Source organism: Flavobacterium anhuiense, assembly GCF_900101855.1.
GTDB classification, from domain to species: domain Bacteria; phylum Bacteroidota; class Bacteroidia; order Flavobacteriales; family Flavobacteriaceae; genus Flavobacterium; species Flavobacterium anhuiense.
The window spans coordinates 922,911-980,581 of the sequence record NZ_FMVC01000001.1 but is presented as its reverse complement, the minus strand read 5'-3'; the positions used below and the strand labels follow the sequence as shown (position 1 = coordinate 980,581).

45 protein-coding genes (1 of these 45 only partly in view) are annotated in these 57,671 nt (G+C 34.9%); 14 read left to right on the top strand and 31 right to left on the bottom strand.

Going from position 1 to position 57,671, the window contains the following annotated elements:
* The 9 genes from BLP44_RS04165 to BLP44_RS04125 form a co-directional block, all read right to left on the bottom strand.
* On the bottom strand, positions 1-303 hold the 5' portion of the coding sequence (locus BLP44_RS04165) for an ADP-ribosylglycohydrolase family protein (protein WP_240628163.1). 351 nt of this gene lie to the left of the window's left edge; only the first 303 of its 654 coding nucleotides appear in the window; its start codon is at positions 301-303; its stop codon lies beyond the left edge, outside the window.
* A 19-nt stretch (positions 304-322) separates the two neighbouring features.
* Entirely contained in the window at positions 323-871 is a 549-nt protein-coding gene (locus BLP44_RS04160) for an RNA 2'-phosphotransferase (RefSeq protein WP_091129623.1), read from the bottom strand.
* Positions 864-1,511 carry a DUF4291 domain-containing protein gene (locus BLP44_RS04155; protein ID WP_066033335.1) on the bottom strand — a complete coding sequence of 216 codons (648 nt, stop codon included), beginning with the start codon at positions 1,509-1,511 and terminating at the stop codon, positions 864-866. The genes BLP44_RS04160 and BLP44_RS04155 overlap by 8 nt, the downstream gene beginning before the upstream one ends.
* A gap of 127 nt (positions 1,512-1,638) precedes the next feature.
* On the bottom strand, positions 1,639-2,145 hold the full coding sequence (locus tag BLP44_RS04150; protein WP_066033334.1) for an O-acetyl-ADP-ribose deacetylase: 507 nt from the start codon (positions 2,143-2,145) through the stop codon (positions 1,639-1,641).
* A gap of 10 nt (positions 2,146-2,155) precedes the next feature.
* Entirely contained in the window at positions 2,156-2,683 is a 528-nt protein-coding gene (locus tag BLP44_RS04145) for an NADAR family protein (protein WP_066033333.1), read from the bottom strand.
* 119 nt (positions 2,684-2,802) lie between these two features.
* Entirely contained in the window at positions 2,803-3,636 is an 834-nt protein-coding gene (gene prs / locus BLP44_RS04140) for a ribose-phosphate diphosphokinase (RefSeq protein ID WP_091129619.1), read from the bottom strand.
* 74 nt (positions 3,637-3,710) lie between these two features.
* Entirely contained in the window at positions 3,711-4,403 is a 693-nt protein-coding gene (locus BLP44_RS04135; protein ID WP_091129615.1) for an NUDIX hydrolase, read from the bottom strand.
* Between the two features lie 104 nt (positions 4,404-4,507).
* Positions 4,508-4,864, bottom strand: coding sequence for a PKD domain-containing protein (locus BLP44_RS04130; protein ID WP_091129611.1), 357 nt, complete (start codon positions 4,862-4,864; stop codon positions 4,508-4,510).
* Between the two features lie 101 nt (positions 4,865-4,965).
* On the bottom strand, positions 4,966-5,871 hold the full coding sequence (locus tag BLP44_RS04125) for a LysR family transcriptional regulator (protein ID WP_008465387.1): 906 nt from the start codon (positions 5,869-5,871) through the stop codon (positions 4,966-4,968).
* 86 nt (positions 5,872-5,957) lie between these two features.
* Here BLP44_RS04125 and BLP44_RS04120 point away from each other — a divergent pair, with 86 nt between their 5' ends.
* The 3 genes from BLP44_RS04120 (at position 5,958) to BLP44_RS04110 (ending at position 9,388) form a co-directional block, all read left to right on the top strand.
* Positions 5,958-6,719 carry a type 1 glutamine amidotransferase domain-containing protein gene (locus BLP44_RS04120; RefSeq protein ID WP_066033329.1) on the top strand — a complete coding sequence of 254 codons (762 nt, stop codon included), beginning with the start codon at positions 5,958-5,960 and terminating at the stop codon, positions 6,717-6,719.
* A gap of 169 nt (positions 6,720-6,888) precedes the next feature.
* Positions 6,889-8,046 carry an iron-containing alcohol dehydrogenase gene (locus tag BLP44_RS04115; RefSeq protein ID WP_091129609.1) on the top strand — a complete coding sequence of 386 codons (1,158 nt, stop codon included), beginning with the start codon at positions 6,889-6,891 and terminating at the stop codon, positions 8,044-8,046.
* A 346-nt stretch (positions 8,047-8,392) separates the two neighbouring features.
* Positions 8,393-9,388: an NAD(P)H-dependent glycerol-3-phosphate dehydrogenase gene (locus tag BLP44_RS04110; protein WP_066033327.1), complete on the top strand. Its 996-nt coding sequence runs from the start codon at positions 8,393-8,395 to the stop codon at positions 9,386-9,388.
* Between the two features lie 154 nt (positions 9,389-9,542).
* Here BLP44_RS04110 and BLP44_RS04105 read toward each other — a convergent pair whose 3' ends face one another.
* The 4 genes from BLP44_RS04105 to BLP44_RS04090 all read right to left on the bottom strand — a co-directional run bounded on the left by BLP44_RS04105 (position 9,543) and on the right by BLP44_RS04090 (position 12,182).
* On the bottom strand, positions 9,543-9,950 hold the full coding sequence (locus BLP44_RS04105) for a hypothetical protein (RefSeq protein ID WP_091129605.1): 408 nt from the start codon (positions 9,948-9,950) through the stop codon (positions 9,543-9,545).
* Between the two features lie 162 nt (positions 9,951-10,112).
* Positions 10,113-11,132: a phenylalanine--tRNA ligase subunit alpha gene (gene pheS / locus BLP44_RS04100; protein ID WP_091129601.1), complete on the bottom strand. Its 1,020-nt coding sequence runs from the start codon at positions 11,130-11,132 to the stop codon at positions 10,113-10,115.
* Positions 11,133-11,216: 84 nt separating this feature from the next.
* Positions 11,217-11,666 (bottom strand): hypothetical protein, encoded by a 450-nt coding sequence (locus BLP44_RS04095; protein ID WP_244511662.1) that lies wholly within the window; start codon positions 11,664-11,666, stop codon positions 11,217-11,219.
* Between the two features lie 159 nt (positions 11,667-11,825).
* Positions 11,826-12,182, bottom strand: a complete 357-nt coding sequence (locus BLP44_RS04090; protein ID WP_008465406.1) for a hypothetical protein — start codon at positions 12,180-12,182, stop codon at positions 11,826-11,828.
* A gap of 246 nt (positions 12,183-12,428) precedes the next feature.
* Here BLP44_RS04090 and BLP44_RS04085 point away from each other — a divergent pair, with 246 nt between their 5' ends.
* Positions 12,429-12,971, top strand: a complete 543-nt coding sequence (locus BLP44_RS04085; protein ID WP_008465408.1) for a CvpA family protein — start codon at positions 12,429-12,431, stop codon at positions 12,969-12,971.
* Between the two features lie 154 nt (positions 12,972-13,125).
* Here the strand turns inward: BLP44_RS04085 and BLP44_RS04080 are convergent, their stop codons facing one another.
* The 9 genes from BLP44_RS04080 to BLP44_RS04040 form a co-directional block, all read right to left on the bottom strand.
* On the bottom strand, positions 13,126-15,072 hold the full coding sequence (locus BLP44_RS04080; protein WP_091129593.1) for a sialate O-acetylesterase: 1,947 nt from the start codon (positions 15,070-15,072) through the stop codon (positions 13,126-13,128).
* A 116-nt stretch (positions 15,073-15,188) separates the two neighbouring features.
* Complete coding sequence (locus tag BLP44_RS04075; RefSeq protein ID WP_091129589.1) at positions 15,189-17,426, bottom strand: glycoside hydrolase family 3 C-terminal domain-containing protein; 2,238 nt, start codon at positions 17,424-17,426, stop codon at positions 15,189-15,191.
* Positions 17,427-17,644: 218 nt separating this feature from the next.
* Complete coding sequence (locus BLP44_RS04070; protein ID WP_091129585.1) at positions 17,645-19,210, bottom strand: GH39 family glycosyl hydrolase; 1,566 nt, start codon at positions 19,208-19,210, stop codon at positions 17,645-17,647.
* Between the two features lie 153 nt (positions 19,211-19,363).
* Positions 19,364-21,370 (bottom strand): glycoside hydrolase family 97 protein, encoded by a 2,007-nt coding sequence (locus BLP44_RS04065; protein ID WP_091129813.1) that lies wholly within the window; start codon positions 21,368-21,370, stop codon positions 19,364-19,366.
* A gap of 314 nt (positions 21,371-21,684) precedes the next feature.
* The gene (locus BLP44_RS04060; protein WP_091129582.1) at positions 21,685-24,084 is read right to left on the bottom strand and encodes a glycoside hydrolase family 31 protein; all 2,400 of its coding nucleotides are present in this window, start codon (positions 24,082-24,084) and stop codon (positions 21,685-21,687) included.
* Positions 24,085-24,278: 194 nt separating this feature from the next.
* Positions 24,279-26,765, bottom strand: a complete 2,487-nt coding sequence (locus BLP44_RS04055; protein ID WP_091129578.1) for a glycoside hydrolase family 2 TIM barrel-domain containing protein — start codon at positions 26,763-26,765, stop codon at positions 24,279-24,281.
* 138 nt (positions 26,766-26,903) lie between these two features.
* Positions 26,904-27,764 carry a hypothetical protein gene (locus BLP44_RS04050; RefSeq protein WP_091129575.1) on the bottom strand — a complete coding sequence of 287 codons (861 nt, stop codon included), beginning with the start codon at positions 27,762-27,764 and terminating at the stop codon, positions 26,904-26,906.
* 15 nt (positions 27,765-27,779) lie between these two features.
* Positions 27,780-29,360 (bottom strand): RagB/SusD family nutrient uptake outer membrane protein, encoded by a 1,581-nt coding sequence (locus BLP44_RS04045; protein ID WP_091129572.1) that lies wholly within the window; start codon positions 29,358-29,360, stop codon positions 27,780-27,782.
* Between the two features lie 12 nt (positions 29,361-29,372).
* Entirely contained in the window at positions 29,373-32,462 is a 3,090-nt protein-coding gene (locus BLP44_RS04040; protein ID WP_091129569.1) for a SusC/RagA family TonB-linked outer membrane protein, read from the bottom strand.
* 611 nt (positions 32,463-33,073) lie between these two features.
* On the opposite strand from BLP44_RS04040, the gene BLP44_RS04035 reads away from it, so the two are divergent.
* The 5 genes from BLP44_RS04035 to BLP44_RS04015 all read left to right on the top strand — a co-directional run bounded on the left by BLP44_RS04035 (position 33,074) and on the right by BLP44_RS04015 (position 38,443).
* Complete coding sequence (locus BLP44_RS04035; protein ID WP_008465426.1) at positions 33,074-33,790, top strand: NUDIX hydrolase; 717 nt, start codon at positions 33,074-33,076, stop codon at positions 33,788-33,790.
* Positions 33,791-33,823: 33 nt separating this feature from the next.
* Entirely contained in the window at positions 33,824-34,525 is a 702-nt protein-coding gene (locus BLP44_RS04030; protein ID WP_008465429.1) for an NUDIX hydrolase, read from the top strand.
* Between the two features lie 163 nt (positions 34,526-34,688).
* On the top strand, positions 34,689-36,485 hold the full coding sequence (gene lepA, locus BLP44_RS04025; RefSeq protein WP_008465431.1) for a translation elongation factor 4: 1,797 nt from the start codon (positions 34,689-34,691) through the stop codon (positions 36,483-36,485).
* Between the two features lie 229 nt (positions 36,486-36,714).
* A complete protein-coding gene (locus tag BLP44_RS04020) occupies positions 36,715-37,332 on the top strand; it encodes an outer membrane beta-barrel protein (protein WP_008465432.1) in 618 nt (205 codons plus the stop codon).
* 151 nt (positions 37,333-37,483) lie between these two features.
* Positions 37,484-38,443: a helix-turn-helix transcriptional regulator gene (locus tag BLP44_RS04015; RefSeq protein ID WP_008465434.1), complete on the top strand. Its 960-nt coding sequence runs from the start codon at positions 37,484-37,486 to the stop codon at positions 38,441-38,443.
* Positions 38,444-38,482: 39 nt separating this feature from the next.
* Here BLP44_RS04015 and BLP44_RS04010 read toward each other — a convergent pair whose 3' ends face one another.
* Both BLP44_RS04010 and BLP44_RS04005 read right to left on the bottom strand, forming a co-directional pair.
* On the bottom strand, positions 38,483-38,980 hold the full coding sequence (locus BLP44_RS04010) for a DinB family protein (RefSeq protein ID WP_091129565.1): 498 nt from the start codon (positions 38,978-38,980) through the stop codon (positions 38,483-38,485).
* A 47-nt stretch (positions 38,981-39,027) separates the two neighbouring features.
* Positions 39,028-39,507, bottom strand: coding sequence for a DinB family protein (locus tag BLP44_RS04005; RefSeq protein ID WP_008465436.1), 480 nt, complete (start codon positions 39,505-39,507; stop codon positions 39,028-39,030).
* Positions 39,508-39,806: 299 nt separating this feature from the next.
* On the opposite strand from BLP44_RS04005, the gene thiL reads away from it, so the two are divergent.
* The gene (gene thiL, locus BLP44_RS04000; RefSeq protein WP_066033313.1) at positions 39,807-40,853 is read left to right on the top strand and encodes a thiamine-phosphate kinase; all 1,047 of its coding nucleotides are present in this window, start codon (positions 39,807-39,809) and stop codon (positions 40,851-40,853) included.
* A 130-nt stretch (positions 40,854-40,983) separates the two neighbouring features.
* On the opposite strand, the gene BLP44_RS03995 is transcribed toward thiL, so the two are convergent.
* The 5 genes from BLP44_RS03995 to BLP44_RS03975 all read right to left on the bottom strand — a co-directional run bounded on the left by BLP44_RS03995 (position 40,984) and on the right by BLP44_RS03975 (position 46,888).
* Positions 40,984-41,682 (bottom strand): response regulator, encoded by a 699-nt coding sequence (locus tag BLP44_RS03995; protein WP_091129561.1) that lies wholly within the window; start codon positions 41,680-41,682, stop codon positions 40,984-40,986.
* Positions 41,672-43,606 carry an ATP-binding protein gene (locus BLP44_RS03990; RefSeq protein ID WP_317040763.1) on the bottom strand — a complete coding sequence of 645 codons (1,935 nt, stop codon included), beginning with the start codon at positions 43,604-43,606 and terminating at the stop codon, positions 41,672-41,674. Before BLP44_RS03990 ends, BLP44_RS03995 begins: the two co-directional genes overlap by 11 nt.
* 208 nt (positions 43,607-43,814) lie before the next feature.
* Complete coding sequence (locus tag BLP44_RS03985) at positions 43,815-44,072, bottom strand: hypothetical protein (protein ID WP_091129558.1); 258 nt, start codon at positions 44,070-44,072, stop codon at positions 43,815-43,817.
* Positions 44,073-44,247: 175 nt separating this feature from the next.
* Entirely contained in the window at positions 44,248-45,066 is an 819-nt protein-coding gene (locus tag BLP44_RS03980; RefSeq protein WP_091129554.1) for a LytR/AlgR family response regulator transcription factor, read from the bottom strand.
* Between the two features lie 280 nt (positions 45,067-45,346).
* Positions 45,347-46,888, bottom strand: a complete 1,542-nt coding sequence (locus BLP44_RS03975; protein ID WP_091129550.1) for a glycine--tRNA ligase — start codon at positions 46,886-46,888, stop codon at positions 45,347-45,349.
* A 98-nt stretch (positions 46,889-46,986) separates the two neighbouring features.
* On the opposite strand from BLP44_RS03975, the gene BLP44_RS03970 reads away from it, so the two are divergent.
* Positions 46,987-47,667, top strand: a complete 681-nt coding sequence (locus BLP44_RS03970; protein ID WP_244511659.1) for a ComF family protein — start codon at positions 46,987-46,989, stop codon at positions 47,665-47,667.
* A 17-nt stretch (positions 47,668-47,684) separates the two neighbouring features.
* On the opposite strand, the gene BLP44_RS03965 is transcribed toward BLP44_RS03970, so the two are convergent.
* Entirely contained in the window at positions 47,685-50,345 is a 2,661-nt protein-coding gene (locus BLP44_RS03965) for a zinc-dependent metalloprotease (RefSeq protein WP_091129544.1), read from the bottom strand.
* A 194-nt stretch (positions 50,346-50,539) separates the two neighbouring features.
* Between BLP44_RS03965 and BLP44_RS03960 the strand changes: the two genes are divergently transcribed.
* The 3 genes from BLP44_RS03960 to BLP44_RS03950 all read left to right on the top strand — a co-directional run bounded on the left by BLP44_RS03960 (position 50,540) and on the right by BLP44_RS03950 (position 53,052).
* Positions 50,540-51,487 (top strand): bifunctional riboflavin kinase/FAD synthetase, encoded by a 948-nt coding sequence (locus BLP44_RS03960; RefSeq protein ID WP_091129540.1) that lies wholly within the window; start codon positions 50,540-50,542, stop codon positions 51,485-51,487.
* Positions 51,488-51,585: 98 nt separating this feature from the next.
* A complete protein-coding gene (locus BLP44_RS03955; protein WP_008465451.1) occupies positions 51,586-52,023 on the top strand; it encodes a hypothetical protein in 438 nt (145 codons plus the stop codon).
* A gap of 162 nt (positions 52,024-52,185) precedes the next feature.
* Positions 52,186-53,052, top strand: coding sequence for a cupin-like domain-containing protein (locus tag BLP44_RS03950; protein ID WP_008465452.1), 867 nt, complete (start codon positions 52,186-52,188; stop codon positions 53,050-53,052).
* 44 nt (positions 53,053-53,096) lie between these two features.
* On the opposite strand, the gene BLP44_RS03945 is transcribed toward BLP44_RS03950, so the two are convergent.
* The coding region (locus BLP44_RS03945; protein WP_091129536.1) for a T9SS sorting signal type C domain-containing protein at positions 53,097-57,671 on the bottom strand (4,575 nt) is incomplete at its 5' end.

Sequence of the window (57,671 nt, the reverse complement as noted above, 5' to 3'; positions counted from 1 at the left end):
TGAACCATTTTTACTGGCATCCAAAGCATTGTAAACTCGATCTGAATAACCGCGTCTTTTATCTCTGTGAAATACTTCAACAAACTTATCTGCTACTTTAATCTCGTTCCAATTATCATCTTCAAGCAGCAATTCCGAAATCGCAATTGCCATTTGAGTATCATCAGTATATCTTTTATAAATCTCTGTATACATTCCGTGTTTATCATACTGAGTCAGATTGTTGTTTTTAGAAATAAAATCTAAATCTCTAAATTCAAATCCTGCACCGTATGCATCGCCTATTGCTGCTTCTAAAATCATGATTGTTGTGTTTGATTATTTAAGATTTAAATTCGATATACTTTGCTGGAACTTCATCTGTCAACCAAACATTGTTTTCAGACAAATAAAATTTGAACCCATCTCTGTGCATAGCACCGCTTCTAATGGTTAAAATCTGCGGAACTCCTCTTCTGCTCCCTACTTTGATTGCAGTTTCTTTGTCTTTAGAAAGATGCACATGCTGACGTCTCATTTTCTTCAAACCTTCTTTCTGAATGCTTTCCATGAATTTTCCAACGGTTCCGTGATACAAATATTCCGAAGGTTCTGTTTCGGCTAAATTCAATTCAACTGAAATCGAATGTCCCTGACTTGCACGAATTTTGGTTTTATCTTCATTGTAAGCAAAACGCTTTTTATCGTTATTTTCTACTACATAATCTAAAAGTTCGGCGTCGAGACGATTCCCTTTTTTAGTACATTTTTCTATTAATTCATTGACGTCTGCCCAACCGTTTTCGTCTAATTTTAATCCGATTTTTTCTGGCGAATGTCTGAGCACCAAGCTTAAAAACTTACTGACGCTCTTTGCTATATTTTCATACATGATTTCCAGAAATTTTTAATTTTTTATTCAATTCTGCATCTCGAAAAACAAGAGGCTTTTCAGTAGGAATCAATAATTTTTCCAATTCTCTTTTTTGAACAAATTCATATTGTTCTTTTACAAAATCAGAAATATCTTCGATTAATAAAATATCCTCTTTGGAGTAAGATCTTGTAAATTCATCTCTTAAACCAATCTGAATAGCTCTTCTTTCTAATTTCCCTCCATACGGATCGTGATCTGGATCCCACTGTAAACGCACTGAAGATGTTTTTACTTCTGTTTGCCATTCCTCATAAGTCATCTTTAAATCCGCATTATAAGAAGAATAAACTGCATTTTGAAGGTATTCCTCAAATGCTTCTCTTTTGAGGTGAATTGCCAAAACGACTTCTTGACCTTCTTTTGTTCCCCAACCGTTTCGATACATCATCCAGAGAAAATTGGGTTTAATCCACGTCATTCGATCAAGGCTAAAAGCGCCACCGAAAAACTGATTTGTAACAGCAAACTCGCCTATTTCATTTCTGTACGACTGATATACTATTATTTTTTCATCGTCGTATTGAGCCATTATATGATGACCTGATTTTGGCCATTCTTTTATTTGCTCGCTATATTTTTTTAATTCTATTTTCATTTTATTAGAACACAATACCTTGATTGTGTTTATTTTTAATTATTCTTCTGTTGATCAAACGTTCCTACGGAACGTAAACTCAATCAAATCTGCATTTTTCTACCTATGAAATGTTCCGACGGAACATCTACAAAAGGCTTTTGTAAATCTTGTAATTTTCATCATCAAAACAGACAAATGTTACTTTTTCTATTACTGCTGATTTTTCAAAATCTTTTACTGTTTTTACTGCTATTTCTGCTGCCTTATCTTTTGGAAAATGATAAATTCCAGTACTTATATTTGGAAAAGCAATAGATTTAATTCCATGTTGAATGGCGAGATTCAAACTATTCGTGTAGCAATCAGCTAATAATTTAGATTTTTCTTCTTTATCTCCATTCCAAACCGGACCAACTGTATGAATCACATATTTTGAAGGCAGATTTCCAGCCGTTGTGATAACTGCTTCACCAGTTTTACAACTACCTTGCTTATTACGAATCTGAATACATGCTTCTAAAATTGCCTTTCCTCCTTTTCTGTGAATCGCTCCATCAACTCCACCTCCACCTAATAAAGAAGTATTGGCCGCATTGACAATTGCATCAACCTCAATTTCTGTTATATCTGCTTTTAGAAGTTCTATTTTCATTTCTCAAAATTTATCTCAATTCATCCCTAACCTCCATCAAAGCAAAACCTAAAAGATTCAAACCTTTCCACTTTTCCGGATTTAAAGCATCTGTATGATCGCTTGCCATTCCGATTCCCCAAATTGGATCTACAGGACTTGCTTCTACAATAATCCTGTCGTTTGTATTTAACAGAAAAGTTTTCAAATCTGGATTTTGACTGAACTTGTGAAAGTTTCCTTCTTTTACAATTTCAAATCGGTTTTCCAACCAGATTCTGTCATCGTAATTTCTCACTTTACGGCCTAATTTTTTGGCTTCAGCAGGTGAATTACATTTTATGATCTTTTCTAAAATCTCCTGATCTTTAAATAATTCTGCCTTTTTTGCCATCATCCAATGTTCGGATGTTTTGTAAGTCACACCTTCCACTTCAAAAGAACTTAACCACCATTGACTGAAGCAAGTTTTGGTGATCGTTCCGTCTTTACTTGGCTGATGACCCCAAAAAAGTAAAAATTTACTTTCTGGAGCTATGTTATCTATATTGTATTTCATTTTTGTTAGTGTTTTTTGTTTCAAGTTTAAAGTTTTTCGCTCAACTTGAAACAGTTAGCTTTTTTTGCGTTTCAGATTTATGCTACACAGAGAACTTGAAACCTGAAAACTTGAAACATTTAAACTAAAGTTTCCAGCTTGATCACCTTAACGCTTTCACCTTCAAAATCTTTAAAAGAGTTTGTGGTAAAAATTCCGTCGAAGCAGTTTAAAACTTCAAAACCTTTATTAAAGATTCCGTGGCTTACGGCCAAGTATAATTTTCCGGCATTTTTCTTTTTCAATTCTTCTGCTAAACCTACGAAAGTTCCTCCTCCATCGCAGATATCATCAACAATTAAACAATCCATTCCTTGTAAATCATCTTCGTAAACTTTAAAACCAGATAGTTTTCCTGTTTTTACATCACGGCTTTTACTGCATTCTACAACCTCAACACCTCCTAAAAACTCAGATACTTTGTAGATTTTCTTTAAAGCGCCACCATCTGGAGAAATTAGTTTTACATTATTTCCTATGCTTTCTAAAACTGCTTTTATAAAAGTGTAATTCGGAATTACAGTACTGTTATTCAATAAAGCGGGGGTCACTTCAGAGTGTGCATCAAAAACAAAAACTTTGTTCAATTGCATCGCATTGATAATATCAGCATATACTTTTACAGACAAAGGTTCGCCTGGAATCATAACACGATCTTGTCTCGCAGCTGGAAAATACGGAATAAAAAGATCGATAATCTTAACATCCATTCTGCGTAACGCATCAACAGTAACGCATAATAAACCTAAATCGTTGAATGAATTTAATCTATGTGTAATGGTTACTTTTCTATTGGCATCAAAATCTGGTGCGATTTTAATGTGAGGTTCACCTCCAGAAAATGTAAAACTTTGAAATTTGATTTCTTCCTGATTTTGAATCGGAGCGAATTTTGGGTCGAGATTTAGTATCATAGCTTTTTAGTTTGCGTTAATTATACGCAAATGTAGAATTTAATTTTGAACAAACAATTTATTTTGTGTAAAAATTACGCAAACTTTATTTCAAAGTGAAACCCTTTTTGAATTAACTCATTATATTTCAACTTATTGAACTTAAAAAGTTTTGCTGGACGACCTGTTTTAATAGGTGAAAATTTTTCAGTTTCTTCTAAAATACCGTAACTGAGTATTTTTTTTCTGAAATTTCGACGGTCAATTTCCTTTTCTAAAATAGTGCAGTAAAGGTTTTCAAGATCTGAAAACAAAAATTCTTCTGAAAGTAAATCGAAACCAATTGGTTCGTATGTTAATTTGGCTTTGAGCCTCTCTATTCCTTTTTTTAAGATTAAATTATGGTCAAAGGCCAAAGACGGAATCTCATCTATTTTAAACCATTGCACTCTTTCGGCATCAGTATCTGCTTTAATTTCCAAATTTGAAGCATCTACTAAAGCATAATACGCTACTGAAATAACACGGTTTCTGGAATCTCTATGAATGTCATCTCCAAAAGTGTACAATTGTTCCATGAAAGTGAGCTGTACATTTGTTTCTTCATGCAATTCTCGGATTACAGCATCATTTAAAGATTCATCATTTTGCACTAGACCGCCTGGTAATGCCCAATATTTTTCGGAAGAGCCAAATTGCTGTTCAATCAAAAGCACATATAAACCATTGTTTTTGTATCCAAAAACAATCGCATCAACAGCAATTCTAATATTTTGTAATTTTTCCATAATCTAAACTATCAAACAAATATAACGAATGAGAGCCAATTTTATAATCTAATGCAAAAGCTTAAATTATAAAATTGGCTCTCAAATATGATCGTTTATTATTTCTAGTTTATTGTCACAGTTCGTTTTGGACTAGATGTACATTCTGAACCGTCTTTTTTAATTGTCACCTCTGCTGTAGCCGTATATTCACCAGCTGCGGCATAAGTATGAGTAACTGTTGCACCTGTACCCGAAGTTCCATCTCCAAAATTCCATTTTACACCACTTAGAGTTCCTGTACCACTATACTCAACAGAATAATTCATTAATTTCGGATTAGAAGGATCTGTAGAATTATGCAATTTGATATAAATTGCTTCGGCAAAACAATCTATAACATCATCTGCGTCACTTTTACTGCAGGAATTGGCCATAAAAAATACAACGCCAAATATTAAACACGATACAATCTTTCTCATAATTTGTCCTTTTAGAAATTTACTTTTCTCAAAGTTAGACTTTTTCAAGCTAAAAAAAGCATTAAAAAGTCCGAATTTCCACCTATTTCTTAAGACTAATTCTATAACCTATTACCAAAAAACAGTTTCAATTCTTTCTCAATAATATCAAAAAACGACTTTACATTATTATTCTTTGGCGCTAACAAATACACAAATTCTTCTGGCACGTGAAAACTATTCCAAACTAACTGCAGTTTATTCTCCTTAATATAATTTCTTGCATTGCAATTCCAAGTTGCAGCAACTCCTTCATTTTTGGCTAAAAGTCTTAGCATTTCAGATTCTGATGGTATAATGTAATTTGGAACCATCGAAGGTCTTTTTTTATTGAAAGCATGCAGCCAAAATAGTTTTATATGCGGAATGCGCGCATCGTGGCTGTACCATTTCTGTGCATTCAGCCATTGTTCTATTTCGGTGTAATTATCTCCTTTTAGTCTCTGACGGAATTCAGTAATATCCAAAGTTGTTGGGGCAACCAGAATCAGTTTAATTTTTCCGACGATTTCATAAGTGGTATCAAAAGTGTCAAATCTTTTGGTTGTAATGGCAAAATCAAGTTTTTTAGCATCTACTAAAGCAAAAAGCTCATCGTTTTCTGCAAAAGTAAAATCGATTAAATCAAACTTTGAAATTAAGAGATTGCCAACACAGTCAAAAAGATGTTTTGAGATTCCGACAGAAATTAATCGATTAGCATCTTCTGCTTTAGCCCTGAAACTTGTTTCGACACTTTCGAGCCTGTCAAGAGCATCTATAATCAAATTATTCAGTAACTTAGCGTATTCGGTTGGTTCTACGCCTTTTGATTTTCGGTTAAATAATTTATTGCCAACATGCGCCTCTAACATAGAGATCTGCTGACTAACCGCAGGCTGACTCATAAATAATTCCTTCGCAGCCACTGAAAAATTACCGTTTTTGTAAACTGCCTTAAAAGTTCTGTACCATTCAAGATTTACCATGATATAAATTTGTTTATAACAAACATAGTTTATTTTATTTTTACTGATATCACATTCGCCGTAAATTTGTTCAAAATTTAATATTTATGAAAAAAATAGCACTATTCGCAATAACTGCATTCACAGCTGTAAGCATTTCAGCTGAAGCTCAAAAATCAAACAAAAAGAGTATGAAAAAAGTATTATTTGTTGTAACCAGCAATGATAAACTGGGCAATACAGGAGAAAAAACAGGATTCTGGTCAGAAGAATTTGCTGCACCGTATTACGAATTATTAGATCAAGGAGTAGAAATCACAATTGCTTCTCCGCTTGGAGGCCAGCCGCCGATTGATCCAAAAAGTGCCGATCCAGCTTCGGCAACTGAAGACACCAAACGTTTTGATGCCGATAAGGTTTTACAGGAAAAACTAAAAAACACTTTAAAACTTTCAACCGTTAACCAAAAAGATTACGACGCTGTATTTTATCCAGGAGGCCATGGTCCGCTTTGGGATTTAGTTGAAGATAAAAGTTCTATCGCTTTAATCGAATCTTTCTATACACACAAAAAACCTGTTGCATTTGTTTGTCATGCTCCAGCCGTTTTGAAAAACGTAAAAGTAAACGGCGAATATTTAGTAAAAGGCAAAAAAGTTACCGGATTTACCAATTCTGAAGAAGAAGCAGTTGGTTTAACAAAAGTAGTTCCGTTTTTACTAGAAGATGCATTATCATCAAATGGAGCGATCTTTTCTAAAGGAGAAAACTGGCAGCCTTATGCAGTTGCCGACGGACTTTTGATTACAGGCCAAAACCCTGCATCGTCTAAATTGGTAGCGGCAAAATTATTACAAGAGTTAAAATAAAAATACTAAGATTCTAAGTTGCTAAGATTCTGAGTTTTTTTCTTAGCAACTTAAAAATCAATTCCTTACCCATCAATAATGAAAAATTAAATAAACAACGAGCTAAATCTACTAGATAAGTCCAAAACTTAGGTTCTTAGTAGCTTAGCATCTTAGAAACTCTAAAAAAATGCTAAACTTTGAATTATACAATCCGACAAATTTAGTTTTCGGAAAAGGGCAAATTGAAAAACTTTCTTCTTTAGTGCCAAAAGATGCTAAAATCCTTTTGGCTTATGGAGGTGGAAGTATTTTTAAAAACGGAATTTACGACCAAGTAATCCATAATTTGAAAGGTTTTGAAATCGTAGAATTTGGCGGAATCGAACCAAATCCAAGATTTGAAACTCTAATGAAAGCGGTTGATGTTATAAAAGCAGAGAAAATCTATTTCATTTTGGCTGTTGGCGGCGGATCTGTGATCGATGGTGTGAAATTTATTTCAGGCGCAGTTCATTTTGAAGGAAATCCGATTGATATTCTTCAAAAAAGAATTTTAATCAAAGAAAATGCAATGCCGTTTGGAACGGTTTTAACGTTACCAGCAACAGGAAGCGAAATGAATTCAGGTTATGTGGTAACGATTGAAGCGACACAGGAAAAATTATCTTCTGGCGGAAGTGCTTTATTTCCTAAATTCTCTATTTGTGACCCGACTGTAATTTCTTCTTTACCAAAAAGACAAATCGAAAATGGTGTCGTAGATGCCTACACGCACGTTATGGAGCAATATTTAACGTATCCGACAGATGCATTTCTTCAGGATAGAATTGCCGAAGGAATTTTACAAACGTTAATTGAAGTTGGTCCTGGCGTCGTACAAAACCCAACCGATTATACTTTGGCTTCCAATTTTATGTGGAGCTGTACCATGGCTTTAAATGGATTAATCCAGAAAGGTGTTCCAAGCGACTGGGCAACGCACATGATTGGCCACGAATTGACAGCGCTTTACGAAATTGATCACGCCAGAACTTTAGCGGTTATTGGTCCGAATTTATATAAAGTTATGTTCGAAACTAAAAAAGCAAAACTGGCGCAATACGGAAGAAGGATTTTTAATCTAACAGGTTCTGATGAGGAAGTAGCAAAAGAAGCCATCAACAAAACGGTTGAGTTTTTCCATACAATGGGAATGGACACTAAACTTTCTCAATATACGGAAGACTATTCTAATACAGCAGATTTTATCGTGAAACGTTTTGACGAAAGAGGCTGGAAAGGTTTAGGAGAAAAACAATTAGTAACTTTAGATAAAGTAAGATCTATTGTAGAACTTTCTTATTAGTCGCAGTATTCAGTGTCAGTTTACAGTTTTGCATATAACTGAAAACTGGCACTGCGGCTGAAAACTAAAAATAAAAAAGGCGTTCTTAACAAGTTTAGGAACGCCTTTTTAAAATACTAAAACAAAACTAACTAACTCAATTTTTTTTAAATTCATTAAAATTCTAATTTATAAAATGTAATAACGCATGCCTGAATGGTTTTATTGTTTGACTATTAAAAAAAAATATTTCGTGATAAAACTTCTTGAAAGCCATTGCAATTAAAGAGCTCTTTCAAAATTTCTTAAAGCAGATTTTGCTTTATTAGCACATTATTAAGTACTTTTGTTTCAAATTAATAAAATAATGAGCGAAAAGTTAAAATTTGCAGTAATTGGAGGAGGGAGCTGGGCAACGGCAATTGCCAAAATGTTATGTGTGAATCTTTCAGAAATTGCGTGGTATATGCGTAATGAGTCTGCAATTGAACATCTTCAGAAATATAAACACAATCCTAACTATTTAAGTTCTGTTGAATTTGACACCAACAAACTTAAACTGACAAGTAATATAAACGAAGCGATAGAATATGCAGATTACATCATTTTTGCCATTCCATCAGCTTTCTTAGATGCCGAGTTAAAAAATATGACGGTTTCTTTAGCCGATAAAATCATTTTTTCTGCTATTAAAGGTATCGTTCCAGAAACGAGTTTAATTGTCGGCGAGCATTTCCACATTCAATACGACATTCCATACTACAACATTGGAGTTATTACAGGACCTTGCCACGCCGAAGAAGTTGCCCTAGAAAGACTTTCTTATTTAACAATTGCGTGTGGTGATCCAGAAAAAGCTTGTATTGTGGCAAAATCACTTTCTGGAAATTACATCAAAGCCAAAATTTCAGACGATATTATCGGAACTGAATATGCTGCAATGCTAAAAAATATTTATTCTATTGCTGCTGGAATTGCACATGGTTTAGGTTATGGCGATAACTTCCAGTCGGTTTTAATGAGTAATGCAATTCGCGAAATGAAGAAATTCATTAGAAAAGTGCATAAAATGAAACGTAACATCAACGATTCGGCTTATTTGGGCGATTTGTTGGTTACAGGATATTCGGTTTTCTCTAGAAATAGAATGTTCGGAAATATGATCGGAAAAGGCTACACCGTAAAAAGTGCCATGATGGAAATGAGTATGGTTGCCGAAGGTTATTACGCTACAAAAAGTGCTTACAAACTAAATCAAGGCTACGGAGCAAAAACGCCAATTATAGACGCTGTTTATGCGGTTTTATATGAAGGAAAAGATGCTAAAACGGTTTTCAAGAAATTGACGGAGTCTTTGGATTAGATTTTTAGAGACGAGTGAAAAGAAGGAAGAAGCAAGAGTAAAAGACTTTTGTTTGAGATAAAAAAAGAGCCAAACTGAATCTCAGTCTTGGCTCTTTCTCTTTTATTCTATTTTCTATAAAATCTTTCTTCTTGCTTCTTTCCTCTTTAAAACTCTACTTCACCATAATCCCTTCAACAAACAAAATCGGCACTTCTTCCGTATTGTTTTCGTCAAGCGAATTGGCTTTAAAAATAAACTTCTTATCGTACAAAGTATTTCCGATGAAGAAAGTTACCATAAACTCATTATTTAGCGCTAAAAGGCTCTTTTCTACCAATTCTATCTTCACAACAGAAACTGCAGGAACCTCAACAAATGCATGACGTAAGATTGACGTTTTTTTCATTTCGCCATCAATAGTTCCAAATGCTTTTGAAACTACCATTACGCTGTCTAAGTTAAAATCACTGTCGTTAACTAAATAAGCGTACCACACTTTTTCCATAAAATCGTCACTCCATTCCTGCACTGCGGCAAGAAACACGTTTTCTACTTCTGGAATTATTATATCTTTTTTCATCTATTAAATTTTAAAAACCTTTGTCAAAGCCTAAAGCTTCAACAAAGGTTTGTTTATTGTAAAGGTAATTTATAACGTAAAGCCCTAGCCCTGATGGAAGCGGCATCCTTTTGTTTTTTTCTTTAAAAAACAAAAGATACAGCGGACAGCAGGAAACAGCTCCTAAATATTAGCTTTAAACTGCTCTAAGAAACGAACATCATTTTCATAGAACATACGAATGTCTCCAATTTGGTACAAAAGCATCGCAATACGCTCTACTCCCATTCCGAAAGCAAAACCGTTGTATTCATCTGGATTGATATCGCAGTTTTTCAAAACGTTTGGATCAACCATTCCGCAACCTCCAATTTCCAGCCAGCCTGTTCCTTTTGTAATTCTATAATCCGTTTCTGTTTTCAGTCCCCAATAAATATCAATTTCGGCACTTGGCTCTGTAAATGGGAAATATGACGGACGAAGACGAATCTTAGATTTTCCGAACATTTCTTTAGTAAAATATAGCAAAGTCTGTTTTAAATCGGCGAAAGAAACATCTTTGTCAATGTACAATCCTTCCACTTGATGGAAAATACAGTGCGAACGTGATGAAATTGCTTCGTTACGGAAAACACGTCCCGGAGAAATGGTACGAATTGGCGGTTTATGATTTTCCATATAACGCACCTGAACAGATGATGTATGCGTACGTAACAACACATCAGGATTGGTCTGAATGAAAAACGTATCCTGCATATCACGCGCCGGATGATATTCTGGCAAGTTCAATGCTGTAAAATTATGCCAATCGTCTTCAATTTCTGGTCCTTCAGAAACGTTGAATCCGATATTAGCAAAAATATCTATAATCTGATTTTTAACGATAGAAATTGGGTGGCGCGAACCAATAATTACTGGTTCTGCAGCACGCGTTAAATCTCCAAAAACTCCTTTAGACTCTTCTTTGCTTTCCAGCTCTTCCTGAATCTGCTTTACTTTTTCTTCAGCAACCGCTTTTAAAGTGTTGATTACTTGTCCGAAATCTTTTTTCTGGTCGTTTGGAATATTTTTAAATTCAGTAAAAAGTTCTTTCAGCAAACCTTTACTTCCTAAATATTTAATACGGAATTGTTCTAACGATTCTTTATTTTTCTCATTAAAGGCTTTAGCTTCCTCTATGTGCTGTTTTATCTTATCTATCATTTTCCTTCGATAATTGAGAGTACAAATTTAGTGTTTTTAGTTGAAAATGTGCGGTCACAGTCGCAGTTTTAGGTTTTCCGTAAATTATTTTATCAGATTTAACTTTTCTTCAACTTGTTTAATCTTTAGATGCCAATAATCTAAACCTTCTTGGTTGGTTACAACTTGCTTTTTATAATTAGAAGAAATACGTCCGAGTTCATGCCAATTTTTATTTGAATCTCGTTCTTTCTCTTGCTTTGTTGAAGGCTCAATTCTGGTACGCCAAAAATCCATATTTTTAAAATAGGTCTCTTTTATGTCTTCAAAATACTCTACTAATTTTTCTTTTGAATTCGGAATATAGCCTGGGCCGCTACAGCCGCAAGAATGAAAGGTAATGCCAACGGAAAATAAACTTTTAATATGTTCCCACTTTTTGACATCATCTTTTTTAGGCGATTCAAAATCCAGCCCCATGTTCGCCATTAATTCTCCACATTGCGGACATTTGGCTTCAAAAACCGATGCTTCTCCTTTTTTTATATCCACCATCAATCTTCTTTTAAATGTCTTCCGACAATTAAAACAAGCATAATGAGGTTTATAAGATGTCATTGCGTATCTGCACATATCTTTTAAAGTTTTCAGTCCCAGTTTTCAGTCTCAGTCTTGTTACTGAAAACTGCGACTGCGACTCAAAACTTAAAAAATCTACTCAATAAGTTTTCTTTCCAAAAAATAATTTACAATCGCTTCTTTCATTAAAACCGATTGTTCACCTGCTTTTAACGGCGGTAATTGTTCTTTTATTTTGTAGTGTGGCCAGCCTTCATTATCAAAAAAATCAAATTCGTAATAACCATAAGGTTCCAATAATCGGCAAATGGCAATATGCATTAGGTTTAATTTTTCGTCTTTCTTAAATTGACGATGCACCTTTCCGAGTTCCTGAACTCCAATTAGGTAAATTATAGCATCCAAATCAAGATCTTCACCTTGTGAAAATTGATTGGAAAGTATATCAACGAGCTTTTCCCATCGCTCTTTTAACTGTATATCTCTAGACATTGTGTGATTTTAGATTGTTGATTTTAGATGTTGGATTACTGATTAAAATCTATTCTGAGGGGGCAGAATCGTAATCTGAACTCTAAATTTTGATTTGCAAAGATACAGAGTTCAAACTCAATGTGCCTAAAAATTTTAAACACATAAAATTACAACTGCTATAAAAACCTTTGAACCTTTGCCACTATGAGCCTTTGGACCTAAAAAAGATATATCTTTGCGCCTCATTAAACACCAAACCCAAACATGAGTTTTTTTGATATTATTGTAGCCGCGCTTTTAGGATACAGTTTGTATAAAGGCATTAAAAATGGACTTTTTGTAGAAGTTGCTTCTTTTATTTCCCTGTTATTAGGAATTTATCTTGCCATTAAATTTTCTTCATTAATGACAGGAATGATTTCAAAGCACGTTTCTTGGAATCCGACTAATATTCAAATTACGGCTTTTATCCTGACCTTTATTTTGGTTGTAATTGGAGTTTACTTTTTAGCAAAAATTCTAACCGGAATTGCCGACTTTGCCATGTTAGGCTGGATGAATAAACTGGGAGGCGGATTTTTTAGGGTTTTAAAAACCATTCTAATTCTGAGTATTTTTATTGCTTTGTTTGAGAAAATAAACTTCAATAATACATTCGCTAAAAAAGAAACTTTAGACAATTCTATTTTTTATAATCCAGTAAAAAAAGTTGCAGCTTTTGTTTATCCGTCGATTGAAAAATGGTACGAAACGTTTAAAAAAGAGCACTCTAAGAAACCAGAAGAAAAAGAGCAGGCAAAAAAATAATTATAACGTTTAGAAATTAAATCCTGTCAATGCAAAAGAGCTCCAGCGGTGCGAAATTCACTTCGTTCCACTAGAGCTTTATTTTGCAAATTTTTATTATTCGCCTGTATACTTCTTAATAAGAACTTATCACTAATTATGAAGTACTTAGGACTTATTTACTTACTTTATATTTCTCATTCGCAGTTAGCATCTCCCAATTATCGGTTCTGAAAGGCGAAGCCGGAAATTTTTCTTTATTGAAAAGATTGATCGCCGTATCATCATCTGCCCAACCATAATGCACTGCTACAGGATTTTGCACCTGATCGCTCGAGACAATTACTTTGTTGTCCTTCATTATCGCTTTCGCGGAATGAAAAACTTTATCAGCACCTGCAATTTCGAAACCTTTTAACTCTACATTGTTTGGTGTTGATAATCCGCTGCCGATATTATCAAAAGTCAATACGATTTGGTTTCCTTTTATTTCTTGAGATTTGTAAGTTGGTCCGCTATGAACTTGTTTTTTGCCGTAAATATTATTCATGGCAATAGCTGCCAAACGTAATCCAATATCTTGTTTGTTAGTTGGGTGAATGTCTTTGGCGTTTCCAATATCTGTGGTTACGGCCATTCCTGTGTTCGGCACTTTTAGTGTTTCAGACTGTGCTTCGCGAAGTTCTGCCCATCGGCTACCTTTCTCACTATTGCCTCCAAATTCGTCAAAAGTGGATAATTGAACGAAATAAAACGGAAAGTTTCCTTGTTTGAATCTTGTTCTCCAATCATTGATCATTAACGGAAATGATTTTTTGTATTCTGCTGCTCTCCAAACATTGGCTTCTCCCTGATACCATAAAACGCCTTGAATCCCGTAAGGAACTAGCGGATTTACCATGGCATTGTATAATAATGACGGATAACTGTTTGGTGATAAAGCTGTTTTTACAACAATAACTCTGAATTTCCATTTTCCGTCAAGCGGAATACTTTTACTGCCAATATTAAGTTTTAGATCTTGTGCTTCACCATAAATCCCTCCACCTCCGCTGTTGTCAACAATTCGGACAGCAATTACATTTTTTCCTTCTTTTAAAACATTTCCAGGAACAGAATACACTCTTTTTAAATCGTATTGTGTGTTTCGGCCAATTTCGATTCCGTTTATATATGCAATATCCTCATCGTCAATTTTAGCTAAACTTAAAACGGCTTTGTTTTTAAGATCATCGGCTGTGAGTGTAATTGTTTTTCGCATCCAAACTACGCCATCCAAATCTCCTAAAGGCTGATTTTCCCATAAACTTGGCGTATTGAGTTCACCCCAAGAATTATCATTAAAAGAAAGTTCTTTAAATGAATCTTCGTTATCAGAGCTAACAGGATTTCCTTGAATTTTTTCAACTCTTTCTTTCATCTTTCTGGCATATAATTTTGAAATAGAGTCTACATTTAGAGTCGGAACATCGGCAATCATGGCTTTAAAATCAGGGCTTTTTTCAAAAGCCTCACGACTTGTCCAAGTTTCAACATTAGTTCCACCCCAAGAAGTATTAATAATTCCAATTGGGATTTTTAATTCAGCATATAATTTTCTCGCGAAATAATATCCAACTGCTGTAAAGTTGCCTACATTTTTTTTGTTGGCTTCTTCCCATTTTCCTTGTTTTAAATCGTCTTTCGGAGTGCCGCTTAAATCCTGTGCCACACCAAAATGACGGATCATTGGATAATTAGCATCTGCAATTTCTTTTTCGCCATTCATGGTTTTGAAAACCTGAAATTCCATATTCGATTGCCCGCTGCAAATCCAAACTTCTCCAACCAAAACATTTTTGATTGTGATTTTATTTTTCCCGATAATGGTCAATTCGAAAGGTCCGCCGGCTTTTTCAGCGCTTAAATTTACTGTCCATTTTCCGTTTTTATCGGCTGTTGTTTTCTTAACTTGTTTGTTGAAATGAATTTCTACGCTTTCATTTGCATCTGCAAAGCCCCAAATCGGAATTTGCTTGTCTCTTTGAAGCACCATTCCGTCAGAGAATATTAAAGGCATTCTGATATTAGCATTTGCTAAAACACTAATTAACAAGAAAATAAATATTACGGTCTTTTTCATTTTTTAAATTTAAATATTTTTGAATCCTATAAGTTTAAGTTAACTGATAAGTTTTTAAAACCAACGCCAGCTTTTTACTGGCTGGCGTTGATGGTTTAGTTATAACAATGACAGTTTTATTTAACTGTCACTTGGATTTCTTTTTTAATATCTCTTGAAGAAGTTCCCAATTTGATAGTATATTTTCCTGGTTCAACTGTCCATTTTTTAGAAGCAACATCATAATAAGCCAATTCTTTTACCGGTACTTTGATGGTTACTTTTGCTGAACTTCCAGCTTTTACCTCTGCTTTTTTGAAACCTTTTAATTCCTGAGCTGCACGAGTAATTTTAGAATCCAATTTTGATGTGTATAATTGAACGACCTCTTTTCCGTCTACTTTTCCTGTGTTTTTAACGTCGACTGTTACTTCTATTACATCGTTTTGAGCATAAGAAGTTTTGTCTGTTTTTGCATTATCAAGCGCAAAAGTGGTGTATGATAATCCGTAACCGAAAGGATATAACGGCGTCACATTTTTAGTATCAAACCAACGGTATCCAATCAAAAGTCCTTCGGCATAATTTACCGCTTTGTCTCCAGGGAAACTGTTTGTAGCATGCGCAGGAGAATCTTTTAAAGCTACTGGCATTGTCCAAGGCAGTTTTCCTGACGGATTTACTTTTCCTAAGATCACATCTGCTAAAGCATTTCCTCCCTCAGAACCGTTGAACCAGCTCCAAACCAAAGCAGAAGATTTTTTGCTTACTTCATTAATATCAAATGGAGCACCCGCAACCATTACCACAATAGTTTTTGGATTTACAGCCAAAACTTTTTTGATTAATTCTTCTTGTCCGAAAGGCAAGTGCAAATCTCTACGATCTGAAGCTTCTGTTTCGTAATCGCGGTTTGAACCTGCAAAAATGATTGCAACATCAGAGTTTTTAGCCGCATCAACAGCTTCCTGAACTTTTGCAGGATCTAATTGATCGATTGTAACTGGCCCATTAGCCGTAATATTTCCTAAATTTCCTCTGTTTTTTTTATCGTAACGTTCTAAATATCCTTCCGCATAATTGATTTTAACTGAAGAAGGCAATCTGTTTTTAAGACCTTCTAAAGGCGTAACTTCTCTTTTCGTTTTAACTCCTGCTCCAAATCCGCCAAGAGCGTTTTTCTTTGTAGCATTATTTCCAATAACGGCAATAGATTTTACTCCGTCTAGTTTTAATGGTAAAGCGTTGTTTTCGTTTTTCAACAATACAATTGCTTCAGCAGCAATTTTGTAAGCGTCTTGGTAGTGTGCTTCAGTTGCGATGCTTCCTTTTGCACGCTCGCCTCCGCCCATTGCTTTCACTTGGAATAAAACTCTTAAAATACGTTTTACATGCAGATCAATTTCTTTTTCCGAAACTTCTCCAGATTTAACTGCAGCAATTAATTTATCGGCTAAGAAAAATTCATTGAAAGGTTTTGGCGTTCCCATTTCAATATCTAAACCATTTTTCAAAGATTTTGCTGTAGAATGCACTGCAGCCCAATCTGAAACTACGACACCTTTGAATCCCCATTCGTCACGAAGGATTTTATTCAGCATATAATCGTTTTCACATAAATATTCACCTCTAAATTTATTGTAAGCGCCCATAATGCTATAGGCCTTTGCTTCTTTTACCGAAGCTTCAAAAGCTGGAAGATAAATTTCACGAAGTGTACGCTCGTCAATTTGTACATCAACAAAATCACGATTCGTTTCCTGATTGTTTGCTGCGTAATGTTTCACGCAAGCCATTACATCTTTTTCTTGTAAACCAACAATCAAAGGCACTGCGATTTTTTTATTCAAAAACGGATCTTCAGACATGTATTCGTATGTTCTTCCTCCAAGCGGTGTTCTCACCATATTAATCGCTGGAGAAAGCAGCATGTCTTTATCTCTTGCACGTAACTCTTCTCCTAAACTGGTTCCAAAAGTATGTGCCATTTCTGCGTTCCATGTTGCAGCCAAAGCGCCACCTGCTGGATAATATGTTGCAAAGTCATTTGTCCATCCTGCTGGAGCCCAATTGTCGCGTGAGATTTCTTCGCGAACTCCCAACGGCCCATCGGCCATTTTTAATTCTGGAATTCCTAAACGTTTTACGCCTGCATTGGCGAACATGCTGTTTCCGTGAAGCATTCCCACTTTTTCTTCTAATGTCATCTGCGAAATCAGTTTGTCGATTTCTGCATCATGATCTGTGCTTATTTCTCTTCCAACGTATTCTTCGGTCTGCGCCGAATTTGAAGCTAAAGTTTGTGCATCATTTTTACAAGAAGTAAAAAATGCAAAAACCAAAGCCGATGAAAGGAACATCATTTTGTTTTTCATAGATAGTTAGGTGTTTTGAATTTAAAGATTTTGATTCCTCACACATAGCCTTCAAATCCAGTTAATAATTATATTATTTGTGGTTTTATCTAAAATTATTGTTTCATTAATTGTATGAAAATATTTTAACACATAGAACTAGGTATTAAAGCTAGCTTTTTCTGTAATCTTTAAAGAGAATAAAAATCTATGTTTCTATGTGTTTAAATTAAAATTTGTTATTGTTTAATTAAATTCAGCATCACAACATCATTTTCATTGATTTTGAATTCTCTGCTGAAAGTTCCTTTTCCGTCAATCGTAATTTTTTCTGTCGAAATTGGCGCCCCGTTATTTTTCTTTTTTATCGAATTGACTTGCTCACGTGTTAACTGACTTGGTTTATTCATCGTTAGATAATCCGCGTAAGCGTCATTTACCTTATAACCCACTTTGTAAATTTCTAAGATATATTTCCCTTTCTGTATTCCGTTCACTTCAACTTTGACTTTTCCTTTTTCTTTTGATGGAAGGTCTTTTATGTAATAGGTTTGATTCAGCTCTTTATCGCCAGGATGAGTATTCGTAAAATCCCAAAGCAAAACTTGCACATCACCTTTTGTATTTTTAGAAACCCAAGAAGCCTTATCTGAATTCTGAAGTTCTGTTTCTCCTAATTTATTCATTAAATAATAAGAGAAATAGGCAGGCTTTTTAATTCCTTGCGTATTCAATAATCCGAAACCGCCGTGAAAAGGCGTAAATCTTGGCCCCGCTTCTTCAAAGATATCGGTAAAAACCCAATAGGACATGGAGTTTGCAGCATTTCCAACTTGTTTTATTTTTTGCAGAATATAAGCAGCCGAATGATAACTGTCATGAATTGGATCTGCTGGGGTATACGATGAACTCCATTCTGTATAATGCAATTCTAAATTTGGTTTAGCCGATTCTGTAATTTGTTTTCGTGAATTTATAATTTCTCCGCTTACGCTAAATTCATCTTTACTTAATATGGTTCCAGAAGTTCCGAATTCATCCAAATAGCCGTGCTTCACTCCGTATGCATGTGTTGAAATAAAATCAATCGGAAGATTATTCTTGGCACAAAAATCAATGGTTTCAGGAACCCAAGCTGCACCTGCTGTTGCTGGACCGCCCACTTTATACGCTGGATTTATTGCTTTTATACCTCGAGCAGCGTAATCATATAATTTGAAATATTCTGTTTGTGTTCCTGTCCAAAAACCTGGTGATAAATTCGGCTCATTCCATACTTCAAAATACCAAGTTTTTACTTCTTCATCTCCGTAACGATCTTTAAAATGCTGCGTTAAATTTCTAATTAAATCTTCCCATTTTTTATAATCTTTTGGAGGCGTTACATTTCCCTTCCACCAAAAAATAGTTTCTTTTCCGCTTGCCAATGCATTCGGCATAAAACCTAATTCTACAAATGGTTTCATTTTGAGACTTACAATATAATCAAATAAAACGTCAACATATTGGTAATTGTATTCTGGATTTCCTTTTTCGTCTTCACGATAAACGGCCATATCATCAGACAATAAACCATGAAAGCGGATGTACTTAAAATCGCATTCTTTTTTAACCAATGCCAGTTGCTGCTGCCAATCGGCACGAAGTCCTTCATTTGCCCTTCCTGCGCCAATGCATTCTTTGAACATTGTGTTTAATTTTCCGGCAGTTTTATTGAAATCTACTTTTATGGTTCGGCTTTCATTTTGTGCGAACGAATTAATTGAAGAAATTAAAACGGCTGTTATTATTAAAAGTTTTTTCATCTGAAAATGGTTTTCTTTTTATTATCCTAACAGGTTTCCAAAAACCTGTTAGGTATCTTTTGCAATCCTAATATCTCAAAACTAATTATAATCTCACTTTAAATTAAATACCTAACAGGTTTTGGAAACCTGTTAGGATATTAAAACCAATAATTATATTTTTTTGAATCTAACAGCTCCACCACCTGCACCGCCTAATTTCAATTGTAATTTATCTGAAGCTTTTACGGTTTTCTTCGAAATTGCCACTGCTTCCGGATTATGTGTTTGATCTGTTCCTTCGGCATCCACATAAATTTGTGCTTCGTATGTTGCATTTGGATCTAAGAATGATAATGAAACTTCTACATTTCTTGGTTTTTCATTGGTCAAAGTTCCTAGATACCAGTCGGCGCTATTTCTGTCTTTTCTTGCTGTTGTGATGTATTCACCAATTTTTCCTTCTAAGATTTTAGTGTCTTCCCAATCTGTTGGAACATCTTTTAGGAATTGCAAAGCTGGTTTCCCTTCGTAGTTTTCAGGAAGATCTGCCAGCATTTGAATCGGAGAATAAATCGTAACGTACAATGCCAATTGCTGCCCCACAGTTCCCTGAATTCTTTTTCCTGGATAGCCTTGTTTTACCTCAACATCGAAAATTCCAGGAGTGAAATCCATTGGTCCAGAAAGTAATCTTGTAAATGGAATAATACTTAAATGATTTGGCGGATTTCCTTCACTCCAAGCGTTATACTCTTGTCCGCGCGCTGCTTCTCTCGAAACCATGTTCGGATAAGTTCTTCTTTCTCCAGTATCTTTAATCGATTCGTGGTATAAAACCGCTAAATCGTATTGCGCTGCTTTTTCTAAAATGTATCTGAAATAGTTTACACCAAACTGTCCAAAGTGCATTTGTTTCATATTCAATTTAGAACCAACATGACCGATTTTCACGGTATGAATACCTAGCTTTTTGTATAAGGCAAAACCTTCGTCAACTTCTTTTAAGTAGTTAATTAAGTTCGAACCTGTTTCGTGATAACCGATTAATTCGATATTCTTTTTCTTTCCGTATTCAACCACTTTTTCTAAGTCGAAATTGTCTGCGCTTTTCGTGAAGCTGAACATGTGCATACGGTTTTCATACCAACCCGGCGTCCATCCTTTATTCCATCCTTCGATTAATAAATGGTGAAAACCTTCTTTTGCTGTAAAATCAATATATTCTTCAGCATGTTTGGTTGTCGCACCTTGTTTGTCGCTTTCCCAGAAAGTATATTTCCCAATGTGCATTCCCCACCAAATTCCTAAATATTTATAAGGCTTGAAATAGCTGTTTGTGTTTTTTAATTTATTTGGTTCGTTTAAGTTTAAAACCAAATAAGAAGTAATTAATTCTCCTGGATTTTCTCCAATTTGAATAGTTCTCCAAGAAGAAGTAAACGAATCTTTCACACGAACTTTTACGCCATCTGCCCAAGGCACTAAATCTGATTTTAATTCTGTTCCCTTTGTGTTGACCAAAGTCATGCTTGCAAAATCATACAAGTTTGCTTCGTGGAAACTTAAAGCTAATCCGCTTTTGCTTTCGATTGTTAATGGAGTTAAAACCGTATCAAGTGTACTTACTGGAGCATCTTTGAAAAGATATTCGTCACGGTTTTCTCTATTGGCTGGAATCCACCACGCTTTTCCGTCTTCTTTTAAGTTGAAAGTCGTTTTTTCATCCATGATGAAAATGCTGTCTTTTACATTTTGTTTTGGATAAACATATCTAAAAGCCACTCCGTCATCAAAAGCACGAAACTGAATCTGAAGTTTTCTTTTGTTTCCAGTTTTTTGCTGTAAATCAACAACTAATTGATTGTAGTGGTTTCTGATGTTTTTCTTTTCTCCCCAAACTTGTTCCCAAGTTTCATCAAAAGTCGAAGTTTTGGCTCCTTTGATTTCGAAATTTGAACTTAAGTCTTCATTTCCTTTCAATACAAATCCCATATCAGACGGAGAAATCACTTCTGTTTTTCCGTGAGAAACGGCGTATTTTGGAGCGTTTTTTACAAGCTCAAATTTGATTTTGTTTTTTCCGTTTGGCGATGCCAATTCGTAAACGTTCTTCGTTTTTTGACTGTAGCCAACTGCTATTGAAAACAGTACGACTGGGAAAATTAGATAGTTTTTCATGTTTTTTGGAATTATATTTTTTGCCACTAATTGCACGAATTAACACGAATTGAATTTGTGATAATTTGTGCAATTTGTGGTTTATTTTTTAACACATAGAATCATAGCTTATTGGAATCTTTAAAAAGAGGCGTTTGACTTGTTTAAATTCACATAGCTTCTATGTGTGAGAAACTAGTTTCTTTCCAACTTCTTTTATTCGCAAACAAACCTATGTTTCTATGTGTTTAAATAGTTTTATTTTTTTACCACAAATTCCGCAAATTATCACAAATTCAATTCGTGAAAATTGGTGCAATTTGTGTTTAACTTTTTTATTTTGCCCACTCTGTTTTGAAAGTGGTTTTTCCGTTTAATGGATTTGCTGTTACATCAAAATTATTTCCGCTTTTGTTCACTTTTATTTCTTTTACCGCATCACCTTCCGGTAAAAATACTTTGGCTGTTGCCGAAGTGGTTTTGTCGCTTGCATACACTTTTAATGTCAATTTGCTCCAATCCATATCTTTGGTTGACTGCGCCAAACCAATGTGCGGAATCGCTGTTCCATCTTTTACTAAAACTACGATTGGCACTTCGCCTGCTTTGATTTTATGCCAGCCTGATTGATACACTTTTTTAGTTTGGTAATCAATCCAAGTTCCTTCTGGAAGGTAAACGTCTCTTTCTTCAACTTCTTCAAAAAGCGGTGCAACCAACATGCTTGCTCCAAATAAATATTGATTATCAACTAACCAAGCTCCTGGATCATTTGGATATTCTACAAAAAGAGCACGCATCATTGGTAAACCTTTTTGAGAACTTTCTTTTGCTTGAGCGTAGATATATGGCATTAATTCGTAACGCATATTATCTGCTTTTCTAAATCCTTCTAAGAAATCTTTGCTGTACAACCAAGGTTCACGAGGCGGCTCTCCGTGGCTTCTTACGTGTGAAGTAAACATTCCGAATGGTGTCCATCTTCGGTAAATATTCTCAGGAGATTTAGTTGCGAAACCTCCAACATCATGACTCCAGAAACTGAATCCGCTAAGACCTAATGAAAGTCCGCCGCGTAATTCTGCCGACATCGCGCCATTTGTAGTTTCAGAATCTCCTCCCCAATGCAAAGGATAACGCTGACTTCCTGCCCAAGTACTTCTCGCCCAGATCAAAGTGTACCCTTTTTCTTTTTGAGTAATTTCAGCAACTGCTTTGTTATATCTCAACGGGTATAAATTGTGTTCATAGAAACCCGTTCTTCCTGAATGGTAAATTCCGTCTGGCGGAGCTGCTTCCCCAAAATCTACTTTGAAAACCGCTACTCCATCATCAAATAACTTTTTCAATTTCCCTTGGTACCAAGAAATAGTTTCTGGATTCGAGAAGTCTAAAACAGCATCTTCATAAGGAAGATTTCCTTTTCTATCTCTTACGGCCAAGTTTTTATCCATAATTTCTGGAAACAAAGTATTCTTTGGCGTGAAATAAGGCAACTGCCAAAGACAAACTTGGAAACCATCTTTTTTTAAATCAGACATCATTTTTACAGCATCCGGGAAACGAGATTTTGCAAACTCGTAATTGTTTCTCCAATCTACATCAAACCAGCCAGTATCAAAGTGAATCACATCTGTTGGGATTTTGTATTTACGTAAATCTCGTGCAACATCGCGTCCTTCTTTTTCTGAGAAATACGTAATACGGCTCATCCAAAAACCAAATGACCAAAGTGGCGGCATGGCAGCTTTTCCTGTCAGATTCGTGTATTGATCTAAGATGTCTTTTGGTTCTCCGATGAAGAAAAATAAATCGGCTTCGTCGTCTCCGATGTACATTTCGTTGGCACTTGAAAAATATTTTCCGAAGTCAACTGTAATTGGTGTTGAATGATGCATGAAAACGCCATAACCACGGCTGCTCATGTAAAACGGAATTGGTTTATACATGGTTTCATTTTGGATTCCGTTCGCATCATCTGTCCATAAAACTACTTTCGAACCACGTTTATTGAATTGTGTGAATGATTCTCCGCAGCCAAATATTTTTTCGTCTGGTTCTAAACTGAAAGCCGCGCCCATACTTCTAGAATAATCGCTGTTTCTGCGAACATAAGAAAACGGAAGTGTCGGCGTATAGGTGTTTTTAAAGTCAGTATCGTGAAGCGTACTTGTCAATAATTTTCCTTTTTCATCGTAGATTTTTACGTGCCAAGGTTTTGTCAAAATTTCAACTTTTCCGTGTTTGCTTGTGTAGCTATGACCACCTTCTATTTTAGTATATTTCCATAATTCTGGATGATTTGGCGCAACGCCATCAACCAACATTAAAGATTCCTTTTGTGGATGAAATTGAGGACCAGAAGTCGTTTTGATACGAAGGGTTCTAGCTGAAACAAACTGAATTTCGAATGGCAAAACAGGAGATTCTGCATATTCTGTTGTTGGGAATTCGTTTGCTTTTTCTACATCTGGTTTCATCATCATATTGTTGAAAGCCTGACGTGTTTTATAATTGTATCTCAAATATTTGATGGTTCCTTTTCCCGTTGCAGGATCAAAAGAAGCCAATTCGTCTGCGAAATAAAAAGTATTCAGATAGTTCTGAAAATCTTTACTGATATCTATTGGAGCATTCAGTACATCTGCATTTTGGATTTGAGCATTAGCATTTAGAACTGCTAAAAATCCAAACATAAGAGCAGAAAATAATGCAGTTAGTTTTGAGTTTTTCATGAGTTAGTTTTATTTCTTTATATATCTTAAAATCTTTTAAACACATAGAATCATAGCTTATCGGAGTCTTTAAAAAGGCGTTTCACTTGTTTAAACTCACATAGCTATGTGTTAGAAACTAGTTTCTTTTAATTTTCTTTTTTACAAACAAAAAATCTATGTTTCTATGTGTTTAAATTTTAACGTATTTTACTTTATTCTGTCGTAATTACAATTGTCGATTGTTTTAGTCCATTCGCTTTAGCGGTTAATTCTAATCTTCCTGATTTATCCCCCGATTGAACAATCACCAAACATTTTCCAGCCAAAGCGGTATGTTTATTTCCTTTGTACGATTCGTGGCTAACTGGATCTCCGCTGCAAACACCTACAATTTTTCCGTTTCCTTTTAAAGAGAAATTAATTTCGTTATTAGCATTTGGAGCTATCGTTCCATTAGCATCTAAAATATCAACTGTGATAAATGACAAATCTTTTTTATCTGCTTTTATGGTACTTCTGTCCGCAGTTAATTTTAATTGCGAAGGATTTCCAGCGGTTTTAATTTCTTTTTCTAAAACTACTTTTCCATCTTTACGAGAAATGACTTTTAAAGTTCCCGCTTCAAAAGGAATTCTCCACATTACGTGCAAATCATCTCCTTTTTTACTTCGTTTTCCAACTGATTTTCCGTTTACGAAAAGTTCCACTTCATCTGCATTATTGTAGTATGCCCAAACGTCGACAGTTTGTCCTGCTTTCCAGTTCCAATGCGGGAAAATATGAAGAACCGTTTTATCTGTCCATTCGCTTTGGTACATATAATACACGTCTTTCGGAAAACCAGCTAAATCTACAATTCCGAAATACGAACTTACCGATGGCCATTCGTATGGAGTTGGTTCTCCAATGTAATCGAAACCTGTCCAAACGTACATTCCAGCCAAGAAATCATGTTTTTTAATGATTTTCCAAGTTGCTTCGTGCGTAGATCCCCAAGGCGTCTGTACCTGATCGTAAGCCGAAACCGTATTTCCAGGATTTCCTTCCGTAAATTTAAGATCCCATCTTATTGGCCATTTTTTTATTGTATCTGAAACAGCGTCATAATAACCTCTTGTCTGTAAACCTGAAGTAGTTTCAGTTGCAATGAAAGGAGTTTTTGGGAAGTTCTTTAGATGATGTTCAAATGTCTGGTGCGCATAATTGTATCCGATTAAATCTAAAACTCCAGATCCAGCAAGCGGATTAATCGAAACATCTTTTTTCTCAAATTGTAAAGTCACAGCATCAATATTCATATTTACAGGTGGATTCATTCCAGCTGTAAGCGGACGCGTTTTATCGTATTGACGTGTAATTGTGGCTAATTCTTTTGCAATCTCGATACCTTTTTCATTCCATTGTTCTGGAATTTCGTTTCCAATACTCCACATAAAGATGCTTGGATGATTTCTGTCACGGCGCAATTGATCTACCAAATCTTTTTTATGCCATTTGTCCCAATCATTAGCATAATCATATTTGGTTTTATTTTGTTTCCACATATCGAAAGCTTCATCCATTACGATAAAACCCATTTTATCGCATAAATCTAAAAGTTCAGGAGCGGGTGGATTGTGCGAAGTTCTGATTCCGTTTACACCCATTTCTTTCAGGATTTCCAACTGACGTTCAATAGCGCGCGTATTGATTGCAGAACCTAACGGCCCTAAATCATGGTGCATGCAAACCCCTTTTATTTTGACTTGTTTTCCATTCAGAATAAAACCTTTGTTCAAATCGAATTTAAAATCTCTGATTCCGAAAGAGGTTTTGTATTGATCTACAACTTTATCGTCAACTAAAATTTCTGTAACTGCGGTATACAATTCCGGATTTTCAACTGACCATAAAATCGGATTTTCAACTTCTGCAGATTGATTCAGAATTTGATTATCGTTGGCATTGATGGTTATATCTTGAGTAACCGATGTTACTTTTTTATCTTCTTTAAAAATAGTGGTCGTTACCGTTGCTTTCTTGCTTTCTTTGTATTGATTTTTAATTGTAGTTTCAATGCTTACCGAAGCTTTTTCAGCCGTAACTTTTGGAGTTGTAATGTAAGTTCCCCATTGTCCTACGTGAAGTTTGTCTGTTGTTTCGATCCAGACATTTCTAAAAATTCCTGAACCCGAATACCAGCGAGAATTGGGTTGTTTTGAATTGTCAACCTTAACAATTATTTCGTTGTTTTTGTCTCCGTAATTTAAGTATGGAGTAATTTCATATTGAAAACCAATATATCCATTTGAACGTTTTCCTAGATAATGTCCGTTTATCCAAACTTCACTGTTTCTGTAAACGCCATCAAAAGTGATTGAAGTTATTTTTGTGCTGTCTTCTGCAGCAACTTTGAATGTTTTTTTGTACCAGCCTAAACCTCCAGTAAGCGATCCACCGCCATAACCTGCAGGGCTTTTTTCATCAAATTTTCCTTCGATGCTCCAGTCGTGCGGAACATCAAGAGTTCTCCATTTGGTAGAAGTTCCAATAGTATCTTTATCAATAATGCTGTCATTAAGATGAAAGCTCCAATCTGCATTAAAAGAAACTTTTCGGTTTACAAATGCATCTTGTTTTTTAGTGCAGGAATTCAGAAAAAAAACTCCAGCTGCAACTGCCCATAAACTTATATTTTTTATGTTTTTTCTAATATGCATGGTACTTTTTTATTTTTTTGAAATTTGAAGATAGAAATAAAAAATGGTTTCGTTTATTTCTTCCTAAAACAATTTAAGTCTCAGTCTTAAAGAACATTACAAAATGCTTTTAGGACTGAGACTTCAAAACTAACTAACTTACGATTTCGGCTTGTAGTGGAATACAATTAAACAGACTCCTTCACCAGTTCTGCTCTGGTCACGCACTACTGCTAATCTTAAAGATGTAGCCGTAAGCTCAACCACTTTTACACTGATCCAGTTGCTGCAGTCACCATAATAGTCTCCACCATAAAGCATTTGAACCCCACCATTAAAAACTAATTTATTATTTGCAATATCAAATGAATAGGTTCCTTTTTTCGTAGTTTGATTGCTGTTTGCAATCGCTGTTTGAGTAACAGATGTATTGTAATTTCCATTTAAATCAAAATACATTTCTCCCCAGTTTTTATTAGTCATTACCCAAGAGTTACTTGCATAATCTGGAAACCAATTCCAATAGTCACTACCTTTTGGATTATAAGGATAATCTAAACCTGCCCATCCCACTGGATCTGTAAAATCTAAAACCCAAGTTTTTCCGTCAACACCATTGGTTAACATTTGCCATTTTGGATCTCTAAAATAACTTTCATCATTTTCAGGGACGTTTACAGTTACAGGGGCAGCTTCTACAGAACCTCCTCTTGTGTAAGCGGTATAGTAAATTGTATATTTTCCTGCAAAAGGCAAAATCACTTGATCACTGCTTTTGTTAGAATGTCCCAGTTCATTTCCCGATGCATCTACATATTTCCAAAATGGAATTACCGTTGGATCATCACTTTTAAAGTTTACAAGATTTTTATTTGTAGCATCTTGCGTTACAGAAAACTTAAGTGTTTCTGATGTCAAAGTAACTGCTGGAAGGCTTTCGCGATCCTCGATTGCCTCGCAAGAAAATAACAGCGAACTCATTGTAACAGCTGCTATTAAAATATATAATATACGTTTCATAGTCTTTTGTTTAAATTAATTCCAGCCTGGATTTTGAGTTATTGTACCATTTGAAAGAATGATCTGCGATTGCGGTAATGGAAACCAACCTTGAGTCTCTGTTCTAAAAGTTACATTAAACTGAGAATCTCCAGTGTTGTTATCAATAGCTGCTTTTGCAACCGTCATTCCTTGTCTTATTAAGTCAAAATAACGAAGTCCTTCAAGCGCTAATTCTAACTGACGCTCTTTCATGATGTTCTCTAAACTGACTGTTTTTCTGTGAGTAGTATTTTTAAAAGCACGATCACGTACTCTATCATAATCTGCCTGTGCTAAAGCTGGGTTCGATTGTAAATTCAACTCAGCTGCCATTAGCAATACATCTGAGAAACGAATAATAGCATAATCTTGGTAATTATCAATCTGGAAATTTCCTCCGTTTGCTTCTACAACAGCTGTTCCTGCTGCATTGGTAATTGGGCAATATTTTTTCCAAGAATATCCTGTGTACTGACGCTGCTCTCTTGCTTGCGCATCAAAATTTAAATTTTCACCTGCATAATCAATAAATGAAGCTGCTTTTCTAGTATCACCTGCTTCGTAAGAATCTACCAACTTAGGATTCACTGTTGCTCCGCCCCATCCTGTTGCATACTTTCCGATTGAACCTCCACGTGGCGCAATGTTTACTTGGAAACGGTTTCCTTCGTGAAGATCCCAGTTTCCTTTTCCTGAACCGTTAAAACGAACTGCCCAAACCATTTCTGTATTATCTTCTCCAGCAAAATTTTCGAAAGAAGCTGCTAACCAAAGATTGGCAAAATCAGCCACTAAACCGTGTCCGCTGTTATTAACCGCGTCGTTAATGTAAGCAGTTGCTTCTGCTTTAGAAACCACACCTGCTAAATCTGCTTTACCATATGTTCCTGTATAGAATAAGAATGTTCTAGCCAAATAAGCTTCTGCAGCCCATTTTGTAATACGTCCGTAATTAGCATTTCCTGCTTGCGAATAGTTTTCCGGCCCAAGATTGTCTGCTGCAAATTTCAAATCTTTTGCAATTAAAGCATAAGTAACTTCTGGAGCTTGTCTTGGCAATTCGAACTCACTTGTTGTTACTGTATGATCTAATGGAATAATATCTCCAAACATTTTAGCCGCTGTAAAATGGAAATGTGCTCTTAAGAAACGTGCCTCAGCTTCGTAACGAGTTTTCAAAGCTGTATCTGATCCCCAATTTACTTTACCGATATTTTCTAATAAAATATTAGCTCTATAAATTCCTAAATAAGCATTAGCCCAAACATCTTTGTTCATGTCTTTGTCTGAAACGTACAAGAAACGATCCCATTCGATATCGGTTTGAGCATCGGCAATACCATAACCCCCAAAGCAATCATCAGAAGCTTGTTCACTAATTAATAAAGGTCCGCCGTATGCCTCGCGCTGTAAAACATCGTAAATTGCTACAAGACCTTCAAAAGCATCAGAAGGTGTTTTATAAAAATTCTCTGTTACTTTATCTGTATATGGTTCGTTTTCCAAGAAATCCTGCGAACAAGCTCCTAAAGTAAGTAAGCTTGAAAGCGCAAATAATTTTATATATGTTTTCATGATTTTCAAATTTTAAAAGTTAACATTCAGACCCATTAAATAGGTTCTTGGCTGTGGATAATATCCAACATCAATTCCTTTAGCCCAAGATTGATTTACGTTTCCGAAACCAATTTCTGGATCCATTCCTTTGTACTTTGTGAATGTGTAAATGTTATTTCCTGCCACGTACAATCTGAATTTAGAGAAGAACTTTAATCTATCTGTCAACTTCGTTAAATCACATCCGATTGTAGCGTTTTTAATTCTGAAGAAATCTGAATCCTGAATATATAAATCTGAGAATTTAGTATAGTTCCCGTTTGCATCGGTTCCGTAAGTTACTCTTGGAATTCTGTTCGAAGTTCCTTCAGTTGTCCATCTGTTCAACACATCTGTAGTGTTGTTTGTGTAAGCACGTGTGTAATCGTGAACTCCAAAGACGTTTTGCCCGCCAGCAATACCGTAAGTATTAACAGATAAATCAAAAGCTTTGTATGATAATTCTAAATTAACACCGTAATTAATATCAGGGTTTGGATCTCCTACTTTAGTCTTATCATTGGCATCAATTTTTCCGTCACCATTTAAGTCTACGAAACGAACGTCTCCCGGCTGTGCATTTGGCTGAACACCCGCTGCAACTTCTGTAGCATTTTGGAAAATTCCGTCTGTTTTTAATCCGTAGAAATAACCCATTGGTTTTCCAACCTCAACACGGTTCATCTCGTCTAAACCTTGGAATAGTACATTTGATTCTCCGTGAATGATTCCTTCGTTGTTTGCAATTCTCAAGACTTCATTTTGATTACGAGAAAGATTTGCATTAATAGCAAAATTCCAGTCTTTTCCAAAATGTGTGCGATAAGCCAAACCAATTTCAAAACCTTTATTGCTTACGTCACCACCATTAATATAAGGGGCAGTGGCTCCTGCATAAGCTGGTATAGAGGCCAATACTAACCAATCTTTGGTTTTCTTGTCGTAGTAATCAAAAGTTAAAGTAAAGTTGGTAAACAAGGTAGCATCAAAACCTAAATCTAACTGCTCAGAAGTTTCCCATTTTAAGTTACGGTTTGCTAACTGATCTGGGCTTGAACCTACTAAAAGAGTTTCATCACCAGTTCCGAAATGATATGTTTTATCTGTTGAGTTTACTACAGACATGTAAGCAAATCTTCTTGCAAATTGGTCGTTACCATTTTGTCCCCAGCTCGCTCTTAATTTGAAAGTATTTAAAACCTTGTTTTCTTTGAAGAAAGCTTCCTTATCTAAATTCCAACCTGCAGAGAATGATGGGAAAATAGCATATTTATTATCTGGACCAAATTCTGACGAACCGTCACGACGAACTGTTGCAGAGAATAAATACTTATTGTTATAATCGTACAATAAACGTCCGAAGTAAGACTGGATTGCATAATCTCTGCGGTTTCCTTTTACAACATTTGATGTAGGATCCTTTGCATTGTCTAGATATGCGTGCTCGAAATCATCAAAAATTAAGTTTCTTCCTTGTCCTTCCATATAATCAGACGTATTCTTTTTTGCAGAAGTACCTACTAAAACATCAAAATTATGAGAAGTAGCAAGATTGAATTTATATTGAAGTGTATTCTCAAAAATCCATCCTAACGATTTTGTTGCACTTTGAGTTACGCTCGAAACCGTATTGTTGTCATTTGAAGAAAGTGAATAAACAGGTCTGAAAGCACGGTAATTGCTATCTGTCATATCAACCCCATAACTAGTTCTGAAAGTAAAATTCTTTGCAAACTTTAATTCGGCAAAAATATTACCAACATAACGATTCGTCTTAGTCTGATTAAAGTTGTTGTAATATAAAGATCCAACCGGATTGCTGATATCTTGAGAAATAATAGAACGAGCAAAATCTCCGTTCTCATCATAGGGCTGATCAATTGGGGCTGCATTTAAGAAACTTCTAATCGCATTGCTGTAGATACCATCGTCGGCAACACCGCTTGACTTGATGTTTGATAAAGTGAAATTTTCTCCGATTTTTAAGTACCCTTTAATTACTTCTGAAGTAGAGTTTGCTGTAAAAGTAATACGGTCATATTGAGATTGATTGGTAGATCCTCCAATCATACCTTCTTGTCCGTAGTACGATAAACCTGTTGCAAACGTAGATTTTTCGTCACCACCTGTAATCAAAAGCGAATGATTTTGTTTCATTGCGCCTTCATTAAATAAATCTTTCTGCCAATCGTGATCAGGAAATCCTGCGATCTGCTCTTTTGTGTATAACGGAGCATATCCTGAATTTACACGAGCTTCATTCATGATAGTTGTATATTCTTGTGTATTCATTAAATCCAGTTTTTTGGCAATCTGCTGAAAACCTGTATAAGTACTGAAAGACACATTCATTTTACCATCTTTACCTTTTTTGGTTGTAACCAAGATAACTCCATTTGCAGCTCTTGCTCCGTAGATAGAAGCTGCCGAAGCATCTTTTAAAATATCAACCCTTTCAATAACAGAGGGATCAAGATATCCAATTCCGTTATCTACTACTACACCATCAACCACATAAAGAGGATCACTATTTCCAGCTGTACCTGCTCCACGAATATTTACCACCATATTCGCTCCAGGCTGACCAGAAGATGAAGTTACAGAAACCCCAGAAGCCTGGCCTTGTAAAGCATTTACAACATCAAGACTTGCTACTTGCTGAATGTCTTTTCCAGACACCAATGAAGTCGCAGCAGTGTTAACTTTCTTCTTTTGAGTACCGTAACCGATTACTACAATTTCTTTAAGTTCTGCAGTTTCTGGCTGCAAAACCGCATTGATCACTTTTTGAGTTCCAACCGTAATATTCTGCGATTTGAAACCTACAAAAGTGATTACTAAAACATCTCCTGTTTTAGCCTCCACTTTATATTTTCCATCAAAATCGGTAACAGTACTCGATTTTGTACCCTGTACTTGTACAGTTGCTCCTGGAACTCCAAATCCGTCTTCGGAAGAGGTAATTGTCCCACTAACAGTTTTGGATTCTTGAGCAAATCCAAACTGCATCATAAATACGCTAAGCAGCACCGCCATAAAATATGGAAGCTTTGTTGTTTTAATACAATTTTTGCTTTTCATAATAAGAATTGATTAAGTTTAAGTTATAGTTAGTGTTTTTTACCCTAGGAGAAATCTGGAAAAACTTCCCAAGCAGGTCATGCCGAAAAAGAGGGCCTGAATCTCTTTTCCAACATGTAGTACTTGTAGACTATAAGCAACTTCAAAATCGATTCTTTTGGCAAATTTGATAATGATAATTTCATCAAAAAAGCTATTTAAATCCATTTCTAAAAAAACATTTGTGGTAAGTTTAAGTTAAGTGTAGTTTTGCCTTTTTTTACTTATAGTCAATCTGAATTTATCTTATGGTAAATTTGACTACAAGTGTAAAACAAATTTTCTATATTAACAATATTTTAGGGTTATTTTTTTTTGATTCTGATTAATTGTAATTCATTTTTATGAATGTTGTAAAACCTGAAGGGGAATTGAAATAAAAAATATAGAAAAATCAATGTTTTCATAAAATTGACCGTCAGTCATTTAGGAGTTTAATAGAATTCAAAAGCTTTTTTTACACATTCTTAAACATTTGATTTTCAATTTTTTGTTTCATTCAAAAAATATAAGGCTTTCAAAAAGGCTAATAATGATTTTATTTATTTAATTTGTCAAAATTTATCTCATATATGGTTGAAAATGTAGACGACAAAACTGCTTATAAAAATGAAAACAGCGCGATGAATGCCATCACGATTGACTGTGTCATTTTTGGTTTTGACAAAGGCAGTCTCGAAGTGCTTTTAGTGCAGCATGCTGAAGGTATTAGTAAAGGAAAATGGGGGCTTCCAGGAGGATGGATTTATAAAAAAGAAAGCACAGACAATGCGGCTCATCGTTTATTGAATGAGCTTACAGGTCTTGATAATATTTATCTGGAACAGCTGAAAGCATTTGGAGATCCAGATCGTTTTCCGCTGAGACGTGTCATTACAATTGGTTATTATGCCCTTGTAAAAAGAGAAGATTATAATATTAAAGCAGGTTTTACGGCTTCTGATGCGCAATGGTATAAAATCAACGAAATTCCAGATTTGATTTACGACCATAATGAGATTTTAGATTACAGTTTAAAACACCTTCGAAACAGGGTTCGTCAAGCCCCAATTGGATTTAATTTGCTTCCTGAAAAATTCACTTTATTGCAATTGATGCAACTTTATGAAGAAATTTTAGGAATCGAAATGGATAAGCCCAATTTCAGACGAAAAATTCTGCACATGAAACTCTTGGTGGCATTAGACGAAAAACAGCAAGATGTTTCACATAGAGCAGCTCAGCTATACAAATTTGATCCAGAAATTTATAATCAATTAACTGAAAAGGGATTTAATTTTGTATTCTAATTTTCAATAAACAATAATTACGACAACAATACATTGGCAGAAATAACTAATCATCATCACAAACCAGCCGTAGAGGGAATCACAATTGACTGTGTTTTCTTCGGATTTAACAAAGAGAGCCTCGAAGTTCTCTTGGTTCAGCACGCTCAAGGTGAAAGTAAAGGCAAATGGGGACTTCTTGGCGGATGGCTTCAGCTGGATGAAAGTGCCGATGATGCTGCGCAACGTATTTTGCAAGAACTTACAGGACTTGAAAATATTTACCTAGAACAGCTAAAAGCATTCACAAATCCAAAACGTGTTCCAGAAAGACGTGTTGTAACGATTGGCTATTACACTTTGGTGAATCGTGAAGATTATAATATTAAAGCCAGTTTGAGAGTTATCGAAGCCAAATGGTATAAAATAAAAGATATTCCTGAGTTGATCTTTGACCACAATGAAATTTTAAATTTCAGTTTATTACAGCTCAGAAACCGTGTGCGTCAGGCTCCAATTGGTTTTAATCTTCTTCCAGAAAAATTTACTTTATTGCAGCTCATGCATTTGTACGAAGAAATTCTTGGAATTGAATTGGATAAATCTAATTTCAGACGAAAAATTCTTCACATGAAACTGCTCACAGCATTAGATGAAAAACAAAAAGACGTTTCGCACAGAGCTGCTAAACTTTATAAATTTGATGATGAGATGTACAAAAAATTAACTGAAAAAGGATTTAATTTTGAATTTTAACGCCAATTTTAATTCACATCTTTCAACTATCGAAGATCAGCATTCCAGAATCCAAAACTTTGCGCTATCTTTGCGCCTTAATAACATGCTTTAAAGTAATTGCTTTGAGGCAGATTATTCCCAAAAAAAGACTTAAAATCGATTAGAGAACCGATATATAAAAATGAAGAAGATACGTAATTTTTGCATTATTGCACACATTGACCACGGTAAGAGTACATTAGCAGACCGATTACTAAGTGCTACACAAACCGTTTCTGCCCGTGAAGAAAAAGCACAATTGCTTGACAACATGGACTTGGAACGCGAGCGTGGAATTACCATTAAGAGTCATGCCATTCAGATGGAATACAAATACAAAGGCGAGGAATATATCTTAAACCTAATTGATACTCCCGGCCACGTAGACTTTTCGTATGAAGTTTCTAGATCTATCGCTGCCTGCGAAGGCGCTTTATTGATTGTTGATGCGGCACAAAGTATTCAAGCACAAACCATTTCAAACTTATATTTAGCACTTGAAAACGACTTAGAAATCATTCCGGTTTTAAATAAAGTTGATTTACCAAGTGCAAACCCTGAAGAAGTTAGTGATGATATTATAGATTTACTTGGTTGTAAATTGGAAGATATTATTCATGCTTCAGGAAAAACGGGTTTTGGCGTTGAAAATATTTTAGCAGCCATTATCGAAAAAATCCCTGCTCCAAAAGGAGATCCAGAAGAGCCTTTGCAAGCTTTAATTTTTGACTCAGTTTACAATCCGTTCCGTGGAATTGAAGTAATCTTTAGAGTTGTAAATGGGGAAATCAAAAAAGGCCAGAAAATTAAATTCATGGCAACAGATAATGAATATTTTGCTGACGAAATTGGAACTTTAAAATTAAACCAAGTTCCTAAAAATGTAGTTTCGGCAGGAGACGTTGGATATTTGATTTCTGGAATTAAAGAAGCTCGTGAAGTAAAAGTTGGTGATACGATTACAGATGCAAAAGTTCCGACAACGAATATGGTTGCTGGTTTTGAGGATGTAAAACCAATGGTATTCGCAGGTATTTATCCTGTTGATACAGAAGATTACGAGGATTTGCGTTCTTCAATGGAAAAATTACAGTTAAATGACGCTTCATTAGTATTTACTCCTGAAAGTTCTGCGGCATTAGGATTCGGTTTCCGTTGCGGATTCTTAGGAATGCTTCACATGGAAATTATCCAAGAACGTTTAGAACGTGAGTTCGACATGACTGTAATTACTACGGTTCCTAACGTTTCGTACTTAGCGTATACTAAGAAACATCCGGAAACTCCAATCGTTGTAAACAATCCATCAGATTTACCAGAGCCTTCAAAATTGGATAGAGTTGAAGAGCCTTTCATTAAAGCAACAATCATTACAAAAGCCGATTTCGTTGGAAACGTAATGAGTTTATGTATTGAAAAACGTGGTTTAATCACCAACCAAACGTATTTAACAACAGAACGTGTTGAGTTGAATTTTGATATGCCATTGGCCGAAATTGTATTCGATTTCTATGATCGTTTGAAAACAGTTTCTAAAGGTTACGCTTCTTTCGACTACTCTCCTATAGGAATGAGAACTTCAAAATTGGTTAAACTTGACGTTCTTTTGAATGCTCAAACCGTTGATGCGCTTTCTGCATTGATTCACGAAGATAACGCTTACAACATCGGTAAAAAAATGACCGAAAAACTGCGTGAACTTATCCCAAGACAGCAATTTGATATTCCGATTCAAGCTGCAATTGGAGCTAAGATTATCGCTCGTGAAACTATTAAAGCACTTCGTAAAGACGTTACTGCAAAATGTTACGGTGGAGATATTTCGCGTAAGCGTAAACTTCTTGAAAAACAGAAAAAAGGTAAAAAACGTATGCGTCAAGTAGGAAACGTTGAGATTCCGCAAGAAGCATTTATGGCTGTTTTAAAATTGAATGACTAGATTTTCTTTTTAGATAAAAAGAGTAAAGAACAAAGAATATAGATTAGACCCGATGACTTGTGTTATCGGGTTTTTTATTGTTTAAAGTTAAAAAATTACAACGTCAAAACTTACAAATATGACAGATTATTAACTCGAAAAATCCAATATTAACTCATTCGAACAAATCGAAAGCCTTTTTAACACAGAAAATATATTTTTAATCTTACAACTTTAACATTACAAGACTATGAAAACCAAATTTTCTGTTATTTTAGCACTATTCACATTCTGTTTTGCAAATGCTCAACAAGACCAAGTTGATTCAGAAATGAATTCTGCAAAAGGCATCACTTTTCAAAAAGGTGATATGTTTTTAGAAGGATCTATCAAAATTAGTACAGGCGGCGACGCAGACTATTATGGCTTTAGCCCAAAGTTTGGCTATTTGCTAAATGATAAATTTGCTGTTGGAGCTAAACTAAATTACTCTAGTAACAAAGTAGAAACAACTCAAGTAAAAACGAATGTTTTTGGAGTTGGAGCTTTCGCTCGTTACTATTTCTTAGAATTAGATAAAAAACGTTTTAAAACGTATGCCGAACTTGGTTTAGGCTATGGAAGAAACAAAACCGAAATACCACAAGTTGGCAGCGATACAGACAATAGCTTAACAGCTGATATTAATGTCGGTTTGAACTATTTTGTAACCAAAAATATTGCCGTTACTTTTGTCCTTGCAAATGTTTTGGCTTACAACAGCGTTTCTCCAGAAAATGGTCCATCATCTGATACTTTTCAATTAAACATCAACTTATTTGAAAATATTTTCGACCAGCCTCAATTTGGAGTTTTGTATAGATTTTAATTTTTTTTTTTCGATTTATGATAGAAAGCTGTTTCAATTTGGAACAGCTTTTTTTATCCTCTTTAGTTTTTACATTTGTATCTTTGAATCTTTGCATCAGCAAAAAGACTTAGAATCTCAGTAACTCAGAACCTTAGAATCTTAAAAACAAATGCTCGACGAAACCCCAAAGCGATTTGACCGAATTGTTGCTATTCTCATACAATTGCAATCTAAAAAGATTGTCAAAGCACAAGAATTAGCCGATCGTTTTGAATGCAGTTTAAGGACAATCTACCGAGACATCAGAACTCTGGAAGCCTCTGGCGTTCCAATTTATAGTGAAGCTGGAGTTGGTTATGCTCTGATGGATGGTTATCGTCTTCCTCCCGTGATGTTTACTCGCGAAGAAGTCAGCAGTTTTATTGCTGCTGAAAAACTGATGCAGAAGTTTACCGATCCTTCTTTGGGAACACATTATGCTTCGGCGATGTACAAGCTAAAAGCTGTTTTAAGAAGTAACGACAAAGATTATCTTTCAAACATCGAATCTAGAATTGTAATGCAGGATGCAGAACCAATGTTTAATGATAATTCGCCAAATACTCTATCGGTTTTGTTTGAAAGTATTGCTGAGAAGAAACAGATTTCACTTTCTTATAAAACCTTTGGGAAAGATGAATTAACTGAGCGTAATTTGGAACCAGTTGGCGTTTTTCATGATAATAACAATTGGTATTTTCTTGGTTTCTGTCACTTGAGAAAAGACTACAGACAGTTTAGGGCAGACAGAATTCAAAACCTAAAAAAAACAGATTTAGATTTTACAATCGAACACGATTCTTTGGAAACGTATTTGAACAAAACAGAAACAGTTCCAACTACAAAAGTCCGCCTTCTGGTAGAAAAGAAAATTGCCCGTTATCTAGCTTTCGATAGAAAATATCATGGTTTTGTTTCTGAAAAAGAAGTTGGAGATAAATTAGAAATGACTTTTCTCTGCCGTGATATCGAAAATGGTTTTCCTCGCTGGTTTTTAATGTTTGGCGATTATGCTGAAATTTTGGAACCTGAAATATTAAAAACTAAAGTTTTAAATTTAATCGAAATCAATAAAAAAAGACTATTATAAAAACTCCCAAAAGAATTTGAAATTCTCTTGGGAGTTTTTTTATTGGGCCTTAATTACATTATAAAAATTGTAATCGGTGTTGGAAGCATCTGTAATTCCGATATTTCTTCCCATGGTTACAATTTGTCCTCTGTGATAAGTTCCGTGATTAATAACCTGTAGCACATAATCTGAAACAGGCAATTCGCACTCAAACCACGGATTGGTAATTTTAACTTCTTTCATCAAATCTTCTTCTGACAATGAATTGATAAGATGTTTCAATCTTGTAGATGAATTGAGCAATCCTTCAAATATTTCATCTTTTGACAATTCGTTTTCAGGCTTTTTTTCTATCATATCATTTTCAGAAATTACAGAAAACCAATATTCTTCTGTAGACCAGATATGATCCAACGTTTTCATGATAGTAGAGAAACTTGATTGGACTTCTGCATAAAGCAATTCATCAGCTTTTGGCGAAAGCCAGTTTACAAATTGCTGGTTTACCCATAAATTGTAATCTGCAAAATTGGACATTATCTTTTTTAAACTCATAGCAGTGGTTTTTAGAATGTGATATTAAGATAGTAAAAAATTATCAATTATCTTTCCCAGAAAAATGGCGGTTCGATATTTAAAGCTCTTAAATACACATAAGCTTGTCCACGGTGATGCACTTCATTATCAATAAAATATAAAATATTCTGAATTACAGGAAATTCATATTGCCCAAAAAGGTTAAAGGTTTCGCTAAAATCTTCAACTGATAGTTGCTCCCAATATTTATTGATTTCTTCTGTAGCTTCGTCCCATTTTTCAAGATATTGTGCTTTAAAAATCAATTTTTCTGTTCCTTCTGAAAATGGTGCAGTTTCTTTCGTTACAATTCCTTTTAAACCTGGAACCGCAATCGCCAAAAGCTCATCCACTAATTTTGAGAAAGGCCTCATTCCGCCAATTGAAAATTCGAAGAAATCTTTCTCTGGGAAAATCTCAATTAAACGACGTGTAAGTGCTCTGTGCCCTTGCCAGTGTTTCAATAAATCTTCTGAAGTAATAACTTGTGCTTCTAATGTTTTCATGGTTTTAAAGTTTAAATATTTTTAATACTTCAAAAGTAAAATGGGCTGGTGACAACAGTTTGTCAGCAGCAAAAAAATATTTTAAAAAAATATTATTCAGCACATTTTAGACGCACCGCAATGCGTTTAACACATCGGAAATCTACACCCAAATTTATACACAAGGGAGATGCACTGCGGTGCTCTAAGGAAAATTCGTTTATAAAAAACTTTGCAACTCTGAACCTTTGTGTCTTTGTTACTTAAAAAGAAAAATCCTTTGTAACTTTGCGCCTTAATAACTTTGGAACTTAACAGAAATGATTGAAGATAAAAATCAGCAGAGAACTAGTATAGCTCAATTGGGCGAATTTGGTTTAATTGACCATTTAACTAAACATTTTGACATTACTCAGGAATCTACCTTAAAAAGTATTGGTGATGACGCCGCTGTTCTTGATTTTAAAGACAAAAAAGTAGTCGTTTCAACCGATTTATTAATTGAAGGAGTTCATTTTGATTTGGCTTACATGCCACTGAAACATTTAGGATACAAAGCCGTTGTAGTAAACGTTTCTGACATTTGCGCGATGAATGCAAAACCGACTCAAATTACGGTTTCGGTTGCCGTTTCTAATCGTTTTCCGCTTGAAGCTCTAGAAGAGTTGTTTGCAGGAATTACACTTGCCGCAAAGGAATATAAAGTGGATGTTATTGGCGGAGACACAACCTCATCTCAAAAAGGATTAATCATCAGCATAACTGCCATTGGAGAAGCTGATGAAAATGAATTGGTTTATAGAAATGGAGCTAAAAAAACTGATTTATTAGTTGTAACCGGTGACCTTGGCGCTGCGTATATGGGATTGCAGGTTTTAGAACGTGAAAAACAAGTTTTTCAGGTTAATCCGAACAATCAGCCAGATTTAGATCCTTATACTTATTTGGTAGAACGCCAATTGAAACCTGAAGCGCGAAAAGATGTTCGTACCTTGCTTCATGCTTTAGATATAAAACCAAACGCAATGATTGATATCTCAGACGGATTATCTTCTGAGATTATGCATATCTGCAAACAATCTAAAGTAGGCTGTAATTTATATGAAGACAAACTGCCTTTGGATCCTCAGTTTATTTCTACTTGCGAAGAATTTAATATCGACAGTACAACGGTTGCCATAAATGGTGGAGAAGATTATGAACTTTTATTTACGATTGATATTAATGATTTCGACAAAATAAAGGGAAATCCGAATTTCTCTGTTATCGGACATATGACGGAAGAAAATGAAGGAATCCATCTTGTAACCCGTGCGAATACAAAAATTGCCTTAAAAGCTCGCGGATGGGATGCTTTGAGCGAGTAATTTAAGTATTCAGTCTCAGTATTCAGTAACAATAAAAAACACCTAATAGGTTTAAAATCCATTAGGTGTTTTTTTGTGTCATTATATTTCACTTTAAAACTCTAAAATCTGAACTCTGAAATCTAAAATTTTAAAAAAGCCCTTTGCTTTTCGCTTCTTTTACCAAGTCGTGATCAGAACCGCTTTTTATTTTTAGCAATTCCATCAAATGTTTTTTTCGTTTCACGATGGCATTTAAAGAAATTGGAATATTTTGCAACACTTCATGAATTGGGGTTCCTTTGTCCAAATGAATTAATATCTGTTTATCATACTGATCTATTTCAATTGCATTATGCGTTGATTGATTCAGCATTTTTACAACCGACTGGCTGTAATATTTTTCATTTTTCATTACTTTATCAAAAGCCAAAAGCAATTCATCAAAAGTAAGGTCGTTTTTAATGATCAATCCGTTGGGCTGAATGGTTCTGATAATGGTTTTAATTTTCAGCAATTCGGTATACATCGTCAACAGAATAATCTTGCATGAAGGCATCTTTTTCAGAAGCAATTTTGCTAGATCTTCACCAGAAAAAATCTCTTTTTCCTCATAAGGAGGCATGCTAATATCCAAAAAAGCAATATCAAAATCAGCATTATTATTATTTTCAATTATATCATAACCGGATCTACAATCGTGTGCCTGCGAAATTAAAAATTCATATTGTTTTGGATTATAACGAGTTATAGCATTCTTATACCCTTCAATAATAAATGGATGGTCATCTACTATTAAAATATTCTTTTTAACTAATTGTGGAGCTGAGGCTGGTAAATCAAATGTCATTATGAAGGTTATTATTTGGCTCTAATGGGACTTTTATGATGAGAATTGTTCCTTCTCCTTTGGCAGATTTTATGGTAACTGTTCCCTTACACTCTGTTGCTCTATATTCTATATTATTAAGACCAATTCCGTTTTTAGTTTTATCGGTATTAAATCCAATTCCGTCATCCTCGATGGTTAAAACTAAATTATCATTTTCGTTTTTAAACTCTACTCTAATAATATCAGCCTTAGCATATTTGTTACAATTTTGGAGCCCTTCTTGAACTATTCTATACAAATTGATTTTTACGATGTTGCTTATTAAATCCCATTTAATTTCAGGATCAAAAACAGTAATCAATTTAGAACTATACGTATTCTTCTGATCTTCAAATAGTTTATTCAAAATAGAAACAAAATTATTAATTAATTCTGATTTTTCTCTATTTAAGTCATGCGAAATTTCCCGAATATCCTGTTCAACATTTTTCAATTCGTCAAGATATTTTTTTCTCTTCGAAATAGCCTCAGATTCATCTAACTTATCCAAACTATCCAAACTTATCCTAATACCGAACATACGCCCTAAAACACCATCGTGTAACTCTTGGGCAACTTTCTTCTTTTCTTTTATTCGCGTAAGCTCAATTTCATTTTGCTGCGAAATCATTAAATTGTAAATATCTTCGTTTGCAATCTGTTGCTGTTGTTTAAAAAGTAGTTCTCGATTTTTGGCCTGCTGTGTTTTGTAAACATAAAAAAACAACCCGAGTAATGTACAAATACTAAATACATAAATCAAGGTTTTATTTTTTTCCTGAAGACTAGAATTTTGATCTTTAATTTCGTTGGTTTCATATTCGATGCGAGAGAATTTTTCTCCCATTTTACGCTCGGTTTTTTTAAGTTTCTCATTGATTCTAATATATTCTTTAGAATATATTGAAGCATTTTTCGGATCAACTAATGTAATTTGCTTTAAAGATTCCATTAAACTAGCAGGAGATTCACTAGAACGTGATAGTTCTACTGCCTCTTTTGAAAACTTCAAAGCCTTGATAGAATCTTGTTTAAATGCAAAATATTCAGACAAGTGTATTTTGTTCAAAATGACACCTGAGGTCTGGTTAAGACTATCCCTAATTTTTAGAGCTTGATAAAATTGTTCTGGAAGCCCATCAGATTCTCGCATTCTAAGTTTTGCATAAGCAAGATTATCCAAAAGCATTGCATACAATTTAGCATTGCCTTGATACAAATTATCTTGCATTAACCCTTTATGAAAATAATATTTCGCTTTCTTGTAATCTTTCATTCCTAAATAAACAAAACCAATATTATTTAAAGAAGTTGCCTCTAATTGCAGTTCTGCTGGAATAGATTTATCTTTTAGTATTTCTAATGCTTTATTGTGAAATTCTAAAGCTCTGTCGTATTCTTCTCTGTCATTGTAAAGTATTCCTAAAAGGTTATAGCAATCGTATAATTGGTTGCTTACATTTTTTAATTTTTTAAGAATCCTTAAGGCTTTAAAAACAGTAACCTCACTTTCGAAAAGAGCATCTTCCTGATATTGGAGATTTGCTTTACTAGAATATATTTTGGCAAGATTCAATTCATCATTAATGCGAGCATAAATCTTTTCTGCTGCAAAATAATTCATATAGGCACTATCTGAAATAGCCTTCAATAGATAATAATCACCTAAATAAGTATATGCTTTTGCTAAATTAACTGAATCCTTGCTCTTTTCTGATCGATCCAAAATTAGGTAAGAAGTTCTTTTATAAGAATCCCAATCACTCATGTTATAATATCTATTGGCAATTTTAAAAAGATTCACTTTGTTTAGAGAATCATCTTTTTGGTCAATAATAATATCCAAAGCCTTTTTATTGTATGACTGTTTTTCTTCATAAGGCAGGCTAATATCATTTGCCAACGAAAGATATATTGATAGACTATCTGTTTGAACAGCGTGATTATCATTACCCTTTTTTTTGGAACACCCAAAAAGAAGAACAAGAATTGTGGTAAGTATTAAGCAATTATTTTTCAATAGTCCTTTTGAATTTAATCAAAAGTACAAAACTAAAAGACATAAAAAAAGCTGCCAGAATTGACAGCTTTTTTTATATATCTAAACTATTTTAGTCAAGTTTAATGTTATTCCCTAATGATTGTCTATCAGAATTGAAAGATTTAGTTTCATTAAAATCCGCATTGCTTGTTCCGTGAAAATCTAATTTTCTTCCGTCTTGAGTTGTATTCTGACCACCTTTTCCATCAATTGGTAAAATTTTAACAGAATCATTAGCTACTAAATATGTTGGAACTTCTGTTGATGCAAAAGAAGTTGCTACTACTACTAAAGAAAATAATCCGATTGTTAAAGCTGTTTTTTTCATGACCTGAGGTTTTAATGTTTGTATTAATTTTTGGAGATGATCCGCCGTTTGCTTGCGAATCAGAGTGTAAAACTAATACCAGGTTGAAAAAAAATTTATACGAAAAATTAGGTTTGTGGTAGATCGTACCCAATTGATAGTCAATGAGTAGGAAATCAATGTAATTGTCTAATTTTTAGACTTCTAGGTAATTTCCTGCTGCAAAATCGGAAATAATCTGCTCTATATTTGCCTTGTACGTTTTAGAAAAAGGAATCTTTTTAGTGGAGTTTTTTATGTAACAGATTGAGTTTCCGCTATGAATCCTCGAAATATAATTTCTATTAATGACATAACTGTTATGAATACGGATAAACGGATAGGTCAAAACACTTTCGAAATGCTTTAAAGTTTTGAAGGCCGTAATCATTTCGCCAGTGTTTAAATAAATATCCGTAGAATTATTGTCGGCTTGAAAATAACAAATATCGTCAGCATTTAAATAACGGTAATCTCCATACGATTTTATGCAGATGGTTAATGGCTTTTGAATATTTTGAGGAATCGGTACGTTATTTATATTGTCAATTACAATTGAAGTCTGTTCTTCTGTTGAACCTACTGTTTTTACCTCAAAATTTGCTTTTTTAAGCTTCAAAACGGTTTTCAGAAGATCAATATGCGTAACAGGTTTTAAAAGATAATCAAACACACCATATTGAATCGCATCAAAAGCTTTGTCTTTTTTATTTGTAATAATAATAATTTTTGGGATCTCCTGAAAGAAACGGTGCAATTCGCTAACGAAAGTCAGAGACAAATGACTTAAAAGATTTTCGGGTTCGATTTCTAGAAAAATCAAATCGGGTTTGTGTTCTAAAACCAAGTTTAAACCGTCCTGGAAATTTGATGCCGAGCCCGCAAAAGATAATTCTGAAAAACCTGAAGCGGTTGTTTGGGTTTTCAAAATACTCTCAGCAACATCATCAATTATAATATACGAATACTTTTTCAATTTCGGGTCTTGTTGGTTTTCTCACTGCGCAATCATAATAAAAAAAAACACTTTTGATTTGCTATATGAAGAAAAAAATTGCTCTTTGCAGTAATATAAATTTAAAATTACGGATTTAAATATTTCAAACACCTCATTGTTAACACATTAGATCAAAATGTTAATACATAAGGATGAAATGCAAAAAAAGCCGATAAAATACTTATTTAAAAAAAGAAAATCCCAAACTCTCCCGAAGCTTTGGGACAGAATTTGGGATTTCTATAATAAACTGTAAAGATTACATCTTCATTAACCAGTTTTTCATCGAAACTTCATTTTCGATAATACCTCTTAATTCAGTAATTTTTACACGATCTTGTTTCATGGTATCTCTATGACGAATCGTTACCGTTTCGTCTTCAAGCGTCTGATGATCTACTGTAATACAGAAAGGCGTTCCTAAAGCATCTTGTCTTCTGTAACGGCGTCCTACAGCATCTTTTTCATCGTAAGCCACATTGAAATCCCATTTCAAATCTTCTATGATTTTTCTTGAAACTTCTGGTAAACCATCTTTTTTAACTAATGGCAATACTGCCGCTTTAGTTGGCGCTAAAACTGCCGGTAATTTTAGAACTGTTCTTGTAGAACCGTCTTCTAATGTTTCTTCTTTTAATGAAGTAGCAAATACAGCCAAGAACATACGATCTAAACCAACAGAAGTTTCTACTACGTAAGGAACGTAGTTTTCATTTAATTCAGGATCAAAATATTGTAATTTTCTTCCGGAATATTCTTCGTGTGCTTTTAAGTCGAAATCTGTACGAGAGTGAATTCCTTCCAATTCTTTAAATCCAAATGGGAAATTAAATTCGATATCAGCCGCTGCATTTGCGTAGTGCGCTAATTTCTCGTGATCATGAAAACGATAATTTTCCTGTCCTAACCCTAAAGATAAGTGCCATTTTAAACGAGTTGCTTTCCAGTGCTCGTACCATTGCATTTCTTCTCCTGGACGAACAAAGAATTGCATTTCCATTTGTTCGAACTCACGCATACGGAAAATAAATTGTCTTGCCACAATTTCATTTCTGAACGCTTTACCCGTTTGAGCGATTCCGAACGGAACTTTCATACGGCCTGATTTCTGAACGTTTAAGAAGTTCACAAAAATACCTTGAGCCGTTTCTGGACGTAAATATAAATCCATTGCATTTTCTGCAGATGCCCCCAATTTAGTTCCGAACATCAAGTTGAATTGTTTTACTTCTGTCCAGTTTTTAGAACCTGTTTCAGGATCAGCAATTTCAAGTTCTTCGATCAATGCTTTAACATCAGCTAAATCTCCAGCTCCCAAAGAACGTCCTAAACGCTCTCTGATTTCTTTTTCTTTAGCTAAATATTCAATAACACGAGCGTTTGTAGTAACAAACTCTTGTTCGTTGAATGCATCGCCAAAACGAACTTTTGCTTTTTCGATTTCTTTTTGAGCTTTTTGGTGAATTTTTTCAGCAAAATCTTCGACCAAAACGTCAGCTCTATATCTCTTTTTAGAATCTTTATTATCAATTAATGGATCATTGAAAGCATCAACGTGACCAGAAGCTTTCCAAGTTGTTGGATGCATTAATATTGCAGCATCAAGGCCGACAATATTTTCATTCATCTGAACCATTGATTTCCACCAATATTCACGGATATTCTTTTTTAATTCGACACCGTTTTGTGCGTAATCATATACAGCACTTAAACCATCGTAAACTTCGCTTGACGGAAAAATAAATCCGTACTCTTTTGCGTGCGAAACCACATTCTTAAATATATCTTCTTGTTTTGCCATAGTGATGCAAAAATATAAAAACTAGCTATATAAAAAAGAAAAATTATAAAGATTGAAGCTTTGATTTTGTTACTTTTGTAAATAAAATCTCTCTTTTTGTGATTAATTATCTAATAAATCTATTTTTCCCTAAAGTCTGCAGCGGATGCCATTCACTTTTGCTTCAAAATGAAACCGTTTTCTGCACCGTCTGCCGACATGAAATGCCTCTAACCCGATATCATTTAAATCCTAAAAATGAAGCTGTCAAAAAGTTTTATGGTAAAATTGACATTCAATTTGCATCAGCTTTTTTGTATTTCAATAAAAAAGGAATCGTTCAAGAATTAATTCATAATTTAAAATACAAAGGCCATCAGGAAATTGGAACCGTTTTAGGAAATTGGTATGCAGAAGATCTAAAGGAACTTCAATTAGAAATTCCTTTTGATGCTGTAATTCCTGTTCCGCTGCATAAAAGAAAATTTAAGGAACGAGGTTATAATCAGGTTACCACTTTTGGAAAAGCAATTGCATTGGGTTTTGAAATTCCTTTTGCAGAAAATATTCTAATCCGAAAATTATATACCAAAACGCAATCCAAGAAAAACCTTTTGGGAAGATCTGAAAATATTGAAAACATTTTTGATGTCAAATTCACCGAATCTGATCACAACAAACATTTTTTAATTGTTGACGATGTGCTTACAACAGGTGCAACACTTGAAGCATGCTCAAAAGCGTTACTAAAAATACCTGGCGCTAAGATTAGCATACTCTGTATGGCGATGGCGCATTAACCTTTGAAACTCAAGAATTAATTCACCAATATTTTTTTCACTTCTTTTCTGTTACCGTCAGTAACCGTTACAAAATAAAGACCCGAAGGCACATCTGGCAACTGAATATCTTGAATAAAATATCCTGAACCTTGAAAAGTTCTATTGTAAACATATTTTCCATTAATATCATTTACGTAAACTTTAATCTCGCTCACCGAATCTCTATCAAATTGAACTGTAAAAGTTCCTTTGTTTGGATTTGGGTATGCAACGAAATCAGCATTCTCAAAATCGTCATTTCCTAATGTATAGGTTTTAGAACAGATATTTACTGACGCAGAATTTATTGTTCCAAGAGCTCCCACAGTATCATCAAGAACTCTAAAAGTCCAATTTCCTTGTGGATTTTCCCCATTAAAAGCACTTAGAGCAGTTGAAGGGATCACAATCTGGCTAGTAGTTGTATTACAGTTCAAAGCAGCTCCGCTGTCATCAAACTGCAAAGCAAAAGTTGAATTTGTACTTCCGCAGTTTTTATTAAACAAAGTCACCACTGTGCCGCTCGGGCTTATGATTTGCATAGTCAAATCTGAAAATCTCGCATGCGTTACATTTACTGAAACATTGACATCTGAGACTGACCCTGATGAAGTAGGCACAGAAACTGTTTTATTCACATTTACATTATCGCCTGTTGAATAACCACCACCAAAATTATATGACGCGCAAGAGGTCGAAACCTTATATCCTAAAGCAAATGGTTTGGAATTTATAGCATAATAAATATTGCCAACTGGCTCTACCAAAAGTCTGCAATTTGTAGAAGCGTCAATTTCTGGAACCAATATCGTTTCAGAACCATCATTTGGAGTATTAGCAGCTAAGATTATTGGAAATGTTAATCCGCCATCTACTGATAATTTGATATTTACATTTGACGAACCTGGTAGTGTATTAGTGTTATTTACACTCCAATTAATTGTTTGTGCAGACCCCTTTGCCCACCCGAGATTATCATCAGCTTGTGAAGTTACTGCAAATGGTCCAGCCGCTGCACTGACAGTCACAACCATTGCATCTGTATTTGTCTGTCCTTTTCCTGCTGCCGCATTGTCTCTTCCTGTCAAAGTAAAATTCATTGTCTTTGCAATAGAAGAAACAGACTCCCAAGTTGTCGTTAACTGATTATTTAATACAGAACTTAAAGCTGGCATGTAGCGAACTGGTGATGCTGTCGGAGAAAAAGACCTAAACATTGGTCCATCTGGTTTTGTTGCAGAGGCAAAACTATTACCAGCAAAAGCTGTTGTTGCACTATCAAATTGCTCCCATGTATACGTTATTGAATTTCCTTCAGGATCTGAACCTGTTCCTGTTAAAATAAATGGCGTATTGATTGGAATCGTATAATCTAATCCTGCATTTATTACAGGCGGATTATTATCAGTTATAGGTATAGACACGGGACAAGTTTTTCCTGCTAGATTATTCTGTATTTGGCTAATACTGGCGTAAGAAAAATAATCATCTGAATGATCTTGTATATTATAACCTTGTGTTACACCTGCATATCCCATAATAGTTGAACCGCTTCCAGGTTCATAACATGCTCCATAACCTTCATTTTGGAAAGAAAAAGTATGTGTGCCTCCAAGCTGATGTCCCATTTCGTGTGCCACAAAATCTATATCAAAATTATCACCTTGCGGTTTTGCATCTGCTGGAGATGTAAACGCACTACCTTTTCCTATTGGTTGGCTTGGAGTTGGACTATCACATATACAACCTATACACCCCGCATTTCCTCCTCCGCCAGAAGCTCCAAATAAATGACCTATGTCATAATTGGCCTCACCTATAACATTGGTTAATGTGGTCTGCACTTCCTTAGCCCAAGGCCCACCATCTGCTGCACCTACCGATGCAATCGAGTAAGGATCTGTAGAAGCATCTGTATAAATAACAGCATCATTGTTTGCAATTAAAATTAATTGTACAGCAAGATCTCGATTAAAAATACCATTTACTCGAGTTAAAGTGGCATTGATTCCGGCTAAAGCTCCTGCTTTTGTTCCGCCAAAATAAGCTGTGTATTCCCCTGTACAAGATAATGCCAATCGAAGTGTTTTAAATTGTTTGGCATTAGAAGCTGTTTTTGCGGTTTTATTGACAGAAACAAAATTGGTTGTTTTACAGTCCAACAACATTTTTGATGTTGCGTTGTCTGTCGATTTAAACAAAACATATTCAGATTTATTTTCTGGGTTTTGCTCAATATATTCAGTTGGTTTTGCTGTTCTAAAAACCATGGTCTGTACGCCAATTGGAGCAACACTAAAATGTATTTTAGCATTTTTATCATCTATTCCTCGACCTTCATAAGATCTGATTTCTGGATATTTTGCTTGTAATTCCGGATTAAAATTAGAAGATTCCCAAATAGAAAAACGTTCCAAAATGCCATCAGTATTCGGAATAGTGATTTCTGACGTTGTGTTTTTTGCTGTTTTATTGGATGCCGAAGCTAACTTTGAACTGAGAAGACTTGTATTTAATTTATAGTATAATTTATTGGAACTTGTGCCATCGGCTCTTCGTGAAAGCGATGAATTAGTTACTTTCTGCCATAAAACGTCTTGTGCTTTAATTGCTACAGAACAGAAAATTAAAAGTATACAAAGTAGTTGTTTTTTCATACTATTAAAATATAATAATCAAAATTACTTTAATTAATTTGAAATTATATTATCTACACGACAATTATTGTTTTTTTAATCGACGAGTCGGCATATTTTTACAAAAAGATATATTATCTGTTAAAAATCGATTTGGCATTGTATTAAATTTAAAAGAGAATAGTATAAATTTGCAGCATCTTAAATAATTTGTTTTGAAGCTCTTTCATTCTATAAACGATTTTCAGTCAACCAAGAAAACAATTTTAACTCTTGGTACCTTTGATGGCGTGCATATTGGTCATAAAAAAATTCTGGAACGAATTACTAAGAATACTGAAAATGGAAAATATGAAAGCCTAGTTCTGACCTTTTTTCCGCACCCAAGAATGGTTCTTCAGGAAAAGTCTGAAATAAGATTACTTAATACCATTGATGAAAAAATAAAACTTTTGGAAGCAACTGGAATAGAAAATCTAGTTGTTCATCCTTTTAACGAAAGTTTTTCAAGATTAACCGCTGAGGAATTCGTTCGTACCATTTTAGTAGAGAAATTTCAGATTCAAAAAATTATTATTGGACATGATCATCGTTTTGGCCGCAATAGAACGGCAAATATTGATGATCTAATTGCTTTTGGAATCGAATATGGATTTGAGGTAGAGCAAATTTCAGCCGAAGAAATCCAAGATGTTTCAGTTAGTTCAACCAAAATCAGAAAAGCTTTAAATGAAGGCAACATGACTTTGGCCAATGAATATTTAGGTTATAGCTATTTCTTGAACGGAACCATTGTAAAAGGAAAACAGCTTGGACGTACCATTGGTTTTCCTACTGCAAATATCCATATTGAAGAAGATTATAAACTAATACCAAAAATTGGTGTTTATGTTGTGAGAGCTGTTGTAAACAATGAAACTGTTTTCGGCATGATGAATATTGGTTTTAATCCGACGGTCAATGGCGAAAAACAGACTATTGAAGTTCATTTGTTTAACTTTGACAAAGACATTTACGATCAGAACATTGAGGTTTCTTTATTGCATTATATTCGCGAAGAGCAAAAATTTAGCTCAGTAGATGCCTTGAAAGCGCAACTTGATCTAGATAAAATCAATTCTCTGGCTTTTATAAACTCTTCATTAAAGGATCAGACTGCATAGTTTTTACCGTTTTTAAATCATCGTAGTTATTTTTTTAGTAAATTTGATAGAACACTGTTTTTCAAATATTTACTATTAACTTCTAAAAAATAACCACTATGAAATTACCTAAAGAAATTACCAACGGGTTTTTGATTTTCCTCGGAATTGGCATTTATTTTTTATTAATGAATGTACTAGGTTTAGCAGATTTGTTTTATTTGAGAACACTTAACGTTTTCTTTATATTCTACGGTGTTAACAGGACAATGCAGATGAATCTTCATGAAGGGGAAACCAACTTTGTTTCTAATGCTGTTTCTGCGATGGCTACTTCTGTAGTTGGTGTCGCACTAAGTATTTTTGGCTTATTGGTTTATAGTTACGCCCGAGGTGGAGATGCCTACGTCAGAACTTTATCCGAGACATTTATGTTCGGAGGAAATCCATCAGTGCCAACTTACTGTATCTGCTTATTATTTGAAGGAATCGCTTCTTCTGTAATAGTAACTTTAATGATGATGCTGTATTGGAATAACAAATACGCAGCAGATTAATTTTTAATTTATTGCAACCAAATTTTAACGGCATACCTTTTTAAATGCACTTTTTGTGTATCGATCAAATCAAAAAATTTAGCCAAAAGAGATCTTAAATCTCAAGAAATATTTTTAAATTGCTTATAGCAGAGAGTTATAAGCAATTTTTTTATTTGAAAAATGAAGTTAAAACAAATTGAAAGGGTTAAAAAAATCTCAAAAGAAGATTTTGTTTCCCAATATGTAAAAAAACAAATTCCTGTTGTTATCGAAGAATTGACCGAAGATTGGCCAGCTTATAACAAATGGAGATTATCTTATATTAAAGAAATCGCAGGAGATTCGGTAGTTCCTTTGTATGATGACAGACCTGTAAATCACGAAGATGGTTTTAATGAAGCGCATACTACAATGAAAATGAGTGATTATATCGACTTATTGGAAGAAAAGCCTACTAATTACCGTATTTTTCTTTACAATCTAATGAAAGAAGTTCCTTCATTAAAAAACGACTTCTTATGGCCTGATATAGGCTTAAAATTAGTAAAGCAAATGCCGATGCTATTTTTCGGAGGCGAAAATTCGAGAGTTTTTATGCATTATGATATTGACTATTCAAACATCCTTCATTTCCATTTTCACGGGGAAAAGCAATGTATGATTTTTGCTCCAAGCCAATCGAAATTTATGTATAAAGTGCCTCATGCGTTAATTTCAAGAGAAGACATTGACTTTGATAATCCGGATTACGAAAAATTTCCAGCGCTTAAAAATGTCGAAGGTTATATCACAAATCTTAAACATGGCGAGATGCTCTATATGCCCGAAGGATATTGGCACTATATGAAATATCTAACGCCAGGATTTTCGATGAGCCTTCGCTCCTTTCCAAAAAACATTGTCAATTTATCCAAAGCGGCTTATAATGTTTTTATTATGCGTCACTTTGATATTATGATGCGAAAAATTCAAGGTCAAAAATGGATTGACTATAAAAACGAAAGGGCTCTTAAAGACACGCATCAGAATTTACAGCGTACCCTTTAATAAAAAAGCGGTTGAGAATTTAAAGACTCAACCGCTTTTTATTTTTATCTGAATACTATTTTTCTTGACGCTGTTTTTCCATTTTCTAAAGTTATCTTAACAAATAGAATTTGCGGTCCTGATTGAAAATTATTTATAATCCAATCTTTATTTCCAATTTCCTTTTTATGATATAATAATTTACCGCCTACATCATAAATAGAGACTTCTTGAAGATTTTCCTGTTCAGAAATAGATTGCAGTTTGATGTTTTTATCCTTAACAGAAACAACAATTTTTTGGTTTTGATTTTCAAAATCCTCATTTCCAAGCGCTTTATCATCATCACTATTTGTATAACGTAAAACAAAACGATTCAGAAAAGTTCCTGGCGCTGACCTAAACGTATAACCTCCTGTTTTAAGATTATGAATCGTATTTGTTACTTTGTCTTGCAGATAAATATTCTGATTACTTAAATTTCCATCTGTATGATCTATAGCAATTGTAAAATTACCTTCTGGAATAGTGGACTTATACCCTAAAGGGATTGTATCGCTCACAACAAAAGGCAACGCTCTTCCTTGAATAACCAATTTTTTCCCTTCATTAATGCTATAAAAATCAACATAAGGATTTGCATTCAGTGTGACTGCATCATAATTATAATCAAAAGAATTTGTTGCTCCCGTTACATATCCGATTAGTAATTGTTTAAAAGCTCCTTCTGTATTTGTAAAATTTAACCATACACGATGTTTTTCAATTAGAGCTGTATTTGCAGATTTAAAAAACTGGCTATTATTACTAGCCACTCTCATTGAGTTTGTATATACAGGATTCTGTCCTGTTCTGGATTTAGCAAAAAAACCTTGTCCTGCAGCAATATATCCTGCTGGTTCGCTTTGATTTCCTGGAGACGTTGCTCCAGTTCCCTCCATTGTTCCTATCTCTGTGAGTCCCGATAAATTATAATAAGCAAAATCACTACCCGTATAAGTATAGGTATTGGTGCCTGGAATTAAAGTAGGAGGACTATTATGTGTCCAAAAATACAATGTGCCGTAAAGGCGATCTGCATTATCATGAATAAATTGATCCGCATAAATTGCTGAAGGATATGGATTCCCTAGCAAAACTAATTTTTCAGCTGTAACTGGCGGACCAATAATCGTTCCGTTATTTGGCGTCCCCACAAATTGTCCACCGAAAATTTGAGTCGAATTCAAATCATAAAATTGAGGAGATCTAATACTGTAGCCGTTTCCTTTCACCATTTCTTCTGCTCCATTACTAATTAGTATCCATTTTTCCGTCGCAGAATTGAATTTATGATATTTATCCCAAAGTGTATTTGGCGATAAATCATGCAATGTAAAAGCTGGCACACGAGTTACCGGTGAAGACCAATACGTAACATCGTAACGTCTTACTGGCGTTGTATTTCTTTTATAGACAATATTTCCTGTATTATCTATATCGTTAATTTGAACTAAACTTGAATTGTTTTCAAAAGTTAAAATTCCATTACCAAGTACACTGACTTCATTTGTTACAGTGATTGTATTTGTACCCTGCACAATAAGAGATCCATTGTTCTGAACCGTTAATCTGCTGACAAAAAAGCTGGCATTAGTTCCCGAAATAATTGGATCAACTCCTACGTCTGGAATATCTACACAATCAGAAGCAATAGGAACGCCTGCTGGTGTCCAGTTTGCTGGATTTCCCCAATTGGCATCAACACTTCCATTCCACGCTTTAGTGACAAAAGCATTTATCATGATTGGTGTTGCTTCTGATTCACAACCTGATGCATTATTTCGTACTTGTACATTATACCCTCCAGAAGAAAGTCCTGTAAATACCCCAGAAGTATTGCTAAAATCTATTCCATCAATACTGTAAGTGTATCCCGTTCCAGATGCAGGTGATGTGACTGTAATAACACCTGTATTATTTATACAAGTTGGGAATTGAGTCACTGAAGCTGTAGGCGCAATCGGAAGTGGGCTTACAACTAAAGAAACGCTTTGAGTTGCTGAACATCCGTTTGAAGTTGTAATAGTCATTATACCGTTATAAGTCCCCGAAGCGGTATTTGCAGGTACAATCACATTTATAATATTTCCAGATCCAGAACTAAAAGGAAATGGCGTAGCACCTTGGTCTGTTAAAGTAATCCAGTCAATCGCATAACTAGTTGGAGATCCAGTTGTAGCATTATAAGCTAATTTAGTCGTCTGCTCTGACGGGCTTTGACAAACCGAAGCAAAGGCCCCTGCTGTACTAATGGTTGGAAGCGTATTAATGGTCAAAGAAATTGCTTGTGTTGTCAAACATCCATTTGATGTGGAAATTGTCATTACACCAGTATAAGTTCCTGCAGCTGTTCCAGCTGGAACATTAATATTATCAATATTTCCTCCTCCTGAATCAAAAGAAAAAGTGGTCGTTGCTTGATCATTTAATGCTGCCCAATCTATAGAATAGTTTATTGGCGAACCGGTTGTAGCAGAATAAGGTAAAGAAGCAATTTGTGCAGATGCATCTTGACAAATTGAAATCAAATTTCCAGATGTTGTAATTGTTGGAACCTCATTGATAGTTACTGTAAAAACATTATCTACAGACAAACAGCCATTTGCATTCATTACAGTTAACGTTCCTGTATAAGTTCCAGGAGCTGTTCCAGCTGGAATTGCAATAGTAATTGGACTCGCTGTTAAAGCTTCATCAATAACTGTCGCAAAACTATTTGTCGGACTGGCATTCCAAGTGATGCTGTAAGTTGTTGGCGAATTCGTAACTGCTATATACGGCAATGCCGTACTCTGTGTAACTGAACTTTCACATACTGATGCAGTAGCTCCTAATGTTATAGTTGGCAAAGGATTCACAGTAACTGTAAAATTATTCGCCGTTGATACGCATCCACTCGCATTGCTTACCGTCAATGTTCCTGTATAAGTTCCTGCGGCAGTTCCTGCAGGAACAGCAATACTAATCGGACTAGTTGTTAACGTCGCATTTGTAACTGCTAAGAAACTGTTTGTCGGACTGGCATTCCAAGTGATGCTATAATTCGTTGGTGAATTTGTTGTCGCGGTATAACTCAAGTTTGCCGTTTGAGCTGAAGCATTGAAGCAAACCGGTGTTACTGTGCCAAGTGTGATAGTTGGCACCGCGTTTACAGTAACCGTAAAATTAGCTGCTGTAGACACACACCCATTTGCATTGCTTACCGTTAATGCCCCTGTATAAATTCCTGCTGCTGTATTAGCAGGTATTGGAATCGTAATAGGACCTGCAGGCAAGCTTGCATTTGTAACTGGTGCAAAAGTATTTGTCGGACTGGCATTCCAAGTGATGCTGTAATTTGTTGGCGAGTTTGTGGAAGCACTGTATGGAAGTGTCGTACTCTGTGGATTGGAACTTGCACATATCGCGGTCGTGGCACCCAATGTTATTGCTGGTAATGGATTGACGATAACGGTAAAATTGGTTGCCGTTGATATGCATCCATTTGTATTACTTACCGTTAATGTCCCCGTATATGTCCCAGCAGCTGTATTAGCTGGTATTGCAATACTAATCGGGCTTGTTGGCAAGCTTGCATTTGTAACTGGCGCAAAAGTATTAGTTGGGCTCGCATTCCAAGTGATGCTGTAATTTGTCGGCGAATTCGTAACCGCTGTATAAGGCAATGGAGTATTCTGTGCGCTTGAACTTGTACATACCGCTGTGGTTGCTCCTAATGTAATCGTTGGCAATGCGTTTACCGTTACTGTAAAATTAGTTGCCGTCGATACGCACCCGTTTGCATTGCTTACCGTTAATGTTCCTGTATACGTTCCTGCTGCTGTATTGGCAGGTATTGCAATACTAATCGGGCTTGCAGGCAGAGATGCATTTGAAACTGCTGTAAAAGTATTTGTTGGACTCGCATTCCAAGTGATGCTATAATTAGTTGGTGCATTTGTAACTGCTGTATAAGGCAATGTTGTACTCTGTGCGCTCGAACTTATGCATACTGGCGTAGTGGCGCTTAATGATATTGTCGGCAATGGATTTACGGTGACTGTAAAATTAGTTCCCGTAGAAGTACATCCTGCTGCATTTTTCACAGTAATAGTTCCCGTATATGTTCCAGCAGCAGTTCCGGCAGGAACTGCAATACTGATTGGACTAGCGGTTAATGTGGCATTTGTAACTGCTGCAAAACTATTCGTTGGACTGGAATTCCAAGTGATGCTATACGTATTGGGAGAGTTTGTTGTCGCAGTATAATTCAGATTGGCCGTTTGGGCTGATGCATTAAAACAGACTGGCGTTGTCCCGGTTAATGTAATAGTTGGAGGTCCGCTTACTGTAACCGTAAAATTACTTGCTGTCGATACACATCCATTTGCATTTCTTACCGTTAATGTCCCCGTATATGTTCCAGCAGCTGTATTAGCAGGTATTGCAATACTAATCGGGCTTGCAGGCAGAGATGCATTTGTAACTGCGACAAAAGCATTCGTTGGACTGGCATTCCAAATAATACTGTATGTAGTTGGCGAATTTGTAACCGCTGTATAAGGCAATGGAGTATTCTGTGCGCTTGAACTTGTACATACCGCTGTGGTTGCTCCTAA

Bases quoted from the DNA above. Each gene is read 5' to 3' on its own strand.
- BLP44_RS03965 (WP_091129544.1), bottom strand. From the start codon at position 50,345: ATGAAAAAACAACTACTTTGTATACTTTTAATTTTCTGTTCTGTAGCA.
- BLP44_RS04045 (WP_091129572.1), bottom strand. From the start codon at position 29,360: ATGAAAACATATATAAAATTATTTGCGCTTTCAAGCTTACTTACTTTA.
- BLP44_RS04080 (WP_091129593.1), bottom strand. From the start codon at position 15,072: ATGAAAAAGACCGTAATATTTATTTTCTTGTTAATTAGTGTTTTAGCA.
- BLP44_RS04070 (WP_091129585.1), bottom strand. From the start codon at position 19,210: ATGAAAAAACTTTTAATAATAACAGCCGTTTTAATTTCTTCAATTAAT.
- BLP44_RS04055 (WP_091129578.1), bottom strand. From the start codon at position 26,765: ATGCATATTAGAAAAAACATAAAAAATATAAGTTTATGGGCAGTTGCA.
- BLP44_RS03950 (WP_008465452.1), top strand. From the start codon at position 52,186: ATGAAGTTAAAACAAATTGAAAGGGTTAAAAAAATCTCAAAAGAAGAT.
- BLP44_RS04095 (WP_244511662.1), bottom strand. From the start codon at position 11,666: ATGGTGGATATAAAAAAAGGAGAAGCATCGGTTTTTGAAGCCAAATGT.
- BLP44_RS04155 (WP_066033335.1), bottom strand. From the start codon at position 1,511: ATGAAAATAGAATTAAAAAAATATAGCGAGCAAATAAAAGAATGGCCA.
- lepA (WP_008465431.1), top strand. From the start codon at position 34,689: ATGAAGAAGATACGTAATTTTTGCATTATTGCACACATTGACCACGGT.
- BLP44_RS04115 (WP_091129609.1), top strand. From the start codon at position 6,889: ATGCTAAACTTTGAATTATACAATCCGACAAATTTAGTTTTCGGAAAA.
- BLP44_RS04130 (WP_091129611.1), bottom strand. From the start codon at position 4,864: ATGAGAAAGATTGTATCGTGTTTAATATTTGGCGTTGTATTTTTTATG.
- BLP44_RS04110 (WP_066033327.1), top strand. From the start codon at position 8,393: ATGAGCGAAAAGTTAAAATTTGCAGTAATTGGAGGAGGGAGCTGGGCA.
- pheS (WP_091129601.1), bottom strand. From the start codon at position 11,132: ATGATAGATAAGATAAAACAGCACATAGAGGAAGCTAAAGCCTTTAAT.
- BLP44_RS04090 (WP_008465406.1), bottom strand. From the start codon at position 12,182: ATGTCTAGAGATATACAGTTAAAAGAGCGATGGGAAAAGCTCGTTGAT.
- prs (WP_091129619.1), bottom strand. From the start codon at position 3,636: ATGATACTAAATCTCGACCCAAAATTCGCTCCGATTCAAAATCAGGAA.
- BLP44_RS04060 (WP_091129582.1), bottom strand. From the start codon at position 24,084: ATGAAAAACTCAAAACTAACTGCATTATTTTCTGCTCTTATGTTTGGA.
- BLP44_RS04005 (WP_008465436.1), bottom strand. From the start codon at position 39,507: ATGAAAACATTAGAAGCACAAGTTATTACTTCAGAAGATTTATTGAAA.
- BLP44_RS04065 (WP_091129813.1), bottom strand. From the start codon at position 21,370: ATGAAAAACTATCTAATTTTCCCAGTCGTACTGTTTTCAATAGCAGTT.
- BLP44_RS03955 (WP_008465451.1), top strand. From the start codon at position 51,586: ATGAAATTACCTAAAGAAATTACCAACGGGTTTTTGATTTTCCTCGGA.
- BLP44_RS03985 (WP_091129558.1), bottom strand. From the start codon at position 44,072: ATGAAAAAAACAGCTTTAACAATCGGATTATTTTCTTTAGTAGTAGTA.
- BLP44_RS04150 (WP_066033334.1), bottom strand. From the start codon at position 2,145: ATGAAAATAGAACTTCTAAAAGCAGATATAACAGAAATTGAGGTTGAT.
- thiL (WP_066033313.1), top strand. From the start codon at position 39,807: ATGATTGAAGATAAAAATCAGCAGAGAACTAGTATAGCTCAATTGGGC.
- BLP44_RS03975 (WP_091129550.1), bottom strand. From the start codon at position 46,888: ATGGCAAAACAAGAAGATATATTTAAGAATGTGGTTTCGCACGCAAAA.
- BLP44_RS03995 (WP_091129561.1), bottom strand. From the start codon at position 41,682: ATGACATTTGATTTACCAGCCTCAGCTCCACAATTAGTTAAAAAGAAT.
- BLP44_RS04125 (WP_008465387.1), bottom strand. From the start codon at position 5,871: ATGGTAAATCTTGAATGGTACAGAACTTTTAAGGCAGTTTACAAAAAC.
- BLP44_RS04135 (WP_091129615.1), bottom strand. From the start codon at position 4,403: ATGGAAAAATTACAAAATATTAGAATTGCTGTTGATGCGATTGTTTTT.
- BLP44_RS04085 (WP_008465408.1), top strand. From the start codon at position 12,429: ATGAGTTTTTTTGATATTATTGTAGCCGCGCTTTTAGGATACAGTTTG.
- BLP44_RS04160 (WP_091129623.1), bottom strand. From the start codon at position 871: ATGTATGAAAATATAGCAAAGAGCGTCAGTAAGTTTTTAAGCTTGGTG.
- BLP44_RS04105 (WP_091129605.1), bottom strand. From the start codon at position 9,950: ATGAAAAAAGATATAATAATTCCAGAAGTAGAAAACGTGTTTCTTGCC.
- BLP44_RS04040 (WP_091129569.1), bottom strand. From the start codon at position 32,462: ATGAAAAGCAAAAATTGTATTAAAACAACAAAGCTTCCATATTTTATG.
- BLP44_RS04035 (WP_008465426.1), top strand. From the start codon at position 33,074: ATGGTTGAAAATGTAGACGACAAAACTGCTTATAAAAATGAAAACAGC.
- BLP44_RS04050 (WP_091129575.1), bottom strand. From the start codon at position 27,764: ATGAAACGTATATTATATATTTTAATAGCAGCTGTTACAATGAGTTCG.
- BLP44_RS04010 (WP_091129565.1), bottom strand. From the start codon at position 38,980: ATGAGTTTAAAAAAGATAATGTCCAATTTTGCAGATTACAATTTATGG.
- BLP44_RS04145 (WP_066033333.1), bottom strand. From the start codon at position 2,683: ATGAAATACAATATAGATAACATAGCTCCAGAAAGTAAATTTTTACTT.
- BLP44_RS04075 (WP_091129589.1), bottom strand. From the start codon at position 17,426: ATGAAAAACAAAATGATGTTCCTTTCATCGGCTTTGGTTTTTGCATTT.
- BLP44_RS04120 (WP_066033329.1), top strand. From the start codon at position 5,958: ATGAAAAAAATAGCACTATTCGCAATAACTGCATTCACAGCTGTAAGC.
- BLP44_RS04015 (WP_008465434.1), top strand. From the start codon at position 37,484: ATGCTCGACGAAACCCCAAAGCGATTTGACCGAATTGTTGCTATTCTC.
- BLP44_RS04020 (WP_008465432.1), top strand. From the start codon at position 36,715: ATGAAAACCAAATTTTCTGTTATTTTAGCACTATTCACATTCTGTTTT.